This is a genomic window from Faecalicatena orotica, assembly GCF_905197545.1.
GTDB lineage: Bacteria > Bacillota > Clostridia > Lachnospirales > Lachnospiraceae > Faecalicatena_A > Faecalicatena_A orotica.
Genome location: NZ_CAJJZH010000005.1, coordinates 230,687 through 288,357, shown reverse-complemented (window position 1 = coordinate 288,357; position 57,671 = coordinate 230,687). Strand labels below are relative to the sequence as shown.

Genomic DNA, 57,671 nt, shown 5'->3' with positions numbered 1-57,671 from the left:
AAACCAATCCGTCCATACAGAAATTATCATCATGGAGTTCCTCTTTAAAATCCCCGCCATAAAAATATCTGGCTTTGCCGTTATCAGCTTTTCCCATAAAGATGCCGTGGTCACACCATTCCCACACAAAGCCTCCGAATACCCTTGGGCTGTTTTCAAAAATCCTTTGATAATCTTCCAAATCACCGGGTCCATTTCCCATAGCATGTGCATATTCAATTAACATGTACGGTTTTTTTGATTCCGGGTTATTCAAATAGTTTTCTATTTCTGCTGTTGAATCATACATTTTTGTATATAGGTCAAGCATGGATATATCGTTTTTATGTCCGCCTGTCTCCCATATGCTGCCTTCATACTGCAGCAGCCTGTCAGGATCAAATGATTTTACCCAGCGCCCTGCTGCTTCCATACTCTCCCCATACCCGGATTCATTTCCCAGGGACCAGATGATAACACTTGTACGGTTCTTATCCCTGTGGATACAACGTCTGACCCTGTCCTGCACCGCCTCATAGAATATAGGATTCTGTACAACATCACCATAGGTTTTTTCACAGGACCCTCCGTAGAATTCCGCTGATCCATGCGCTTCCAGATCGGCCTCATCCAATACATAAAAGCCAAGTTCATCACACATTTCCATAAGCCACGGTGAACTCGGATAATGGCTGGTCCGTATAGCATTTATGTTATGCTGTTTCATTAAAGCCAAATCCTTCAGGGCTTGTTCTCTGTTCATGACAAATCCGGTCACAGGATCAGAATCATGATGGTTTACACCACGCATTTTAACAGGGACTTTATTCAGATACACAACAGAGTCAATTACCTCTATTTTTCTAAATCCAAATTTATGAATAATCTGTTCTTCTCCCGTATCCAGGGTCAGCTGATACAATCTGGGCTGTTCTGCATTCCACAGAATCGGATTTACAATTGTAAACTTCAGATTACCTTTGTTTGTCTCACCTTTTTCCAGTACTTTTTGTTCAGGAGTTTCAAGTACCGCCATAATTGTCATGTTATTATCCGTATTTTCGAATTCTACTTCGACCACGCCTTTATCCAAACCATTTTCCAATCTTGCATGTACGAAGAAATCACGTATATGTTTCTGAGGCCTTTCCAGCAAATATACGTCTCTGAAAATACCGGACATCCTAAACTTATCCTGATCCTCTAAATAACTGCCGTCACACCATTTTAAAACAAGAACTGCCAGCGTATTCTCCCCTGCCGTTACCAAATCTGTAATTTCAAATTCGCTGGTCGAATGTGAAACCTGACTGTATCCTGCAAACTGGCCATTTATCCATACATAAAAACAGGAATCAACTCCTTCAAAATTCAGATACTGTCTCTTCTCCACAGAATTCCCTTTTAGAAAAAATGTATGTATGTAGGCCCCACATGGATTTCGTCCAGGTACATACGGAGGGCGGTATGGAAACGGGTAGTAATTACATACATATTGATGTGTATCAAACCCATAATTCTGCCAGCATCCCGGAACAGGTATGGTATGCCAGTCATCTGCCTGAAATCCCTTTTTATAAAACCCCTCCGGAATCCCATCTGGATCATCACTGTAGTAAAACCTCCAGTCACCATTCAGCAGTACTTTTGAGACTGACTTATCTCTTTGCGGAATATAATAAGACCTTTCTTTCGTTGTTCCCACATGCAGCACTTCAGGATCTTCATAATAATTTTCTAACTTCATTTTCTCCTCCTTCGTGTTTCGTTAGACAGATTATAGCAACTTTACTTTGGCTGATTCTATAGAGAAAGTTTCATTTTATATGGACAAAATCACACTTTTGCTTATTTTCATATTTCTAAAAACAAAAAAATCACCTGATCCTTTAAAGATTCAGGTGATATCCGTAAAGCAGTGAGCTGAATGGAAATAGAGAATTTAAACAGGGGAACCCATGACTTTCATAAGTCATGGGTTCCCCTGTTGAGAAATCAGATCTATGTCTTACCAGGCTCAAAAAACTCGCCAAGTGCGGGTATTACACCTTGAAGCGGTATCCTACACCCCAGATTGTCTCAATATACTGTGGGTGTGAGGTGTCGTATTCAATCTTCTCACGGATTTTTTTAATATGCACGGTCACAGTGGCAATATCCCCGATAGATTCCATATCCCAGATCTGCTGGAATAGTTCTTCCTTCGTGTATACATGGTTCGGGTGCCCGGCCAGGAATGTCAGAAGGTCGAATTCTTTTGTTGTAAAGGACCTTTCCTCTCCGTTGACCCAGACACGTCTCGCGGTTGTGTCAATCTTCAGTCCCCTGATCTCAATGATCTCATTCTCTTCCACATTGCTTCCTATCAGACGCTCGTAGCGTGCCAGATGTGCCTTCACACGGGCCACAAGCTCACTCGGGCTGAAAGGCTTTGTCATATAATCATCTGCGCCAAGTCCCAGACCCCTGATCTTGTCGATGTCATCCTTCTTCGCTGATACCATAATGATCGGCGTATTCTTCTGGTCACGGACCTGCCTGCATATCTCAAATCCATCTACCCCCGGGAGCATAAGGTCTAGTATAATCAGATCAAAATCCTCCTCCAGCGCCTTTTTCATTCCAATCTCACCATCATTTGCTACAGAAACCTCGAAGTCACTCAGTTCCAGATAGTCCTTCTCCAGATCTGCAATACTTTCTTCATCCTCAATAATCAAAATCTTCTTACTCATCCACCGGTACCTCCTGATATTTTCTTATTACAAAATACATTGTTGTTCCAGCCCCATCCTCACTGGTCGCCCAAATCTTACCGCCATGTTCTTCCACAATCTTCTTGACGATGGAAAGTCCGATACCACTTCCGCCTTTCGAAGAGTTTCTTGAAGCATCCGTCCGGTAAAACCTGTCGAATATATACGGTAAATCCTTCGGGGCGATCCCTTTGCCGTTATCTCCAAGCTCAATCTGGATAAAATCCCCTACATCCTTTAAATTCATAAAAATCTTTCCCTTCGGCTTGTCCATATATTTCAGGGAGTTATTAACAATATTGTTAATTACCCGCCGAAGCTGTTCCGGATCTACAATTACCTTAAAGTCCGTTTCCACATAATTGCGGTACGTAAACTCCACACCCTTCGCTTCCAGTTCCAGCGACAAATCCTCTGCACAGTCGCCAAAATACTGTTTGGCTGAGCAGGTCGTAAAATTGTAAGGAATACGGTTCGTGTCTATCTTGGAATAGAGCGTCAGCTCATTGATAAGCAGATCCATCTCATTAGCCTTATTGTATATTGTTTTGATGTATCTGTCCATCTTTTCCGGCGTATCCGCAACACCATCCATGATTCCCTCCACATAACCTTTAATCGCCGTAATCGGTGTTTTCAAATCATGGGAGATATTACTGATCAGTTCCTTATTCTCTCTATCATACGCAACTTTTTCTTCCGCATTCGCCTTCAGCCGGAGACGCATCTCCTCGAAATCCCGGCAGAGCATGCCGATCTCATCGTCCGTCTCACTCTTAATCTCAAAATCCAGATTCCCTTCCTTAATATTACGGGTTGCGATCTGCAATCTCGAGAGCGGCAGGGAAACCGTCCTGTAGATCCAGTAAATCAAAAGTGCCGCAGTCAGGAATACGACCAGCAGATACAGCTGCTGGATCTCCCCCAGCTCGCCCGCCCCCTTCGGCGCAAACGTATACATCGCAATAATCGCAAAAATAGTAGGAAGAATCATAACCGTCATAAACGCGAGAATCAATTTCGTCTTAAGCTTCATATTGTCACCTCTTCTGCAAAGGGGTCAGACCCTTTTGCGCTCCGTTTTCAGAATATTCTTAAAATTATGTTGCCTGTTTTTCTTCGGTACGCCCCGCCGCCCTCATGTTTACGGATTTTTGTTATATCCGGCCATATAGTTATATATGAAAAAGACAGACACTTTCCGGTGCCTGTCCCCTTCTTTTTTAACGCACCTAATACTGTTATATTACAGATATTTTCTCAATGCGTCAACTTTATCTAGCTTTTCCCAAGGTAAATTTAAGTCATTACGGCCAAAATGTCCATATGCTGCTGTCTGTTTGTAGATCGGTCTGCGAAGGTCAAGCATTTTGATGATTCCGGCCGGACGCAGGTCGAAGTTCTCGCGGATGATTTCGATCAGCTTCTCCTCGGATACATTCCCTGTTCCGAATGTATCTACGTTGATGGAAGTCGGCTGTGCAACACCGATTGCATAGGATAACTGGATCTCGCATTTCTTTGCAAGGCCCGCCGCTACAATGTTCTTTGCTGCATAACGAGCTGCATATGCCGCGGAGCGGTCTACTTTTGTACAGTCTTTTCCGGAGAAAGCCCCGCCGCCGTGGCGTGCCATTCCGCCGTAAGTATCTACTATGATCTTTCTTCCTGTCAGGCCACTGTCCCCGTGAGGTCCTCCGATGACAAAGCGCCCTGTCGGGTTAATGAAGAACTTTGTGTTCTCATCAATCATTTCTGACGGAAGAATCGCATCAAATACGTATTTCCTAATATCTTCGTGGATCTGTTCCTGTGTAACCTCCGGGTCATGCTGTGTGGATAGTACAACTGCTTCCAGTCTCGCGGGAACGCCGTTCTCGTCATATTCTACCGTTACCTGGGTCTTCCCGTCGGGGCGCAGATACGGAAGTGTTCCATCTTTCCTGATCTCTGTCAGCCTTCTGGCGAGCTTGTGGGCCATAGCGATCGGGTATGGCATATATTCCTCTGTCTCATCTGTTGCATATCCGAACATCATTCCCTGGTCTCCGGCTCCGATTGCCTCAATCTCGTCGTCGGACATCTTATTTTCTTTTGCTTCGAGAGCCTTGTCAACCCCGAGTGCAATATCTGCTGACTGCTCGTCAATCGCAGTGATTACGCCGCATGTATCCGCGTCAAAGCCGAATTTCCCCCTTGTATATCCAATCTCACGTACGGTATCACGTACCAGCTTCTGGATGTCCACATACGCATTCGTCGTGATTTCTCCCATAACCATGACAAGGCCTGTTGTTGTGCATGTCTCACACGCCACACGGCTCATCGGGTCTTCCTTGAGAAGCGCATCCAAAATAGCATCGGATATCTGGTCACACATTTTATCCGGATGTCCTTCTGTTACTGATTCTGATGTAAATAATAATTTTTCCATGTCATTTCTCCCTTCTGAAATGTCCGGACCGTCCGCGGTTCTTTTCGTATAATAAACCACCAGTACGTCCGAATCAGCTCTTTCTCTCTGGGACTGCCTGCCTTGTTCACAAAAAATTTCCTCTATAAACAAAGAAAACAGCCCACAAGAAGCGGACTGTTTATATCTCATAAATCAATCCTCTTATTGTTCGATTACTCGCTCAGGTTGGCACCTTCCGTGTTAGGGGTTGCCGCGGCTTCACAGGTCCTTTGTACCTCCACCGCTCTGAATAAGAGAAAGCTTGCTTTGTTAAGTTGTTAAGTACAATAGGAACTTTACACCGTATTATGAAAAATGTCAATATACATCTTTCAATTTTTGTATCCTTCCATTAATCTCCTGATTACGTTTTTGAAATTCTTATGAAAGCAGCTCTTCCAACTCCAGCTCACAGGCCGGAATAACCGGAAGCGGATTCTCCGTATGCTCACCCAGCATTTTTTCCATCCATACCATATCGTACCAGACACCCAGTTTATAGCCGCATTTATGAAAATGTGCGACCGTCCGGTATCCAAGTTTTTCGTGGAATGCGATGCTTTCCGGATGGGGATAGGCGATACAGGCATTCAGATTCAGAATATGTTGTGCTTTCAAAACCTCTTCCAGCTTCTCATAGAGTTTTCTTCCTATTCCCCTGCCTTTCAGCTCACGGCCGACATAGACCGTCGTTTCGACAGACCAGTCATAAGCATCTCTGTCTTTAAACTGGGAAACATAGCAGTATCCGGCGATTTTTCCGTCAGCCACCGCCACCAGATAAGGATACTTTTGCATTATACGGACCATGCGGGCCCTGAATTCCTCCAGAGTCGGCGGCTCATATTCAAATGTGATAGCCGTATCCGTCACATACGGGATATAAATATTAAGGAGGGCTTCTGCATCACGCTGATCAGCCGCCCTGATTATAATCTCTTCTTTATTCATCTTTCTTTTCCACCTCTTTGAATACCCCTTTATCGTTCAGCTCTGCATTGGGGGACAAACCGTTGAAAAACTCATAGAATTCGGCCTGCTCGTCCTTATCTTTAATATACTGGGTTGTATACTCCGTCTGCAGACAGGGCACGAAGGACATTCCTTTCAATCCCTTATCATTAATATCCAGCTTCAAAAGGCCGGTATATTTTGTCTCATCATTAAACCAGAAATCCCCCATGCTGTAAATAACAGGCTTTCCGTCTATGTATTCCATCCCCTGAAGCACATGGGGATGTCCTCCGACTACAATGTCGGCCCCGGCGTCCAGAAATTCTTTTCCCATATCGTGCTGATACTGTTCGTAAACATTCGTGTCTTCGGGTCCCCAGTGGATATATGCAATCAAATAATCACACTGTCCAGCTGCATCCTGAATGACCCGGTTATATTCCGCCGTATCATAAGCCTCCAGAACCCCCGGAGAGTCTTCTTCTGCCGCAGGGGTGTAATACACCACTTCCGCATTCGTCGCCGCGACAAAACCGATTTTCACACCGTTTACCACATAATAAACCGGCCGCTTCGCCTCCCCGATATTCCTCCCGCCGCCGACATAAGGGATCTTGGCCTCATCCAGAAGGTCCAGCGTATCTAAAAGGGCATCTTCGCCATAATCGTAAACATGGTTATTGGCCAGAGATACGAGATCCGTCCCCATCTCCTCAAGAAGGGCCATCCGCTCAGGTTTTGCACGGAACGTGTACAGCTTCCCCTCCAGAGCCTCCCCCCTTTCACTGATACAGTACTCATGGTTCAGATAAAAAACATCCGCATCATTTGTTATTTTCAATATTTCGGGAGAAATGCATTTCGACAGGTCATTTACTGTGTCATAGTGATCCAGCACAAATCCATCCTCTGCAAAACAGATGTCCCCTGCAACAACCACTTCCGCAGCCTTACCAGAACTTCCTTTTTTCATGTAAATCCCATGCTTCTTTGCAGTTTTTGCGTCATCAAGCCAGCCTTTATAGCGGTCATTAACGACATGCATCGTTTCTCCAACCGCGGCATAAATATCTTCACCGGAAATCTTTCCATCCTGTGCAGCCTTCAAAACTGCATCCTTTTTTTCCGGATAAGCCTCCATGAACCAGTCGGAAAAAGAGCCTTTTTCCCTTTTCCCGGTAGCAGACGAAGCCTCCACCGCACCATCCAGCGTCTTAACAAATGTATCGTAGCAAGCCTGCACCGCTTCTTTTCCCGCAGCCAGCTGCTTTTTCGACGAATGCCGCTTCACTCCCGCAATACATAAACTGATTATCACTATCAGAATCAGCACGGCTCCCCCAATAACCATCAGCATCCTCTGACGCACCTGTTTTCTACGCTTCTCAATCCGCTGTCTGCGGACCTCTGCATCGTATCTGTCGTTCCCCATATTTACAGCCTCCTCATTTGCAAATCCAAACCATATATACAAAACCATTGCATACCACGGAATAAAAGTCAAGACCTTCTCCTGATAATTTACGCAGGAATTTTTCTCCTGTTATATACCTTATTTGGGAATGTACATCCCGCCCGGAGGACTTTTTACTTCGCATGATGCATTTTCTTCGTAAAAAAGCGGGAAAATACATAGCCTCATGGCCTGTATCTTCCCGCCTGTTCTTATTAGTTCGCACAGCTGTCCTGCCTTGGCACCGGAAAAAATGTGCCTTTCCAGATATATGGAGCAGGCGCCCTTCTGACACTTCCAGATTCTCTTCAGCCGACTTTCAGCTTAAACTTCTGAATCTCCTTCTCGCTGGATACTTTCTCGATCATTCCGCCTATGCCACGGAGTTTTTCTTCAAACCGCTCATATCCCCTCTGGATATATACGATATCGTCAATAATTGTAATTCCATCTGTAGCCAGCCCTGCAATACACAGTGCCGCACCCGCCCGAAGGTCCGGGGCGCTTACCCGTGCTCCTGAAAACGCTTCCACACCCTCGATCGTTGCGGAATTGCCTTCCACCTTAATCACGGCACCCATTCTTGCCAGCTCGTCTAAGTATTTAAAACGGTTCTCAAAAATACTCTCCGTAATCGTACTTGTTCCCGTTGCCAGTGCAAGTGTTACGCCGATCTGCGGCTGCATGTCTGTCGGATATCCGGGATATGGAAGTGTCTTGACCTGCGTCGAACGCAGCCTGCCTTTGGCTACCACGCGGACTGCATCATCAAATTCTTCTACCTCGCACCCGATATCTACAAGCTTGGAAATAGTCGCATCCAAATGCTTCGGAATTACATTCAAAACGGTTACGTCACCTTTTGTAGCTGCTGCTGCAAACATAAATGTTCCTGCCTCAATCTGATCCGGAATGATTGAATATTCAGACTTGTGGAGAGACTTTACTCCGCGGATCTTAATCACATCTGTTCCGGCTCCCCTGATATTGGCACCCATACTGTTCAAAAAGTTCGCCACGTCAACGACATGAGGTTCCTTTGCAACGTTCTCCATGATTGTAATACCGTCTGCCATAGCAGCTGCCATCATTACATTGATCGTAGCACCGACAGTGACAACGTCAAAATAAAGGTGTGTTCCCCTGAGAACTTCCGCATCTGCTACAATCTTACCGTGTTCAATGTCTACATCAGCACCGAGGGCACGGAACCCCTTCAGATGCTGGTCGATAGGGCGGCTCCCTATGTTGCATCCGCCCGGGAGTGCAACCTCCGCCCTTCTGTACTTGCCAAGCAGCGCTCCCAGTAAATAGTAGGACGCCCTTATCTTCTTAATGTAATCATATTCGATATTAAAGTCACCGATCGTGCTTCCGTTAATCTTGACTGTATGCCTGTCAATTCTCTGTACCATAGCACCGATACCGGCAATTGCTTCTAACATAACATTGATATCATTTACATCCGGCAGATTGTCAATCAGGACGGTCTCATCCGTCATAATCGCCGCGGCCAGAATTGCAAGTGCTGCATTCTTGGCCCCGCCTATCTCTACTTCCCCTACAAGCGGACTGCCGCCTTTAATAATATATTGCTCCATAAACGCACCTCGATTATCCGATATTGTTATCGTGATCCCTTATCATTATTCCCCTGTTACCTTCAAGTCTGATTTTTGATATGCGAAGTTATTATACCATAAAATGAACATTTGTAAAATCATTTTTTCCAGCAGTACCCGCAAGGCCCCTATTTACCAAGACTTTCCACCGCTTTCAGCACGTTCTCAATCGTCTGTTCAATCCGGTATCCATCCTCACAGACAGTAATATCCGCATACTGTTCAAACAGCTTTGTCCTCTCATGATACAGGTCTTTAAAAGTCTGCCCTTCTCTTAAGACGACTCCTCTTTTCCTGGGACTCCGAATTCTTCTTTTTATTGTTTGATAGGAAGCCTTTAAATATACGACTGTTCCAATTTCTTTAAAATGCTGCATCGCCTCATGGCAGTAAACGACACTGCCTCCCGGTGAAATCACCGCATTTTTCACATTCACATCCCGGTTGACCTGATTTTCAATTTTCAGGAATCCGTCCTCGCCAACATCAGCAATAATCTCCCGCAGGAGCCGGCCTTCTTGTTCCTGGATCAGAAGATCCGTGTCAATAAAATGCATGCCCAGCCTCTTTGCAACAACAACACCGATGGTACTCTTGCCGACAGCAGGCATGCCTATAAAAATAAGATTACTTCTCATAAGTATTTCCACCTTGTTTTTATCCTGTTTTAATTATATATACTGCGACATTATATCACATTTTTTTCAATTAGTAAAATTTACGCTGACACCGGCGGTTATCGCATCTTCGTTTATACAATTCCTGATACAGCATGACATCAATCAAATCACGCAGCCAGTTACGGTTTCCGCCACCCTGGCCCGGCCTGTTCTGCGGCGGTCTGCCCGGTCTTCGCGGGCGTTCTTCCTGCTCCGGCCTGCCCGGCCTTGGCGGACGTCCCCCTTGCTCCGGCCTTGATGGGCGTCCGGGGAAACGTATTGCCTGATCCTCTACTTCGTTTTCTGGAAAAACATCCTCATATCCTTCCCCGTAGAAGGCCTTCTCATGCTTCCTCACATTATCATAAATCCGGTTTCCCATCATTCTCAGCTGCAGTTTATCCGGGTATTCATCATACATCATACTGCACTGGTACTCCATCCTGTCACACTCATCCTCCACATATGGAAGAACTTTTTTAGCCACCCCCGGGTAGAGGCTCTTCATATATTCATAGTCTCTGCGCTCAATCTTCTCATCATCATAAGCAAGCGGCATAGGATATGCCATGTAATACGGCAGTTTAGGGTTCATAATACACACTTCCATTTCAAGACATTATATGGTTAGTATATGCGAAAACCAAAAAACCGTTAATTGGGGACGTAATCTTTTTAAGGTTTACTACGTCCCCAATTAGCTTTTGTGGTGTACCTTTTTGGCTTTTGTGGTGTACCCAATCGGCTTTTCCCCACCAAAAAAACATCCGCCATGATTTCTCATAACGGATGTTTTTACAATTGTTCACTTTCTTAGGTCATGCATTCTTGTTTTTCTTTGTAGTGGTGTGCCTCTTCGAGCATCATGTCTTTCACCTTCATGAGACGGATCTGGGTACTTCTTTCGTTCTCATCGAGTTTCATCGTGATGTACTTGATGTTCTTTTCTGCCTCTGGAATGATTACATGTTCCAGGGCGTTTACACGTCTTCTTGTCTTTTCTATCTCTGCTGCCATCAGCTGGCAGGCCTTTTCGCATTCGGCAAGCCTGATCATATCCGGCAGGATGTCCGCCAGTGATTTTACCGCGCCGTCGAGGTCGCTGGACGTGAATGCGAATCCATAGGAGTAGATGTCGTTTTCATCTGCTGTCCTTGTTTTATAATCAAAGGTCGGTATATTAACGCTCATGACATTCTGTTCGCCGCAGGCTAAGTTGATCTCCTGCTTCGGTGCCATGAGGGCAGTATTCAGTGCCGCCTCTGACATGCCGGCTTTGGCAATGACAAAGTTCTTGTTGGCGGAAAGTATTCCTTTTTCCACCCGTAAACGCACTTCCATGTTTTCCCTTACCAGGTCCAGGTACTGGCGCATCAGCTCGTCTCGTTTATCTTTCAACAGCTTATGGCCCCTGATGGCTGTCATCCGCTTCTTCTTCAGGCGGGTCAGTTCCATTCGGGTCGGGTTCACTTGTGTGGATGCCAAATATACTCACCTCTCCTTCTGCAGTTATTCCTTTGCATCGTAATACTGATCCAGGAATTTATCATCGATACGCTTGAGCTCTGTTCTCGGCAGCATGGAGAGTAATTTCCATCCGATATCTAATGTTTCTTCAATTCCACGGTCTGTATTATATCCCTGGGATACATACTCCGCTTCGAATGCATCAGCAAATTTAGCATAGATCAGGTCAATATCTGTCAGTGCCGCTTCACCTAAGATTACCATCAGTTCCTTCGCGTCTTTACCACGCGCATACGCGGCAAAAAGCTGGTTCATTGTGTTGGAGTGGTCTGCACGTGTCTTGCCTTCACCGATACCTTTATCCTTCAGACGGGACAGGGACGGCAGTACGTCGATCGGCGGCGCAATACCTTTCCGGTAAAGATCACGGCTTAAGATGATCTGCCCTTCTGTGATGTACCCTGTCAGGTCAGGAATCGGGTGGGTCTTATCATCCTCAGGCATTGTCAGGATCGGTATCATGGTGATACTTCCTGTCTTGCCGTTCTGGCGTCCTGCTCTCTCATACAGAGAAGCAAGGTCCGTATACATATATCCTGGATAACCACGGCGTCCCGGTACTTCCTTACGTGCGGCGGATACCTCACGCAGGGCGTCTGCATAGTTCGTGATGTCTGTCAGAATAACAAGGACATGCATGTTCTTTTCAAATGCAAGATATTCCGCTGCCGTCAGCGCCATACGTGGTGTCGCAATACGCTCGATCGCAGGGTCATTCGCCAGATTGACAAACAGGACCGTTCTGTCGATTGCGCCTGTTTCTTTAAAACTTTCAATGAAGAAGTTTGATTCCTCAAATGTGATACCCATTGCAGCAAATACAACGGCGAAGTTCTCATCGGTTCCGCGGACCTTCGCCTGTCTTGCAATCTGTGCCGCAAGCTGGGCATGTGGAAGACCTGAAGCCGAGAAAATAGGCAGTTTCTGTCCACGTACAAGCGTATTCAGACCATCGATAGCGGATACACCTGTCTGGATAAACTCCTCAGGATAGCTTCTTGCCGCAGGATTCATAGGCAGGCCGTTGATATCCATACGGGCATCCGGAAGAATCTCCGGGCCTTCATCAATCGGACGTCCCAGACCGTCGAATACACGTCCAAGCATATCTTCCGATACACCGAGCTCCATGCTCCGTCCAAGGAAACGTACCTTACTATTTGACAGGTTGATACCTGTTGCACTTTCAAACAACTGTACCAGAGCGTCACTTCCGTTGATCTCCAGTACTTTGCACCGGCGGGTCTCGCCGCTTGCAAGTTCTATTTCTCCCAATTCATCATAGGAGACATTCTCTACGCCGCGCACCAACATCAGAGGGCCGGCTACTTCCTGTATAGTTCTATACTCTTTTGGCATTTAGAAGTCCTCCTTCCCTAATGAATTGGCAATCTCTACATGCAGTTCTTTCTTAACTTCCTCGTATACCTTATCCAGATCATCCTCCAGTGTATACTTGAAACGTCCGATCTGCTCGCGGACCGGCATGTTAATCAGCTTCTGGAGCGGTGCGCCTTCTGCGAGCGCCGCCACTGCCTTCTCATAGAATGCCATTACCAGTTTCATCATCATATGCTGCTTCTTCAGTGAGGTATAGGTATCCACCTCATGGAAGGAGTTCTGGTGCAGGAAGTCCTCACGGATAGAGCGTGCAGCTTCCATTTTCAAACGGTCGGTCGGAGACAGGGCGTCCATACCAACCATCTTAACGATTTCTTCCAATTCTGCCTCTTCCTGCAGAAGTGACATCATCTTCTGGCGGTTTTCCATCCAGTCAGGGGCAACCTGCGCGTTGAACCATTTTTCCATATCATCCAGATACAGAGAATAGCTGTTCAGCCAGTTGATTGCCGGGAAATGTCTCTTATATGCAAGTGCGGAATCCAGTCCCCAGAACACCTTTACGATACGAAGTGTCGCCTGGGATACCGGCTCAGAAATATCACCACCCGGAGGAGACACGGCTCCGATCGCTGAAAGCGCGCCCTCTCTTCCGTCTTTTCCAAGACAGATGACATGGCCGGCCCTCTCATAGAACTGTGCAAGGCGGCTTCCCAGATAAGCAGGGTAACCTTCCTCACCGGGCATCTCTTCCAGACGTCCAGACATCTCACGGAGCGCCTCTGCCCAGCGTGATGTTGAATCGGCCATCAGGGCCACGGAGAATCCCATGTCACGGAAATACTCCGCAATGGTAATTCCTGTATAAATAGATGCTTCACGGGCTGCAACAGGCATGTCAGAGGTATTGGCAATCAAAACCGTCCTCTCCATCAGTGACTGTCCTGTCTTCGGGTCCTTCAGTTCCGGGAACTCGTTCAGAACGTCCGTCATCTCGTTTCCACGCTCACCGCATCCGATATAAACAACGATATCTGCCTCCGCCCATTTTGCAAGCTGGTGCTGGATTACAGTCTTACCACTTCCGAAAGGTCCCGGAACTGCTGCCACACCGCCTTTTGCGATTGGGAAGAACGTATCAATAACACGCTGCCCGGTTACAAGCGGCATCTCCGGCGGCAGTTTCTTTGTATACGGACGGCCCTTACGAACCGGCCATTTCTGCATCAGGGTAAGTTCCTTATCCCCTTCAGTAGTCTCCACTACCGCGACTGTCTCTTCAACCGTAAACTCTCCTGATTTAATCTCTTTAATCGTTCCTTTGATACCATAAGGCACCATGATCTTCTGCTGTACAACGATCGTTTCCTGAACCGTACCGATAACGTCTCCGGCCTCTACTTCGTCCCCGACTGCTTTTACCGGAACAAATTCCCACTTCAGGTCCCTTTTCAGAGACGGGACCTCAACTCCACGTTTCAGATTGTTGCCGGAAATCTTCATGATATCATCCAGCGGTCTCTGGATACCGTCGTAGATACTTGAAATCAGGCCAGGCCCCAATTCTACAGACATAGGAACGTTCATTGACTCAACCGGTTCTCCCGGTCCAAGTCCTGATGTCTCCTCATATACCTGTATAGAAGCCTCGTCGCCATGTATCTCTATGATTTCGCCAATCAGTCTTTGATTACTTACACGAACCACGTCAAACATGTTCGCGTCGCGCATTCCCTCTGCAATAACGAGAGGTCCTGCAACTTTTTTAATTATGCCAGTACTCATTTCGACGAATTTACCTCCTTCTTGTGCTGCTTAAGTTTGATCATTCCTGTGAAAACAGGATATCTGATCCGACCGCCTGTTCCACGGTCTTTTTCACGCCTTCCACTCCCGCCCCGGTATTGCCGGATACTCCGGGTATCTGGATAATCGCCGGCAGAGTGCGTTCTTTATACATTTCTATTACATCGGTCAGCTGTGCAGCAATTGCTTCCGTAATATAGATCACCCCATACTTTCCTTCAGCAAGCTGTTTCAGCTTATCCTTCGCTTCCTCACGGCTCTGGACAGGGCAGATGCTTAAACCCAGTGTCGCAAAACCATATATGCTGTCATAATCGCCAAGCACTGCTATTTTATACATACATCTCCCTTATCCTTTCCCGGATCGCTTCATCCGGAAAATCATTCTGTTTTCCGGTCAGGATAATCCGAACTGTCTTTATTTCATTTTCTCTGGCAAGCACATATGCTACCAGAGGACCTACAGAAAACGAGTTGTATTTCTGCGGCCTGATCGTTTCCATCATGCGGTTATCACACCAGCGTTCGAATGCGGATGGAGAATCCTCCAGCGCCTGTGCACCTTCTGCATAGGTCGTGCCGAGCAGGTATTCACGGATTGCATCCATTCCCCCTGCCGCCGCTTTTGCAAGCTGGTCCACGTTAATGCTCTGGCAGGGCGCCATAGCACGCTTCATGAAATCCAGTGACTTTGCAGTCTTCTGGGAGCGTACCGCGATCTTGATATCAGCAATTGCCACTGTAGACTCGGCATAATTCCTGATGATCTCGTCCTCTGCCTTCTGCCCTGCCTCATAAATGGATTCCAGGGCCGCCCGATCCACGATCACATCGCAGAGCTGACCATCCCTTGTATGAAGCAGTGTCTCATAAGCTTCCTGTGCCGTCTCGCCCATTCTCCCGGGCAAACGGCTAAATTCCTTATTCTGCACGATCTGCAGCATCTCTTTCCCCGGAATGGCACAGTCATCATAGAAAATATTCTTATTCTCCATCTCCGTACACACTTCCTTGATTGCTGCTTTCAGATTGTGGTAAAGTTTCGGATAAGAAAGCACATCAAACACGGACAAGTCGGGAGCGACATCGTCAATGACTTCCCATGTCTTCTCCTCTTCCCTGGTGAGCATGTCAGAAGCGTCCATAGACCCTGTCCCGTCTCCCCAGCCCTTCTCGCTTAAAAACTGAAGACACTGCTCTTCATCCTGGCAGGCCATCAGCCTCTCGATATCGGTACTGGAAATCAAAGAGGTCTCCAAAGCACGTATACGCGCAACCGCGTAAGTATATTCTAAATCATTCAAAATATAAACCTCCTTGCTTTGACAACTTAGGTTCAGTCCTATCGAACCTTATGTTGTAAAGTACATCCTGTCGGCTTAGGTTCGGTTCTTTCGAACCTTAGCGACACGGATGTTTCCTTCCTCAAAATAATAATCCATGCACCTTATCGGATAACTCATCTCGTTTGGCATCAAACAATGCCTTTATCGTACAGTTTTCTTCAATCCCGCCATAAACCAGGATAAAACCGCCTTCCATCTCCTTTGACTCCTTCGCAAGGCTCAAAGCACCGCCTTTTTTCGCTGCAGCGCCCTGAATCTCAGCCTCGAATCCTGCCGGCATACGGCTTAAGTCACGGGCCGAAAAATAAATCACGCCGGACTCTCCCAGTACAAACTCATCCAGCATCCTGCGGATCATATCAAAATATGCCTCTGCATCCAGAGCCAGAATTCTGTTATATGCCTTGTTCAGCACATTCGCAATGACATCCTGCTTTGCCCGCAGGAGCATCTGTTTACGCTGCATCTCACAGGAAGACGCAACTCTCTGTGCATAATTAACGGCATCTCTTTCCGCCTTATCGGAGATTTTCTCAACCTGCGCTGCCGCCTCTGCTCTGGCAGCATCTAATATCTCTTCTGCCTTTGCCTTAGCCTGCGCAATATTCACTTCCGCTGAGTGGGCCGCCTCATCCAGGATCTGACTTTTCATATTTTCTAATCCACTCATTTATAAGCTCTCCCTTTCATTCTTTATACTACGTGGCCACAGAAACCTCCGGCCATCGTTATCCTGCTGCCTGATCTGTCCCGTAATTAAACCGGAATAGCTGAAACTGCGAGGAATGAGATAAGAAGTGCCAGAATCGCATAGGTCTCAACCATTGCAGGGAAAAGCATTGCTTTACCGAACTGGTCCGGCTTCTTAGCGATGATTCCGATTGCTGCTGCAGAAGTCTTGCCCTGTGACTTTCCGGAGATCAGGCCGACAATACCGATTGGGAGGCATGCTGCCAGGATCATAAGACCTGTCTGTACAGAAATATCCACAACTCCTCCTCCGAGAAGGCCGATCTTGGACAGTGTAACGAATCCGATGATCAATCCATAAAGACCCTGAGTACCCGGAAGCAGCTGCATAATCAATACTTTAGCAAACTTACTTGGATCCTCTGACATAACACCTGATGCAGCCTGACCTGCAATACCAACTCCGAGTGCTGAACCTGCTCCTGCAAGCAATACCGCAACCGCTGCGCCGAGAAGCGCATAAACAATACCTAACTGACTCATAAATTTGTTTCCTCCTTAATATCTGCATATTTTGTATTTTCTTTAAACGGGTTGAATGCGCGTCCGCCGCCTTCGTAGAACTTTCCAAAGAACTCTACAAACTGCAGACGGTTTGTGTGCACATATGCACCCAAAAGATTAATCGCTATATTGAACGTATGGCCTACTATGAAGGCAAATATGAATACAATCACACCAAATACGCTCTTACCGGCCATACTCCCCATCTGGTTGACAACGGAAGCGATAACGCCTGTCGCCAGTCCCAGGGCGAGAAGTCTTGAATATGAAAGTACATCGCTGAGCCATCCGCTGACATTATACAGATCATACGCTCCAAGCGCGAGCCGAAGCCCGATATTCTTCTTTGCCCTTCCTGACATCAGAAGGATGCCGGCGGCACCTGCTATTGCCAGTACTTTACCAAGTGTAACAGCCACCGGCGGGAATGTGATGGACATCTGTGCGATAGACGCAAACAGTTCACTCGGGACAAGCATGATCAGAAGTCCGATCAGAAGCATGAACCAAAGGACTACGTCACAGAAGAAATCCATGTACCTTTTGTCCCTTATGCACATGTAACCTTTGATGCCCAGTCCTACAAACAGATGGATCACACCAAACAGCATGGAATATATCAGCAGTCTCATAGGCTCATCCAGCGGAACAAACCATACGGCCGGGATTCCGACCTCGTGTCCGAAGAATGTCCTTGACACTACATTAATCACATCTCCAAAATATCCCCCGAACATGACTCCCCAGAACAGAGTGGAAAGGCCGCACCAGAAGAATAACTGAATCGATGTCTTCATGCCCTTTCCCATTCTCGGGAACTTCAATATCAGGACTCCGCATGCGATAGCAACAATTGCTCCGTATGCCGCATCTGAAAGCATTAAACCAAACAGAAAAACGTAGAAAAATGACATGATCGCTGTCGGGTCCATTTCTCCTTTTCCGGGGAGCCCGAACGCCTCGAGGATTCCCTCGGCGCTGGATGAGAACTTATTATTCTTCAGAAGCACAGGTGCTTCCTCATCTTCCTTAAGTTCTTCCACATCCACAACACAGTCATATTTGTCTGCCAGAGCCTTCTGTACCTTTGGAACTACTTTTGCAGGTACATATCCGCTGATCAGGAAAGTACGCTCCGACTGCGGCAGCTGCCCCAGTACTTCATACTTATCTGCACGGACACGGAAATAATCTGCCAGCAGTTTCAGTCCCTCACGGTTCGCCGCAAGGTCAGATACTTCTTTCTCGATTTCAGCGATTCTTCCCTTAATTTCAGAAATCTCCGCTTCCATCTCCTCTTTTGCCTTTGCCGGAATCTCGCCAATCATCTGGGACGGCTTTGCAAAACCTATGCTGCGCAGCGCCTCTTCAAGCTGCTGTGCATCATTCCTTAAGCAGAATACCGTCAGATAGGTGGTATCCTGTTCCGCCGAGATGATATGGAAATCTGCCTCAAGTTCCGGAGCCTGTGCCGCCAGCATGGCGTATACATTCTCCAGCGTCAGCATGCCGGGCATGGTTCCCGGAATCATAACGATGTGCTCTGTCCCCGGAAAATTCATGGGTACATCCAGTTTCAGCCAGGGCATCAGACTTTCAATGCTGTTCTCAATCTTCAGGATGTTGGCATGCTGTTCTGCCTTTTCCTTGTCCAGCGCCTGAATTCTCTTTGCCTTCTTCAAAAGCTCGTCCTTATCCTCGATAATGGACTGGTACTTTTTCTGATCGACAAGGTCTTTCCCCGCCAGCGATGACAGCATAGACTGCTTCACCGGTGCATACTGCTGCAGGATGTCCAGTGCCTGGTCAGCCGATGCGGCTGCCTTGTCAAAACTCATCCTGGCATTCCCTGTATCCATCCGGCGGAAGTGTTCGTCTTCCTCGAGCACATGGTTGATCTCCATAACGCCCATACTCTGTAGTTTCTCAAGAATGGCCTTTCGGTCTTTCTTCAATGCGCAGATACTCATTCGTTGCATCTGCAATACTGCCATAATACTATCCCTCCTTTATCCCGCTTTTCTCCTGCCGGTCGCTCAACACGCCATCCTTAAGCAAAGATGCCGGTACCGGCTCAGGTCTAAACCAGTTGTGATATCACGAGACTTACTGCCTCATCTTCCCTGGATGCTGCAGTTTCTTTTAATGTCCTGATCTCTTTCTCAACATCAGACATTGCTTTCTCTTGAGCTTGTGCACCTTGTTCTTTCGCATTCTCCATTATGGCATCTGCTTTCTTACGAACCTCCAGAATCTGTCCGGCTTTCAGATCTTCAGCCTGCTTGGACGCCTCTTCCAGTATTCCTTTACACTGTACTTCGGCATCTTTTACAATTGCCTCGGCCTTAGCCTCTGTCTCTCTAATCACCTGAATGGTTTCTTCTACCATATATTAGTCACCGCCTTTCTACGTACACAATTTTAGGATATCATACATCTTGTTGATAGTCTACAATGAAATATTGACTTTTTCTTTAGAAATTGTGCATAATTTTTGTATGGTCTGCCTAAAAATTTATGATATCTATTTATAATGCATCTGTTTCCGGTTTTATTATACCCAATTTTTGTAATTACATAATGCCCCGTGTCATCCACAGGGCATTTTATACTCCGTTTATAACTGCTCAGAACCATGAACAGTTACCTCCATTTACTTATTGCAGAACACTTTCCACTCAGGTCATGATAATTAACCCAGTTTTTCCCTCAGCATGGCAGCCGCATTTTTTACAAGCTGTTCCATTTCCTCCGGGGATGCATCCTGGCTGATATCCCTCCACACTTTGATGTCGCGGCCCACTTCACCGCCCATTTTAATAAAAGGCTCCATGACTACCGCTCCCTGATAATGAATTTCTTTCAGTGCACCGGTGATCTCATCCCACGGCATTCTGCCGTTTCTTGCCGGAGGCCTGCGGTTGGACTCTCCCACATGGAAATGGCCGAGCCTGCCGCCGACAAGCCTGATTGCGTCTGCGAAACTGTCTTCTTCTATATTCATGTGGTAGGTGTCAAGCAGGATCTTGCAGTTGGGACTATCCACCATGTCCACATATGCCATTGCCTCTTTCGCCGTATTTACCAGTGAAGACTCGTAGCGGTTTACGACTTCCACTGCAAATGTAATTCCAAGCGCCCCGGCCGCCTTCATGATCTCTTTTACAGAGTTCACACTGCGTTGGATTACAGCGCTTTTATCAACAACACCCGTAGTAAAAGGCTGGTTCCATGCCCCGATATCTACACCGGAATACATGTTGGCACCCATTTCACTCATAATTTTAAATGTATCCAGGGTAAACTTAATCCCTCTGTTCCTGACATTTTCATCTTCACTTGCCAGATCCTGGTCTGCCCCAAGTCCCACCGAAAATGTGAGTGTGATGCCGTTTTCCTTTGCCGTTTCTGCGATCGCGTCCCGCTCCTTCTTCGTCAGTGCAAGCAGAGGCGCGGGGGCAACTTCCAGTATATCCAGCCCGATCCGCTTAATCTGCCCGATCTGCCTGATAAAGTCAGTGTTCCAGTCTGTATTAAAGTATCCGAAGTGAATTCCTATTTTATTCATTGTATTTCGCCTCTCTTAAAATTTCAGATATCATTGATTATCTTCTCAGTTCTTTTTTCAGGTCACGGATCGTCGTATGTTCATCTATATAGATCGTTTCAATCCCCATTGCCTCCCCCCAGCCGCCAAGCTGGTCAGCCGTGAGATCGTATGTCATGACTGTATGATGTGCCCCTCCGGTCATGAGCCATGCCTCCAGCCCGGTCTCAAAATCCGGTTTCGGAGTCCAGAACGCGGTTGCTACCGGGAGGTTAGGCATAGGTTTTTCTGTTTTTTTGCAGGTAACATCATTAATGACCAGCCTGAAATTATCTCCCATATCAATCAGTGAGGCTGCAATGGCGTCTCCTTCTTTTGCGGTAAACACCAGCCTCGCCGGATCTTCCCGTGCACCGAGCACGAGTGGGTTTACCCGGATACTGACCGGGCCATCCGCGATGGAGGGACAAATTTCCAGCATATGTGTCTCCAGAATCCCCTGTCTGCCCGAGACAAGATTATATGTATAGTCCTCCATGAAGGATGTTCCTTTTGCATCTGCCATCCCCGCCGTCATCAGCTTGACGAGCCTAAGGAGCGCCGCAGTCTTCCAGTCCCCCTCAGCTGCAAATCCATAGCCTTTTGCCATCAGCCTCTGCATAGCCAGACCCGGCAGCTGTTTTAAGCTGCCTAAATCCCCAAAGTGGGTTACGACTGCCTGATAGTCCTTCTCCTTCATAAACCGTTCAATTCCAAGCTCTATCTGTGCCTGCACCTCCACATGGCGGCGGAATTCTGAAGGATCCCTTCTATCTAATATGATGCCATATGTTTCATAATACTCATCCGTGAGTGCATTCACATCGGACTGGGATACCGCGCTTACAGCTTCGGCAGCCTCGTTGACCGGATAAGTGTCTACCTCCCATCCGAACCGTATCTGCGCATCCACTTTGTCGCCTTCTGTATCTGCCACATTTCTCATGTTATCCGAAAGCCTGAGTACTCTGAGATGGCTGCTCTCGATAATCCCCGCTGCCGTGCGCATCCAGCCGCCTATCTTTTTCTGTACAGATTCCGCACTCCAGTGTCCTGCCACGATCTTATGTTCCAGCCCCATCCTTGCAAGCATGTAGGCAAATTCCCTGTCGCCGTGGGCGGACTGGTTGATATTGATAAAATCCATGTCCAGCGTATCATAAGGGATTTCCTCATTAAACTGCGTGTGCAGATGTAAAAGCGGTTTTCTCAATTCTTTCAGTCCTAAAATCCATGATTTCGCCGGTGAAAACATATGCATCCACGCGATAATGCCTGCACACTCTTCATCCTCATTCGCCTCGTGAAAAGTCTTCCTGATTGTCGGATTCGATATCAGTGTCGGTTTCAGGACAATCTCAAACGGTACCAGTCCGGAACGGTTCAATTCGTCTACAATGATCCTGCTGTGTTCCGTAACGACCTGTATCTCGGCATCCCCATACAGGTCAACGGAACCGGGGCAGAACCAGAATTTATAATTTCGCTGTAATTCCATCTTTTCGCCTTTCTATTTCTTTTTTATCGCTTCTTTCACCCGCTCTGCAATCTTCTCAGGTGTAAAGCCAAATCGTTCTCTTAAGTACGCCTCGGAACCGACCTCACCAAACTCGTCTCTCGTACCGATACGTTCTACAACCGTCGGACAGTGCTCCCCTAAATACTCTGCAACCGCCGAACCAAGCCCGCCGTACACAGAATGATTTTCTGCTGTTACGATAGCGCCGGTCTCTTTTGCACATTTCAATACTAATTCTTCATCGAGCGGCTTCACGGTAAACATATCCACAACTGTAGCATCAATACCTTCTGCCGCCAGAAGCTCTGCCGCCTGAAGCGCAATCGTCACCAGCCGTCCGCAGGCAATAATGGAAGCATCTTTTCCTTCCCTGAGTACAATGCCCTTTCCAATCTCAAATTCTGCGTCTTCATCATAGACAGCTATATTATCCGCAAGCGGTGTTCTGTAATAAGAGATTCCTTTCATATTGATGGTCCTGCCCAGAAGCTTGTTAAACTGTACACCGTCAGCGATATCAAAAATCCGGCAGTCCGGAACCGTCCGCATCATCGCGATATCTTCAAATGCCATATGTGTCCCGCCCCAGTATGTCTGCTTATATCCCGGTTCACTGCCGATGATATTGAGCGTTTTTTTCGCATAGGCACCGGATAAAAATATCTGGTCGAACCCCCTGCGCGTCACAAAGGAAGCAAAACTGTGGATGACCGGTTTCAGTCCCATCACAGACATTGCAGCCGCTGTGCCGATCATGTTTCCTTCGGCAATTCCGCACCTGAGTACCCGGTCCGGATATTTGGCAGCCAGATCCCAGAGTCCCGCACCGAATGCAAACATAAGGTCAGCATCAAGGTACACAACATCCGGATCGTTTTCCAGCATATTTTCTAAGTTCTCAAGAAACTGTTCTGTAATTGCTTTTTTTTCATATTCACCGTTATAAATTGTTTTCGCCATTATATGTACCTCCTCACAGACTGGCCTTTACTTCTTCAAGTTCTGCCAGACACTTATCTGCCAGTTCCCTGTCGACAGGAATCATATGGTTGAACACCATTTCCTCTATGCACTTCACACCGCTGCCCTTCGTGCCGTCAAGTACGATCATGGCCGGCTTGTCCCCCTGGTTCTCCCTGACATTTGAAAAGGCGTCCCGGATCGCTTCCGGGTCATTCCCTTTTACTGTCAGTGCATACCATCCGAAAGAACGGAATTTATCTTCTATGTCAAGAAGGGACATGCATTCATCCGTGGTCCCGTCTATCTGTTTCTTATTCCAGTCCACGATGCCGACCAGATTGTTAAGCTTATACTGGTGTGCATACATAGCGGCCTCCCAGATCTGGCCCTCCTGTATCTCACCGTCTCCCATGAGGCAGTATATCCGGTTGGGCAGTTTCTTCAGTTTCGCTCCCTGGGCCAGTCCGTTTGCAAGGGAGAGTCCCTGTCCAAGGGAACCCGTGGATGCATCAATACCCGGTGTGCGAAGCCTGTCACAGTGGCTGGGAAGTCTCGTACCACCCTCGCAGAGTGTATCCAGCCAGTCTATCGGGAAATATCCCTTCAAAGCTAATGCCGCAAATACCGCGGGGCCCGCATGGCCCTTCGATACAACAAGCATATCGCGGTCTTTCTTCCCGGGATCCTTTGGATCAATTTTCATCTCCCCGTTATATAGCACAGCCAGTACATCAGCGATGGAAAGACAGCCGCCTATGTGCCCAAACCCTCTTTTTTCGAGGCATTTTACTGTTGCAATCCTGACTTCATTTGCAAATGCTTTCAGTTCTTTTCCTGTCATATCCTTACCTCCCGCCCTGCTATACATGGATCTCTTTTACCATTGCATTAATGGCGTCAATATAGTAGTTAATATCCTGTCCGACCGTTACACTGTCAAATCCCTGTGAAAGTCTGGTATTAGCAACCTCTGCATTCGCGCAGTATATAATAGTAAACTTGCCGGCTGCCTTCACTGCTTTCACGATTCTCTCCATTGCAGCCTGAAATTCAGGCTTGTCGAACTGTGTCGGAATTCCCATTGCCACAGACAGGTCATATGGCCCGACAAAGATTCCGTCCACCCCGTCAACTTTGGCGATCTCCTCGATATTCTCCAGACATCCCATCGTCTCACACTGCGGAACAAGCAGGGTTTCCCTGTTGCAGACAGCGAAATAATCGTTGATGTCACCCGCCGCATGTTCCAGATATCCATATCCTGCACCTCTTGCAAAGGCTACGCCGCGCTGTCCGAGCGGATAATATTTTGCATATTCAACGAGCTTCTGAATCTCTTCGATTGAATGTACCTGTGGGATAATCAGCCCGCCTGCACCGATATCCAGCATCTTCAATACGGAATTCCGGTTTGAGTCTTTCACTCTTACGAGTGCGGTCGTGTCATGAAGTTCAGCCGCCCTTAACATAGACATGACACTTTCCACATCAAACGGGCCGTGCTCCGTATCGATCAGCATATAATCCAAATCCGTCAGGGCAAGCGCCTCTGCCACATTTGCATTTCCTGCCTCAAAAAAAGTACCGACTGTTTTCTCACCGTTCATAATTTTTTCTCTTAATAAATTTTTCATCTTTCTACGCTCCTATTCCTAATGCTTTTTTGTTTACTATGTTTTCCGGGTTCCTGCCGTTCAAAATATCGACCGCTGTTTGTGCGAGGACTGCCATCATCTGTTCCTCTGCCTCAACCGAGTTATAGGCGGCGTGCGGGGAGCAGATGATTTTTCCCGTCTCGAAGAGAGGGTGCCCCGGCTCACTGACTGGCTCATTTTCCACAACATCCAGCGCTGCTGCGCGGACTTTACCAGACTTTACCGCCTCCATCAGGTCATCCACTGCGATAATCGGACCTCGTGAGGTGTTGACGATCATAACACCGTCTTTCATCTTTGCAATCGTCTCTTTATTAATGAGGTGATAAGTACTGTCAAACAAAGGTGTGTGAATCGTAATGACGTCCGAAACCTCCAGAAGTTCATCCAGATCTGCCTTTTGGGCACCGTAATCGGTTATCACAGATTCGTCGAGGTACGGGTCATAGACCACCATGTGGAATCCAAATCCCTTTGCAAAGTCCGCCGTGCGTCTGGCGATATTGCCGAACCCTACGAAGCCAAGTGTCTGGCATGCCAGACGGTGGGGTTTAAATCCTGCGTTTGCAAGCCATTTCCCTTCTTTCACCAGATCATTAAAAAATACAATCTGCCGCTCCATTGCCAGTATCATCGCAATGGTATGTGTAGCGACCTCGTCCAGACAGTGTGTAGGGCTGTTGCATACCTTAATGCCGCGCTCTGTTGCCGCATCCACATCAATAACATCGTATCCGATGCCATACCTGAGAATTACCTTACAGTTCGTCAGCGCATCCATGATCCTCGGCGTAATCTTCCGGTATATGACCAGAAGTGCATCCGCATCCCTGCACTTTTCAATAATCTCATCCTCTGTCTGGCAGTCTTCCAGAACAAATTCAATTCCATTTTCTTCAAAAATCTTTTGCTGAATGCTGAAGTCCAGACCATCAGCTGAATTCTTATCTACTACAATTGCTTTCATTGCTTAAGCCTCCATTTTTCAAGTTTTTTTGTTTAATTTCCTGCTAACGCATAAACAGTTTTGGCAGGAACAGGGATATTGCCGGCAGGTATGTAATCAAAAGCAGGTCGATAATCATGACCACAATAAACGGGACAATCCCCTTAATCACTTCTGAGAGCTGGGCCCCTCCGACACGGCTGGCGACAAACAGGTTGATGCCGAGCGGCGGTGTGATAAATCCAATCGCAAGGTTTACGACCATAACGATTCCGAAATGAATCGGGTCTACACCGACTGCTGTAACGATCGGCAGGAAAATCGGCGCCAGTATCATGATTGCACACAGCGTTTCCATGAAGCATCCGACAAAAATCAGGACAACATTGATCAGAATCAGGATCACAATCTTATTGGCATTCAGTCCGGTAATCGCATTTGCCACGAGTGTAGGGATCTTCGCGACTGCCAGTACCTTTGTAAATACGGCCGCACAGCCGATAACCAGCATGATCGTGGAAGTTGTTACCACGGCTGACTTGATAACCTTGACCGCTTCCTTCAGTGTCAGCTCCTTATAGACAAATACCCCAACGATGAACCCGTATGCCGCTGCAACTGCTGCCGCTTCTGTAGGTGTAAAAATACCACCGTAGATACCTCCCAGAATAATAACCGGACAGATGAGCGCCCATTTCGCATCCCAGAGTACTTTTCCGGCCCTTTTCCACGAAAACGGCTCCTTGTCCCCCTGATATCCTCTCTTTTTGCAGTAGAAATAAGAGTATGCAATCAGAGTCAGACCGATCAGGATTCCCGGTACGAACCCGGCCATGAACAGTTCCGAAATCGACTGGTTTGTGGATACACTGTAGATAACCATCGGGATACTCGGTGGAATAATAACACCAATACTTCCGGCCGCCGCAATTACTGCCAGCGTGAACTTCTTGTCATAACCTGCCGCGAGCATCGACGGGATTACCATACCGCCCACAGCGGCTACCGTTGCAGGTCCCGAACCGGAGATTGCTGCAAAAAACATACATACTACAACGGTCACAATCGCAAGCCCGCCTGTAAATCTGCCGAAGAAGACCCTTGCACTGTCCATCAGACGTCTGGAGATGCCCCCGCCGCCCATCATTTCGCCCGCAAGTACGAAAAACGGGATCGCCATTGTCGTAAAGGAATCGGAACTGGTCACCAGATTCTGTACAATATATCCTGTCGTCAGGTCGCCGGAATACAGGATGGCCGCAAGAGAAGCAAGACCAAGTGCAATGGCTACGGGTACGTTCAGAATCAGAAGTATAATCATGACACCAAAGAGTACGAGACTAATCATTCATTTCCACCCCCTTCTTATAATTCTGTACACGCAGGATGATTGTCTGTATGCAGCGTATTGAGGATAAAATATATCCTACAGCGGGCGCCAGATAGATGAAATACATCGGGATGGACATCGCCGGGGATACCTGTCCGGACCTGATTACCTTTCCCAGCAGCATCCAGCCCGTCACTACCACGAACACACACCATCCCAGAGAGATGATATCACCGATGATTACAATAACCGGCCTGATTTTCTTGGGAAACAATGACAGCGCCGCCTCTATTTTTACGTGTTTCCTCATTTTGATACCGTAAGAGATGGATATGAAAGTCATCCACACAAAAACATACCTTGCCAGCTCCTCAGACCAGGAGAGCGAGCTTTTAAACAAATAGCGCATGATTACCTGCACGACGATTGCGATTGTTGCCACACTCATAAGTACTGCAGAAATAATATCCTCTGCATGCTCATCTAAAAATTTCCAAAACTTGGACATGTCCTTACTCCTTCCTTTTCCCTTAACTACTCCGTTGTCTCCTCCAGGATTCTCCTGAACAGCTCGGGATGCTCTACTTTTGTTTCCACCAGACTGTAAATATCCGAAACAGCATCCCGAAACTGCTGTTTTTCCTCATCGGTCAGTGATATGAGGGTAACCCCTTTGTCCTGCATCTCCTGCACTGCGTCCTTGTCGTACTCTGCCGTTTTTTCACGCTGCACCGAAACACCATAGGCGCCTGCTTCCTCGATGATTTCTTTTTCCTCGTCAGTCAGCTTGTCGTAGCTGTCTTTACTCATCAGAAGCAGATAAGGGGTATATACATGGTTTGTCTCGATAATGTATTTCTGTACCTCATAGAAACGGTTATCCCTGTCTGTTACAAATGGATTGTCCTGTCCGTCCACCGTCTTCTGCTGAAGCGCGGTAAACAGTTCCGAGAATGCCATCGGCGTCGGGCTGGCTCCGAGGGCCTTCCATGTTTCAATATGTACCTCGCTTTCCATGACTCTGACTTTCAGGCCTTTCAGGTCAGATGGTGAATGGACCTCCTTCGCTGCAGTTGAGAGCTGGCGGAATCCGTTTTCAGGAAATCCCAGTACCTTAAATCCGATATCTTCCATCCCTGCCGCAATCTCCTGCCCGATCTCACCATCCAGAATTTCCTGGGCCTGTGCGGAATCTTTAAACAGAAACGGGGCATCAAACACATTCAGGTCCGGGTAAAACGCAGCAACGGGTGTTGTGGAAACAATACACATATCGATATTTCCATACTGTACGGTCTCTGCAACTTCCCGGTCACCGCCCAGCTGCCCGTCCCCGTACACATCAATCTCCATCTTTCCGTCTGACAGTTCCTTAATCCGCTCCTGCATAGCCTCCGCCATATCAACCTGTGACTGGTTCGTATTGATAGAAAGCTTCAAACGCCTGACACCGTCCTTGTTTCTGCCGCACCCTGCCGTCATAACAATCGAAAACAGGAATACAAATACTAACATGAGATTTACAAATTTTCTTCGCTTCACCTTTTACCTCCCACTTTCTTCTTATACTCATTACTTCAAATCCATTATGGCTTCCTTTATGGCCCTGGCCCGCTCTTCATACTCTGCATCTTCCAGCAGGTGCGGCGGACGGGTGTCCTTAAATGGCACTCCCCAGTCGGGGCCGTCTTTATACTTCGGTACAATATGTACATGAAGGTGATTTACCTTATCCCCGTATGTCGCGTAGTTAATCTTATCCAGATGGAATACATTATCCAGAGCTTCAGCCGTCCTGCTTACTGCATGGATCAGTTCTGCCTGTTCCTCTTTTGTAAGCTGATACCACTCGGTTTTATGTGCTGTCCGGTAGACAACAATACATTTTCCTCTATGCGTCTGGTCACGGTACAGGTACACGGATGCATTCTCTACATCTGTGATATGAATCATGAGACTTCTCAGAGCTTCGCCATTTTCGCAGTAATAACACGCTGTCATCCAAGTCCCTCCTATATGTAACCGTTCAATGACGGCAGAAATTCTGACAAAGCCGGGATATATGTCACAAGGAGCAGCACAAGGATAATCGCCACAAAGTATGGAAGTAATGTCTTAATTACCTGTTCAATCGTTACCTTTCCGATCTTACAGCCCGTAAACAGCACGGTTCCGACCGGAGGTGTTATAGCTCCAATACATAAGTTATAAACAAGCATGATACCAAAGTGGATCGGGCTCATACCGAAACCGACACAGATTGGCATAAAAATCGGTGTAAAAATCAATATTGCAGGTGTCGGGTCCATAAAAGTACCTACCAGCAGGAGCACAATATTAATAATGATTAACGTCAAGATCTTACTGTTTGTCAGTGCCAGCATGGCTGTGGCAATAATGTCCGGAATACTGGTATATGCCATGATCCATGACATGATGGAAGAAACACCAATCAAAAATACGATGATAACGGTTGTCTTCGCTGACTCCAGAATGATTCTCGGAAGGTCCCTGACTGTAATACTTTTATAGATGAAGCTGAGGACCATCGCGTAGACAACAGCTACTCCTGAAGCCTCGGTAGCCGTGAATATCCCGCTCAGTATCCCGCCGATAATGATTAAGATCAGAATCAGGCTTGGAATTGCCTGTACAAAATACTGGAGCTTCATTCTCCCTGATACTTTTTCTGTATTGATATACCCGCGTTTTTTTGCCATATAACCGGCTACAATCATGACTGCAATTCCCCATAAGATGCCGGGTATATAACCTCCCATAAACAGGGCCGCCACAGAAACGGAACCGCCAACCGTGGAAAATACAATCAGTGCATTGCTGGGAGGAATCAGCATTCCAGTCGGAGCAGATGCAATGTTAACTGCCGCCGAATATTCCTTTGCATAGCCTCTCTCACCCTCGATCGGCCCTATTGTTCCGCCCATTGCTGCCGCCGCTGCATTGCCGCTGCCGCTGATTGCCCCAAAGAACATGTTCGCTACTATATTACTCTGTGCCAGAGGACCCGGCAGTTTCCCGCACAGAGCCTCTGCAAGACGGACAATCCGTACGGCAATTCCCCCGTTGTTCATAAAGTTCCCGGCCAGTACAAAAAACGGAATCGCCAGAAGCGGGAACGAATTTAGTCCCGTAAACATTTTCTGTGCACATGTTACCAGCGCAACATCTGCTGGCAGAATAACCATCATTGCCATTGCCGAGGACAATCCGATAGAAATTGCAATTGGCACGCCCATGATCAGAAATAAAATTAAAGCTGCTACCATAACTATTGTCGCCAATACAGCTACATCCATCTCACTCTTCCTCCTTTTCTTTCTCCTTCATGCCCTTCAGACGCTGGACCAAATCCCATTCATTGCAGATAAAATAGATAAGCATACAGATCCCTGCAGCCGGAATAGCAATATAGATCACCCCCATAGAAATTGGCAGTATTGAATCCGCCTGTGTCATTTGCTTTAACGCGCCGAAGTATCCCCCGACCAACAGGACTCCCACTGCAAAAAGGAGTATCAGGAATTCATTTATCATTTCAACGGCCACCTTCGCCTTACCCTTGAACTTATCCAGTATAAAGGTCATTGCCATATGGTCTCTTTTTCCGAACACATAAGCACCGCAGAACATTGCCAGCCAGATAAAACCATATGTAACAACCGCCTCACTCCACGAACTGGGGCTGTTAAAAACATACCGTGTCACAACCTGGTAGACTACAAGAACGGTCATGATCCCGAGAATAAATATAGATACAGCTTCTAAAATCTTATCTGTTACCTTTCGTACTTTACTCATTCTCCTGTCCCTCCGATCTCAGGGAAACAATTGCCTGATAAACGCTCTTTGTCATGTCATTGCTGTTTGCAATTGATTCCTGGAATTCTGTAAAGCTCTCTGCAAAAGCTTCTTTATCTACATCATCGATAAATTCAATTCCAAGGGCCTGCGCCTGCTCAATGCTGTCTTCTACCATCTCTGCCCAGAAATCAAATTCCTTCTCAACGCACTCGTTCATGACGCCTTCTATCAGTTCCCTGTCACCATCTGAAAGGGAATCCAGAAACTGTGTGCCCGCCACAACAAAATCCGTACTGAAGCAATGTTCTGTCCTTGAAAATACAGGTGCCACCTCATAGTACTTCTTGCCCACATAATCAATCTCATTGGATTCCGCACCGTCTACCACACCCTGCTGCATCGCTGAGTATTGTTCGGATGCAGACATCGGTACTCCTGTGCCGCCCATCAGCTGAAGCATTTTTACCATATTGTCAGACTGCATGACACGAATCTTCAATCCCTTCAGGTCCCCGGGTTCACGTACTTCTCTGTCACAGAAAATATTTCTGGAACCAGAGCCAAACGCCCCGACGATCTTAAAATCATATTTCGATGTGGAATCAAACAGATCATCCAGAATCCCACTGGTGTATGCTTCTCTTTGGTGGCCACTGTCTTTGAACAAAAACGGCATGCTCAGGACAGAAAAATCGCTGTTATAACTTTCCACAATCGTAGCATTCGCAACACACATCTGAACTGCATTATTCTGAGTCAGTTCAAGTGCCGCCCTCTGGTCTCCAAGTGTTCCGTTTGAATAAATCTTTACCGTAAATCTTCCGTCCGTTACTTTCTCAATCTCTTCGGAGGCCCATTCAAGAGCCTTATAATGCGGGTAATCTTCTGCGTTATTGTAGGCAATCCTGATCACCCCGTGATCCACTTTTTCCACTTCCTTTTTCTGGCAGCCGCTTAAAAGTAAAACGGAAATCATTGCGGCTGCACAGCCTGCAGCGGTAATTCTCTTTAAATTCATGATATCCTCCCTTTTTCCCTGTCCAGTAAATGCTCCTCTATGTTCCAGAAATCACCGGTGAATACCGATGAATCACTGCAGTATGAATTCCCGTTCTCCATACCTGCGATTACTGACATATCCTCTTCGTCCAGTTCAAAATCGAATATGTTAAAATTATCTGCAATTCTATGTGGCTTCGATGATTTTGGAATGACACAATTCCCCCGCTGAATGTTCCATCTCAATATGACCTGTCCGACATTTTTATTATGCTTTTCGGCAATCCGTTCTAACTGTGGCTCTGACAGGATGCAGCCTTTTGCAAACGGTACACAGGCGGTCATCGTAATGTTCTTCTCCAGACAGTATTGATAGTCTTCCTTTTTCTGCAGCCAGGGAGAAAGTTCAATCTGATTCATAACTGGCACAATACCGAATTTTTCTGTCAGGGCTTCCAGATGTTCTTTCTTAAAATTGGAGACACCGATTTCTTTGAAATATCCTTTTTCCTTATACTTTAGTAAGGCTTCAAAGGCATGATAACGTGCATACTCATTCAGGCCGGGCCAGTGCAGCAGGTACATGTCAATATAGTCGATGTTTAAAGCCTTCATACTGTATTCTACAGCGGTTTCAGGTGTTTTATAGCTGGTCGGCCAAATCTTGCTCACTACAAAAAGCTCACTCCGTTCAATGCCACTCTCACGTATACCCTTGCCGACATATACTTCATTTTCATAAAAGTTTGCCGTATCAATATGCCGGTATCCCACTTCAATGGCACTTCTCACTGCACGGATTCCTTCCTCTGCCTCTGACTTATAACAACCCAGCCCAAGCATTGGGACTTTCGTTTTGTTCCGCATTGTCTTATATTCCATAGCTGACCTCCTTTGTTTTTTATTAGTTTCTCCCTTTCTTCTTTCACAATTATATAAATCTAACAGAAACTGTGTCAAAATAAGTGCTTTTATTCATATTTTTTGCTTTTTTTGTTTGTGTTGGAAAGCATTTACTTCAATTTATTGTTCATATTGCACTTTAATTTTTATTTTTTTCTTTCACAGTGTACATTTTCAACAAATATAGGTTCTTTTGTGGGGGATACTGCCGACTTGTAATAGAATTATATGTATAAAAATAAGGCCCCCTGCAATGGGAACCTGACCGGTATCCTCACTGTAAAGTGCCTTATCTTCCAATTATTATATTTTACCATAAATACTAAACTCGTTAAATACCTCGCCAAGTGCGAGCATTATACCTCGAAACATGTCTTTACTTTCTCAGCCGTGACATTGTCCCGTACATTCGCTGTATATCGTTGCGCATCTCATCCTCCGCCAGCAGCGGCAGGTGGTTTTTCAGCATATTAAATATGGACTTGTGGTGTTCCGAGCCACTCCCCATATCATGCTCCTGAAAACACTCCTCATAGGCCAGCTGGTTGAGCTGATTACGATAGCACGCCAACGGGCATTCTATAGACTTGTACATGCTGACCAGATAAGGATTACGGGATGCCTTGATAATAATCTCATGAAATTGTTTATCGGTTCTCGTGTACTCTCTCTGGTTCAGTGTCCTGTCAATTTCCTCGAATTTACTAATGAGTTCTTTTAGCTGCTGCAGTTCCGCAGGTTTGATCCGCTTGGCTGCCTGATATGCCGCTTTGGGCTCCAGAGTCATCCTTGCTTCATAAATCCACAGGCATTCCTCGTAAGAAATCGGCTTTACATGGACAGTTTTACCTACACCCCGGACGAAAATACCGTCATCAACCATATCGGAAAGCGCAACCTTGACAGGGGACCGGGAAACATTCAGTTCTTTTGCAATCTTGGACTCAATGATCTTGTGCTCCGGCAGGAGATGTCCCTCAATTACCTCCTGATACAGTTCCTGGTAAATCAGGCGGCTGAGAATCGCGAAGGGATTGTTCTCCATCTCCTGCTGCACATTCTTTTTAAAATCATCACTTAATACATATTCTGTCATTGCTTATCCTTCTTTTACCAGCTTAAATGGTGAAGATGCCCTTCCAGGTTCATCCCCGCAAACTGATTCTGTCTCAGCGCTTCATAAAGAATGATTGCCACAGAATTTCCCAGATTTAATGAGCGGATATCTCCGACCATCGGGATCCGGATGCATGTGTCCTTATGCTCCACCAGAATCTCTTCCGGGATCCCGGCGCTCTCTTTGCCAAACATGATAAAGCAGTCAGGCTCATACTGGACTTCTGTATAAACTTTGGAAGCCTTTGTCGTTGCCATGTAGATCTTTGCTCCCGGATTTTGTTCCATGAAGTCATTATAATCAATATAAGTCCTCACATCCAGATCGGACCAGTAGTCCATCCCTGCACGCTTTAAAGCCTTTTCATTCAACTTGAACCCGAGCGGTTCGATCAGATGGAGACGCGTATTCGACGCCACACAGGTCCTGCCTATGTTGCCTGTGTTTGCCGGAATTTCCGGCTCATGCAGTACGATATTGAGCATGGTCACTTACCTCTCATTCCTAAGACGCTGTATAAAGCTGCCCAGACGCCCCAGTGCTTCTTTTAAATCATCCAGTGAATACGCATAGGAAATACGCAGAAATCCTTCTCCACACTCACCAAATGCTGTCCCCGGCACGACAGCCACTTTTTCTTCGTTCAGAAGACGGGTTGCAAACTCTTCCGATGTCATGCTGAATTCCTGAATGCTCGGGAATACATAGAATGCGCCAAACGGCTCAAAGCATTCCAGCCCCATGCGTGCAAATTCATGCATCAGGAAACGCCTCCTCTGATTGTAGGATTTCCGCATTTCTTCTACTTCTTCTTCACAGTTTCTCAGGCCTTCGATCGCCGCATACTGGCTGTTCGTCGGCGCGCACATGATCGCAAACTGATGGAGCTTGATCATCTGTTCAATGATTGCCTCCGGTCCGCAGCAGTAGCCAAGACGCCACCCCGTCATAGCAAAACCTTTAGAAAATCCGTTGATTACGATGGTTCTCTCACGCATCCCCGGAAGGCTTGCTATGGAAACATGCTGTGTGCTGTAAGTCAGTTCCGAATAAATTTCATCGGAAATCACGTACAGGTCATGTTCCTTTACAAATTCTGCTACCGGCTCCAAGTCTTCCTTTGTCATGATGGAACCTGTCGGGTTGTTCGGAAATGGCATGATCAGAACCTTTGTCTTCGGAGTTGTATATTTTTCCAGATCTTCTACCGTCAGCTTGAACTCGTTCTCATACTGGAGCGGAATCACTACCGGCACGCCGTCTGCCATGACTGTACACGGCAGGTACGATACATAGCTTGGCTGCGGGATCAGGACCTCATCCCCCGGATCGAGCATGCAGCGCAGGCCCACGTCAATGGCCTCACTTCCGCCGACTGTGACAAGTGTCTCATTCTTTGGATCATATTTGATATGTATTTTTCTTTCTAAATATTTACAGATTTCATTTCTTAATTCCTGCAGTCCGGCATTGGACGTATAGAAGGTGCGGCCTCTTTCCAGTGAGAAAATACCTTCCTCGCGTATGCGCCACGGAGTATCAAAATCCGGTTCTCCCACACCAAGGGAAATCGCGTCTTCCATCTCGTTTGCCACGTCAAAAAACTTCCGGATACCGGACGGCTCGATTTCTATTATTTTCTTTGATAATGGATTTCTCATCAGGGCGTCACCAGCATCCTTTCTGATTCTTTCTTCGGTACAAGAATCGTTCCGTGGTCTTTATATTTTTTCAGGATAAAATATGTCGCAGTGCTGATCACAGATTCGATCGGGGATAATTTTTCAGATACAAACCGGGAAACTTCCTTCAGAGTCTTTCCCTCCAGTGTTACGAGCAGGTCATATCCCCCTGAAATCAGGTAAACTGCGTGTACTTCCGGATAATTGTAGATTCTCTCTGCAATCCGGTCAAACCCCTGGTTGCGCTGCGGCGTCACACGCACTTCGATCAGCGCAGTCACCGTCTCTACTCCCGCTTTATCCCAGTCAATCAATGTATGATATCCGCAGATGATCTTTTCTTTCTCCATGTCTGCGATCTCGTTTGCTACCTTAACCTCATCCACTCCAAGCAGAACCGCAAGTTCGCCAAGGTTTACCCTGCTGTTTGTTTCCAGATATCTTAGAATTTCGTTCCTCAAGTTATCCATAACTATTACCTCCTAAAAAATGTCTGTTTTTATTTTATCTCAATGACAATTCCGCTCCCGCCAGAGCATCAGTTCATCGGGTGCGGGTCTGTCCAGATACCTTTGTTCTTCACCGCTTGTGATCACCCGGGCATTACCGTCCGTGGCAACCCCAAGCCTGACGGCTCGTGCCCCGGCCCCTTCCAGGGCTTTTACGACCGCATCACCGTTCTTTGCCGTGATCAGAAAACTTCCTGTGGAAGTCATCTGGTACGGATTCAGATTATAAAATTCACAGATCTCGACAGTCTCCTGCCGGATTGATATTTTCGAAAGTTCTGTCTCCATCCCGATACCAGAAGCTTCCGCCAGCTCCCAAAGCGCCGCCAGGATTCCCCCGCTGCCGATCTGGTGAATGGCAGCCGCACCGGCCTTTCCTGCCGCGGCAATGGCTTTGGCGGCAAAGAGTTCTTTCTTCTGTTCCTTCAACTGTCTGATGAAGGAAGGGACAAAACGCCTGCTTAACTCTTCTTCCTGCTCCGCAAGTATTCTTAAAGTGCCCTCCAGGGCAATGTGGCCGCACAGCAGGATATCCTGCCCCGCTGCCGCATCTTCTGTACGCAGAATGCTGTCCCCGGCGGCTTCTCCTGTGGCTGTTGCGATTGTCAGGATCTGGTTTACACAAGGATTGGTCTCCGCCTTCAGGCATGTCAGCTGGATACCGGCCTGCATGCAGACAGCATCCATAGAGCCCGCCAGAGCCTTTAACTGCGCCTCAGTCGCAGAGAGTGGCAAAATCAGCTGTACCGACACCCCGATTGCTTCCGCACCCCGGGATGCCACGTCATTTACCGCCTTCAATATGGCAAAATCCGCAGATTCCGGCACATTCCCAGACGTATCCGCCGTTGCCGTCACGACAATACCGCCGTCTGCCATGCGCAGCGCCGTGCACGGCTCTTCCATAGAAGGAGTGAAGAGTGCTTCTTCCCGCCTGCTGTTCAATTGTCTTCGCACAGACCGTTTCCATGCGGTCTGAGAGATATTTCCTGCCTTCATGACTCCTCCTTTCTGCCGGCTCCTGCTTTAAACGCCGTCTGCTGTTCCTGTTCCGTCTGTCGTTCCGTTTGTACCGGCTGCCCCGTCTGCTATTCCGTTTGTGTCTGCCGCCCCGTCCGATTCTCCCGTCTGGGAAGCATTTCCGGTACCGGTCAGCTGCTGGATCATATTCATAATCTGGCTTTCGTCCTGTGACAGGATTGCCTGATTCATCTTTTCTGTATCTGCCTCGTTTGCAGAAGCCGTTCCGACCGCGACTGTTTCCTTTGAAGGCACATACTGGCTGTTATTAATTACATCACGGCTGACTTCTTCGCCATCTACATACACCACTTTCCACAGCTGCGCGGACACAGCCGCCTGAGCCTGGCTTAACGTGTAATAATTGCCAATACTGTCGTCTGTAGCTATAAACCGTTTCCCGTCCGGCAGGTCCGTTCCCGTCGTCTCACTGACAAACTCCAGCGTCCTTCCGGAATCTCTTGTATCTTTACCGTATATATTAAACGTAATATTACCGTCTGCGAGTACACCTTCGATATAAACCGGTGTCTCCAGATTATTTTTAAACCTCAGATCCAGTACGTCATCCGCAATCGCCGCGTCCTGCGACGGCTGCACATAGGATACAAGCATGGTATGCGGGGACCGCTGCGTTACTTCCAGTTCCGAATACAGCACTGCATTATACAGGGTCGTGGATACCTGGCAGATTCCGCCGCCCATTGACTGGACAACTTTATCATCCTCATAAGATGCCGCTTCAGTAAATCCGTTCTCCTCTGTATAAGGTTCCATTGCCTCATTCGCGGAAAACTCTTCCCCCGGCTTTATAATGGCACCGTTGATATGGTCTGCCCCGCTCTCTATGTTCTGTGATCTGCCTGAACCATCACTTCCATAATACGTCGTGTAACTTCCGAGAAGGTCCGTCATATCTTTCAGGTCTTTTTTCGTAACCTCCGGATCCGTATAGGTCAGGGCCGCCTTAATCGTCCCACCTTTGCCATTCCAGTCTGAGCCCAGAAACTTGTTGATACTTTTAACTGTCTTCTTTGTATCCACAACTTCCCCCGGCTTCTCTTCTATCACCTTAACATCGTTGCCATCCAGAGTTACTCTTGCATTTTCCGGAAGATTCAGCTGATCAGAAAAGGCCGCATTCAAAACTTTTCCGGCTGCTTTTTCCGATACTTGATAGGACACCTCGAAAACTTTCTCATTCTTATTCTTCTGGGCGCGCTTCAGGATCCTGTAGCAGGAAAGTGCGTTCCCCTTTTTGCCGTAATCAACAGCTTCCTGAATCACGGCGTCCAGACCCTTCACCGTAAAGCCCAGCTCGCCTAAAGTAGTCTCACCTTTTCTGCCGTCTTCCAGAGACAGCTCCATCTTTTCATCTGCATAAGCAGACAGCTCCTCTTTCACCTTCTCCTTAGCTTTCTTAGCGTTCAGGCCGGATACATCGGTATTCCCGACAGAAACACCCTGAATAATGATACGCTCGTCAAACTTCCTGATATACCTGTGAAGAAAAAACTGTACACAGAGGATCACTACAAGTGCACAGAAAGCCACCTGAATCAAACGGAAAATCGCTTTTGCCTCCGATCTTCGTAATCTTCTCCTGCGTCTTCTTCTTTTGTTCCCCATACAAATCCCTCAAATTTCCTTAGAAACAATCCCGCTTGTCTGCTAAACAACCAGATACGGAATTACCATTGTCGCGACCATTGCCAGAATGATAACGATAACAACAATTGATATGATCTTTCTCACCTTTTTATTATATATGTTCATAAAATCCACCTCTTTTATCCGTCGGGCTGTCTGCCGGCGCTATACTTACCGTTAGTTAGGTTACATTTTATACTCTTTGCAATATTTTTGCAAGAAGCATTCCCTGCACTTCGGACTCCTTGCCGTGCAAATGGACCGGCCAAACGTAATGATCTGGATATTATAAAGAATCCAGTGATCCTTTGGCAGTTCCTTCATCAGGTCCTGCTCCACCTTATCCGGATCATCATTCTTCGTGAGACCGAGCCGTTTGGATATCCGCTTCACATGCGTATCCACCACCACACTCGGCTCATGGAAAATATTTCCCCGGATCACATTCGCAGTCTTCCTTCCCACACCTGCAAGAGAAGTCAGATCATCAATGTCAGACGGTACCTCCCCGCCGAACCGCTCAACCAAAGCCTTTGTACAGGCGATAATATTCTTCGCCTTATTATGATAGAACCCCGTCGGTTTAATATCCTGCTCCAGTTCCTTCAAATCCGCATTCGCGAACTTTTCAACAGAATCATATTTGCGGAACAAATCCTTCGTCACAATATTCACCCTCGCATCCGTGCACTGCGCACTCAGCATCGTAGCAATCAGCAGCTGCCACGGCGTGCTGTGGTTCAGATAACAAACATATTCACGGCCATACTGGTCGTCAAGAATAGAAAGAATCTCCAAAGTCCTCTTCTTCATAACCCCTCCTTGGGGACGTAATATTTCTCACTTTTACTACGTCCCAAATTGATCTTAGTGGTGTACCTAAACGTAAAAAATCTTTGCCTGATTTGTTAGTATATCCCTGTTTTTATAGTCGAACAATAATAGTTTTCCACCTATTTTTTCAAGATGTGTCATCTTCCGCAGCTGACGTTTATCATACTGTTCATATCCCTTTAGATACCTGTGTTCGCTTGCCTCTCCGTCATAAAATTCTGATGCTTCTTCTTTTGTAACCGTATCATTACCCGCAAAACCGGGCCTGTTTTTCACATTATCCCTTAGATACAAATCCACAGTCAGTGCATTTCTGTAAATTTCCTCCCTGTCGGGATCATATTTAAGAATGAACTGATGCATAATCTCATAGCGTGTAATCCGGGAATGATTGATCATATGAAGGTTATTCTCCTCATAAAATTGGCTCAGTTTTTCATATATGGAAAAAGCATCTTCGAATTTTTTCTCCAATTCCTGAAGAGTATTCGAAAACTGCCCGCTGTTATAGTAAACCTCCACCATTTCTTCAATCCCCTTAAGGCGGATAACATCAACATAGGGCAGCCATTTTGTTGATAATACTTCAAACGGCGGACGATCCTGATATTGGAGCTCATATTTTTCAACATTCTGATACATAAAGGATCCCTTTAGGACCTTCAAAAACCCCAATTGCAGTTGTTCCGGCTTCAAAGAATACACATCATTAAAGGATTTTCGAAAACTGTTGTAATCCTCATAAGGAAGTCCTGCTATCAGATCTAAATGCTGATGTGTATTCCCTGCTATATGAATTCGATTTACAACCCGCTTTACCTCATCAAACTTCATAACACGGTGGATCTCACGTATCGTATCCTGATTGGTCGACTGAACCCCAATTTCAAGCTGGATCAGCCCGGGCCGCATCGTCTCAATAAGCCTTAGTTCCTCCTCGTTCAGCAGGTCAGCCGCCACTTCAAAGTGAAAATTTGTTTTCCCTTTATCGTGCCGTGCAATATAGGACCAAACGGCCATCGCATGCTCGTGCCTGCAGTTGAATGTTCTGTCAACAAACTTCACCTGCGGAACCTCTGCATCAATGAATACCTGAAGCTCCTTTTTTACAAGCCCCAAATCCCTGAAACGAAGGCATTTATCAATCGAAGACAAACAATAACTGCAGGAAAACGGGCATCCCCTGCTGGATTCATAATATATAATCTTATTTTTAAACTTTCCCATATCATTATAAACAAACGGAACCTTACTCAAATCCATCACCTGACGACTCTGGTTTTCAACAATCTCCGACAGATTTTCATTATTTTTACACACCCGGAACACAATTCCTTTAATATCATATAAATTCTTAATTTTTCCATTATAATAGTCAAGAAGTTCATGAAAAGTCTCCTCACCTTCTCCACACATAATTCCATCCACCTGCGGATATGACTTCATAACCTGTCCCGCATTAAAAGAAACCTCCGGGCCCCCCAGCCAGATATGCACATGAGGCATTACCTTTTTCACCTCAACAAGCAGCTGACTTACAAAAGTAATATTCCACAAATAACAGGAAAAACACAGAATATCCGGAGACTTCTTAAAAATATCGGCCAGAATATCATCCACATCCTGATTAATCGTATATTCGGCGATCTCTACATCCTGCGTATAACAGGAAGCGTAACTCTTCAAACTATAAACCGCCAGATTAGAATGTATATACTTTGCATTAATTGCTGTCAATAAAACTCTCATAATAAAAATAATCTCCATTTTGGTACAGGGCATTTTCCAATTAGGTACACCACTAAACTCAATTGGGGACGTAGTATAACTGAGGTTTACTACGTCCCCAATCAGGTGGTTTGATTTCTTATTTTACTATAATTTTGCTGTTCAGTAAATAAAAACTCCTCTATCCGTTGACATTTTGGCAAAAACAATGTAAAATTAAGACTCGTGCAGCCGGGGTGTTAGCGGTACCTTGTACCTGCAATCCGCTATAGCAGGGGTGATATTACGCAGAGGGTGCTGATTTGCAGAGCTGCCCTCGGAAAGTGGCGTTGAAGACTTGGGTCTCACGCGACGGAAATCTGTGAACCGTGTCAGGTCGGGAACGAAGCAGCACTAAGCAGAACCTTCCGGGTGCCGTGAGGGTGCCTGGGTTGAGTTAACTACCGAGGTAACGTCTGTGGAGACGCATTCGAAGCGTAATGCACGTAAAATAATTCTGACATTAATTGATATAAGGAGCTTTTGATTGTACGAGGGTTTTATACCTCCGGTAATCAAAGGCTCCTTTTTATAGGTTATGATTTTTGACGTTCCTTTTGCTTCTTTTGTTTTTCTCTGAGTTCTTTGAAAAACTGCTTCATCATTGCACTACATTCCTCTCCGAGTACTCCTGTTGTGAGCTCTGCCTGATGATTGAATTCTTTCATTTCTAGCAGGTTCAATATAGAACCTGCGCAGCCGGCCTTGGGATTCATGCACCCGACTACTACCCGTTTGATTCTGGCCTGTATAATGGCCCCGGAGCACATCTGGCACGGTTCCAGTGTAACATACATGGTACAGTCCTCGAGACGCCAGTCATTCATTTTCTTACTGGCTTTTTTGATTGCGATCAGCTCCGCGTGGGCGAGTGTGTTCTTATCTGTTGTACGCCGGTTGTACCCTCTTCCGATTATTTTATCCTGATAGACAATGACACAGCCAATCGGGACTTCCTCCAGTGCATAGGCTTTCCTTGCCTGTTTCATAGCTTCTTTCATATATTTTTCATCTAAAGTCATCATTTTTCCCAGCTTTCTTCCTAATCACCAAAGGCCTTTATATTCCCTTTGTCTGCAGTAATCTCATATTCAATCTTTGTTCCCTTTCCCCCGACGAGTTTTATACGGTTTTTCCCCTTCATGGCCTTGAAGGTGTCCGTGGATTCATGTTCCATATCCACATCCGCTGTAAATTCTGCCAGAGTTGTAAGTGAATCATCCGGGGAAATCAATACCAATTTGGCCTTACCGGCTGAAACTGTGATCTGGTATGTGAGATTCACATTCGTATCTTCTGAAGCCGTAAATTCCCAGACAGTGCCCATCCCCTCCATTTTTTCTGCTGATCCTGTAAGATGATTATCACTCATGGATTGTTTGGATTTAACAAGATTATATGTATTAAAGTTTTCCACAATCATTTTTTCATTATCATATACTCTTGCCCCATTGTTCAGGCTGCAGCCGGCCACTAATAAAACAGATAAAATTATCACAAGTAACATATTTATTTTTTTCCTCATTCTCTTTTCCTCCCGGACCTTTTTCAGTTATCTGTAATGATTTTATCATAAACACTAAACTCGTGAAATACCTCGATAAGTGTAAATAGTATACCACAATTGCCCATACCTGACCATTTTTCTAATGATGCTTTTAAGAATTTCTTACCAATACTGTTCTTTTTTTCCATACCCCTGAATAAATTAGATTGAAAGAAAGACAAGACCAGAGGTGTATCATGAATCCCGGTATCTGTTATTTATATGAATACAAAAATGATCAAAAACTTAGGAATGTAGGCTTCATGAAGGTCACACCGCACTATCACGCCTGCATTCTGCAAATCAATGTGCGGGGGGTCCCTGTTAAAAATCAGGACTTTGTTTCCCTGCTTACATTCTATGAAAAAGACTCCGGCATCATTGCCAAACCAGTTGAAAAACTGCCATGCGGCGATAAAAGTATTTATGCCAGACTGTCCGTGGATGAATCTGTATTTCCCGAAGGCAGGACCTTAGCTGATATGGGCGGTTTTTTACTCCAGACGGAGGCAGGGCAATATTACGCCGCATTTACTGATAACCTGCCATTTAACACAGCCAGCATCCGGCCGTGGGAAGCTGCACCGGAACCGGTTATGGAAGCAGAATCTTTGGGAGGGTGCCCGTGCATACTTCCAAACGACGAAGCAGCTGAGGAAACCTCTGTAGTAAACCTTGAAATGTCTTTGGATACAGAGATGGCTGTTGAAAAAGCAGCACCGCATGCCTCGAACTATGAATCTGCTATACAGGATGATTCTACGATACAGCGCAATTATGATACGGATCGGGAAAATACCCCTGAAAACAGGAATAATCACGGAAATGGTAATTATCCAAATTTCGGAAATTACTTGAATAATGACAGCAATTCAAATCTGGAGAGATTCCCCAGTAATGAAATTGATTTAAACGATTTAAACAGAGAAAACCTACTACTCAATGAAAATGATTCTGTTCAGGAAAACTTACCAGTCATTGAAAATGATTCCGGGCAGGAGCATCTCCCCGCAGCTGAAAATAATTCCAGACAGGAGAATCTCCCTGGTAATGGCAATATTCCTGATTTGGAGAATACGCCGGTAAATATTCCATATCCTGCACGTGATTCTGCCCCGCAGCCTGAGTCATTTCCCGTGCCGGAATACATGCCGGAAAATGCCCCCTCTCCTGAACCGGTATCAGTTCCTGAACCAGAACCGCAGTCCCGCGAAACAGTACACAAGATTCAGCGTTCCGATCTTTCCATGCTCCCGCGCCGGTGCTGGAATCTGGCTAACAACAGCTTTTTGATGCATGGCTATCACAATTACCACCACCTGCTCCTTGTAGAAGAAGACGGACACTTCTGGCTCGGCGTTCCGGGAATCTACGCCCCCCGTGAAGCAAGAGCCGCAGAACTTTTCGGTTTCCCACAGTTCACGCAGACTTATACCAGTCAGCTGGACCTCAGCAGTGATGAATGTGAGGACAGCGAAAAGTTTGGATACTGGTGCCGTTTCATCCGCTGATGTTACTGTGCCCCCCTTCGGGCGTTCACAGTAACGGCATCTGCTTATTTAAAGTCGTCTTCTATTGAGTTTTTCAGGTACAGGAGGTATAATTACCATATTATGATAACGGCAGGAGGAAATACAATGAAGATTTATGATTCAGTAAAAAAGGAAGAAGTTGAAATCTCCGGTACAGAAGATCTGATCCGTCTGATGGAAGAAGGCGGGCGGCAGGTAGACTTGTATTTAAAAGAGAAGAAGTCTGATGAGGACGGGTATCTTTCATGGGATGTCGAGCACTGGTCCAGTATCGACAAAAAGAGATTTATCCGCTGCTATTCACTGGAAGGCAGAACGTTAAGCGAATCAACCGGGCATAATATATATGATCTGAAAAATGATTTCAAACCAGAAGAAGCGGAAAAGATTGAACTCAGTTAGTTTACATTATCAAAAAACATTCGAATTAAGAGGGATACCGCGGTATCTCTTGCAGAGCAGGGTATATTATTTCAATATCCCCTGCTCTTTTATTCAATATTCCAAAAAATGCATCTTCCACACCGCCAGTGAGATCGCCACCACTGAAATCCCTGTGGCTGTAAGAAGCGTCTGCACTTTCACCACATCCGCCAACGGCCCGAATACCGCCATCCCCAGCGGAAGCGCACAGGACGTTGCAATCTGCATAAAGCTGAAGATCCTCCCATGCATTTCCTGCGGCACCTTTTCCTGTATGGTTACCGTAATCGGTGCGTTATAGCAGGGTGATGTTATCCCGATCAGGGCATTGCACACCAGATAAAACGGAAAAACCGGCGCACTGCCCAGTGCTATCATAAGCATCCCATAAAATGCACCTGCCGACATCGTCGTGTTCATTTTTTTTCGGAATCCGCCCCAGGAAGCGATCAAAAGGCCTCCCGCGATCATGCCCAGGCTATAAGTCATTTCACTTGCAGTAAGCCTCCACACGTCTGCGCCAAATGTCCGTTTCACCATGAGCGGCGTCAGAAAAGCGGACGGGCTGATCAAAAAAAGAATGATAAGCTGATAGGAAAGCAGTCGTTTAATAAAATGATTCTCCTTCAGATATAAAAAACCACTTCTGATCTCTTCCATGCCTGAATTCAACCGGCTTCTCTCCTTATAGACAGGTTTTATATAAACTGTAGCCGTAATTCCGACCCCGATGAAAGCTGTCAAAAAATCAATCAGTAAGGTTGTCTCAAATGGTGCCACAGACAGGATCACACCGCTGACAGCAGGCGAAAGAAACATCATCAGAGACGACAGGGTACTGTTGATGCCGTTAATCCTCATGAGTTCCTCCTGTGGGACAATCTGCGGTATAACCGAGTTCACCGCCGGAGTCTGTATCCCCGTACCCGCGGAACGAATGACCAGCACCAAAAACAGAAGCCAGATATTCTTATGGCCCGCTAAGAAAGTAACAGCCAGCATCAGTGTTGACACAGCAATCACCGAGTCAGATAACATAATCATTTTTTTACGGTCGTATCTGTCTATCCATACACCTGCAAATAAAGAAATGACAATCTGCGGCAGAAAACCGCACAGCGTCGAGATCGTCAGCATTTTTCCGGATGACGTCGACAGCGTGATATACCAGACAATCGCATACTGCACGATTGACGAACCAAACAGCGAGATCGTCTGAGCCGTCAGAAAACGGCTGATTGAGCTTTTCCAATTTAATTTATTCATAATTTGTTCCTTTTCATCTATTCATCTCTACAATTCTTCAAATCTCTCACACTTTCCAATATAAAAGCAAAAAGGCCGCGGACAAGTCATTGCCCACAGCCTCACTCAGACACAGTCTCCATCCGGGAAATAGGTACACTAAAAACACGCACTGCCCCGTGCGCTTTCAAATACCTTATTTCCCGGTGAATGAAAAAACTTCTGCGCTTTTAATTTAAGCTCTGTACAATGCTCACCGGTACAATTTGCACAGAGCTGATTCGCCTCTTTAATTCATCAATTACAATTCTTTTCATCATGTCCAGCCTTTGCCCATACTGATATAATCTTGTATGTAACAAAATCAGTATAAAGCCGATTCATGGTTTTGGCAAGACCCAAATAAAACAGCCACATCTTTCTAAACTCACCTTATAGTACCCCCGCATTCAGAATTTTCAATATCATATCCGCGGTTCCTACGTTATAGCCGCTTGCCGCATATACGCAGTTTGCCTCTTTATCTGTCACCAGAATCAACGGAATGCTTTCCGGGTCTACATAAAACCTTCTTCCAAGGACGGATACCCTTTCTTCTACACAGTCACAGAAGACCTGTACATGGTCCAGCAGCTGCATTGTTTTGTGAAGGGTTGGCTGTTTTAGTGCTTCGCCGTTATTCACTAGGAAAACGACTCCGGCCTCCCCGCGGTTGAATTCTTCCGCTCTTTCACACAATTCGTTCAGAATGTGTTCTGTCGGCTCCTGTCCTTCTGACAGCCACACTGTCAGGTTCGCACTGCCTTTCAGAATATCTGTTATGCCTGTTTTTACACCGTTTAAATCTTCTACCTCAAAAGGGGGCATCGCTACACACTCCAGCATCTGGCTGAGTTCTGCCTCTTCCAGTTTTAGTTCTGTAACGACAGTCTTTCCGGGCTCTACCGTGACTTCTTCCACACGCCCGAGTATATTGCCGTTTGGCAGTCTGTTGGCCGTGACCACTTCATACACCCCGGCTGGCACACTCACTTCCGGGTTCTGGTCAATTCTTAAATCGCTTAAATCCAGCAGTTTTCTTTCGCCCGGATGTTTTCTCGTAACCGCCCAGTTCTGAAAATAAACGAAATTCTGGGATGCCTCACCGCAGACTTTCAGTTTTCCGACTGTCTCCAGCGCAATCACCGGTAAAAAGCGGCCGTCTTTATAGTATTCCATTGCATGGTCTACAGGATTCAGCCTGGCAGGTATGCCGAGTGTCCGACAAATTACCACGAAGAGTATCTCCTTTGACTGCCTGCTGCCAATTCCATACTTCAGACACGGCACGGGCAGAGTCAGCAGTGCATCGTACTCCTCCCCAGGCTGCTCTTTGACATGTTCTTCAATAAAACTCCAGACTGAATCCGGACTGCTGAGAAACAGTTCCTTCTGGTTTTCTGTCAGAAGTCCTTCTATCCTTTGTCTGTAATCCGTCAGCAGTTCCGTCGAAATACGGGGGGCCAGAACGTAGTTCACAAAAATATCCGATGGATATCTGTCCGCATACTGCATGGCATGGTTTAAATGAGCCTCCAGTACGCTTGCTTTCAAATCCAGATGGTCTTTTTCAGACAAGGTATCTAATAACTGGCTTCTGTATTCGGAATACGTCGTACCGCGGAGAAATGCTTCCACTTCTCCCTCATTGCCTGTTCCCTTCTTATTCAGCCTGTGTGCCGTTCTAGAAGCCAGCTTCTCTTTTTGTTGCTTTCTCTGTTCCTCGGTCACAAACCCGCTGTGAATGACCGCATCCTGAGGCGCAAAACATTCGAACACAACACTTTCTGTCCCACCGGATTTTTTCTCTAGTTTGAGCTCGATCCCCGCACATTCCCTCACATCAACAATCTCAGAGCTCTCCATATCTCCTTTGGCGGCGCTGATGCGGCAGCTTCCGAGTCCAAGCTCAATCTCCACAGTACCCGCTTCTTTCGTTTCCATAACCGCTACCGGAAAAAATTCCGAATAGTTCAGGACTTCCACCCTGACCTCTGCACCCTGAACCGGCTTTCCTTCCGCATCCAGAACCGTTATTTTTATCCGTTTTGTATTCGCATAAGTAGCAATTTCATTCAATTCCGTAGTCATTCCCTGCGTACATACCAGATTCTTTGTGTCTATGGCATCTCCCGCCAGTTCAAGACTTCCATACCATCTGGAATGGATCAGCATCGCTCTGGAGGATGCATGGAGAAACCAGCCTTTGTCCAGCACTTCCTCAGGTTCACATGCTCCAAGGAAATGCCATGCCCCGTCACACCATGCCTCCACCCATGCATGATTGTCGTCACAGTGGGACCACCGGGGTGCATAGACCTGCCTTGCAGGTATTCCCATGCTTCGCAGTACACTGACTGTAAACGTGGACTCCTCTCCGCATCTTCCATGTGCGCTTCTGTACACGGTCATCGGTGACGCTGTTCTGTCGTCCGATGCCCGGTATGTCGCTTCCCCTGCACACCAGTAGTTCAGGGCCAGAACTGCCTCTTCCATTGTATCAGGGCTGCCTGCCTCTTCTTTTGCTTTCCCGTAAAAAAAGCTGCGGCACGGGCTGATATCCTCTGTATTGATTCTGTGGTATACCACATACTGGCAGAATATTTCTTCCTTTACCCGTCCTTTAAACGGCCCGTTCTCCCACAGGAAAGCGCCGTGTTCTGCGTAATCCAGAAAGGTCTCAAAGGGATACCCCGCCGCATCAGAAACAGGCATATTCCCATATAAATACCGAAGCAAAACCTGCGTATCAGGCGCACATGCCCCGATTTTTACATCTATATCACGAAACAATGCAGGAATCCTGCTGATTCTGTCTATATATATTTCTTCTATTTTTGCTGTAAATTTTTCAGAAAACATTTGACCTCCTCTCCCGGGCAGACCTGATCACTCAGGCGCACCCCAAAGCGTGTCTGATGTTCATCATACACGTTCCAGCACTTCTGCTGCTTTTCTTATTTCTTCCTCATCGGTTTGCCAGATACTGAATTCACTGATTCCCGGCAGCCCCATCGGGACGCCCTCACGACGGTATTCCATCGAACTGTCCAGTACCTTTTTCCCACTCATATGAAACTGGTTCAGTCCGGTAACAAGGCACAGTTCCTCCAGATTTGCCGCACTCACTCCCGCGCCTCCCAGAATATGAATCCTGCCATTAGCAACAGTTTTTAACTTTCTTAAAAGTTCTGCCCCTTCCAGACAATTTGCTTCCTGCCCGGATGTCAGAATCGTATGTGCACCCAGTGAAATACATTCTTCCAACGTCTGCATCGGGTCCCGGCACACATCGAAGGCACGGTGTACTGTAATCTGCATCCCTTTTGCTTCTTCAATCAGACTTTCCATCTGCTCTATATTCAAGGAACCGTCCGGGCGCAGGATTCCGATCACCACGCCGTCCGCTCCCAGAGACTGGAACTGTCTGACTTCCTCCCTGATTATCTGGAATTCGGCATCCGTATAACAGAAATCTCCGAATCTGGGACGGATCAGCACATGTATCTTTATATCCACAGCTTCCCTCACTGCGTGAAAAAGAGCCGGAGTCGGGGTCGTCCCCCCGATAATCAGATTGCTGCACAGTTCCAGCCTCAGCGCTCCTCCATTTTGGGCCGCAACTGCGGATTTCACGGAATCCACACAGACCTCAAGCATAAAATCCTTCATTCTTCCCTCCATCTATCTGTATGATTGTTCACACGCCCCTCTTTACAGGCGTGCCTGAAAACAGTACTTACTTACACATTTCATATAGCGTTGTCACTCCGGCACCTGTCGCCCCCTTACTCTGGAACTTCCAGATGGGGGAATCTACCCATGCCGTACCTGCGATATCCATATGAAGCCAGGGTTTTCCCTTCGCAAAATGCCGGATAAACAGCCCTGCCGTGATTGTCCCGCAGTAATCCGGTCCCAGATTCTTCAGGTCCGCCGCCGTACTTTTCAGCATTTCCTCATGTTCGCTGTAAAAAGGAATCCTCGCATACTGTTCCTGTGAAGCGGTACCGGCACGTTCAAACTGTGCATAAAGCTCCTCGTCATCGCTGAGGACCCCGCCCACAGAAAATCCAAACAGATTCACGACCGCACCGGTCAGCGTAGCGATATCAACCACCCGGCTGACACCTTCGCATTCCACCGCATAGGCCGCCGCATCTCCCAGAATCAGCCGGCCTTCTGCATCTGTATTGCAGATTTCCACTTTTGTCTGGTCATACATTGTGATCACGTCCCCGGGCAGATAACTGTCTGGGGAAATCCGGTTCTCGCAGATGGGAATCACACCGGTCACATTTGCTTCAACCCGGTTTTTTGCAAGAGCATAAATACATCCTGCAACTGCCGCTCCTCCGGCCATGTCACCGCGGATTCCGGCCATTGAGCCGGATGGTTTGAGACAGTAGCCCCCTGTATCGCAGGTAACCCCTTTCCCGATCATCCCAAGCACTTCGCCGTCTTTATCCTTCGCGCCCCGATATCTCAGAACGACCATACAAGGTGGGAATGCACTCCCGCCTCCTACGGTCAGAAGCCCGCCCATCCCCATGTTTTCCAGACAGTCTTTGTCAATGATTTCAGCCTCGACATCCAGACCTTCCATCTGCCTGCATATGGATTCTGCAAAGTCAGCAGGGCGAAGGAGATTTCCCGGATAATTTACCATATCGCGGGCAAACAGAATGCCTTCTGCTATATGCATCCCCTGTTCCACAGCCGCTTCTGCCTGCTTCTGGGATAATCCTGCGATGCATCCCTCTTTTGCCGGAAGAAGTGTGATATCGGCCTGCTTCCTCGTATGTTTCCCAAACTGCGGCGGTTCATATCCCCCCAGATATAATCCCTGGATAAAGTATGGGAAATTATCTTCTGTCAGAAATGTCTCTATCCCCGCTGTATCTACATAAAACTGATAGATTTTATGTTCAAGCATGCAGGATGCCGCGCATGCGGCCGCCTCCATGACTTCTCTTTTTGTCAGAGCTTTTTCGCCAAGCCCGATACAGTACTCCTGTTTTCCCCCGGAAGACATGCGGGGGAAGGTCTGCAGATATTCCCCACGGAATATGCCCCCTTCCCCGTTATACAGCCCGAAAGCCGCTTCCTTCGAGAAGAACAGGATGCCCGTACGAATGTCTGTCCCGGCAGCTATCCTGATCATACTGTTCCTCCTCTGTAATTGTTATTTACTGAATTGCAATCATTTCATGCCCTTCGATCAAAGGTACTTCAAATTTGATATATGCACCTTCACGGGTGAATGCAAGATTCTCTTTCCTGATGACATTTTCTACACTGCTTACCTCTGCATCACCTACATAGATCTTAAATTCTGTATGGTAAAGCGGAATCACGTCCTCTACTGTGTAAATGTCCTCAGAACGTTTTTCTGTAATGTAGTGCAGGATATGCAGGATATCGCGTCCTTCTTTTTCCTGACGGTTTACTGCTGCCAGAATGGTGGAAGGTCCGTTATGGGATACCAGTTTATCTTCAAGCAGGATCTCCAGCGCATCCTTCACCATTGCCTTGCACCATGCCGCCGCATTCTTCCTGTAGCATCTGAATACCGGATGGGAGAAGTACATGACACCGTTGTACATTGTCACTTCCGGGTATCCAGCCTTCCCGGATGACGGTGCGTGCTGGTGGGAGCAGAATTTTTCCCCGGCCCTGTCAAAATAAGGCTCGATCTTGTCCATCAGTACCTCTGCCCCGTCCGTCTCCACGTCAATTCCACGCAGGTACATAACAAATTCTTCCTTCGGTAGTGCTTTGCCAATCTTCTCATTCGGCATCACAAATTCACGGTAATACGGTGATTCCTGTTTGAACCTTACGCCGTAAATGCTGGCAGAACCATCTTTTTTCAGGCAGGACTCATAGGAGCCGAGAATCTTTCCGCCGTTTTCCAGATATGTTTTCAGCAGTCCGTCCAGTTTTTCATTTCCATAGATGCAGTCTGGCAGAATCAGTACTTTATAGGCTGAAAAATCCATGTCTGTATCAATGATGTCAAACTGGTAGCACATTTCCTGCAGCATCCGCACAGTCCCTATCAGCGATGGGGAAATACTCAGGTCATAGGAATCTTCCGGATAAAATTCTTCCGGGTTGAGTACCGCGATCTCTGTCTTTGCCTTTGCGTCATAACAGTACGGTTCTTTTTCCTTCACACTTTTGTACACACTTCCGATCAGGTCATAGGCACCTTTTGAGAGCTTTCCTGACGGGTGGAGCTGATCCCCGATGGAGCATCCTGCTCCCATCGCCAGCATGCTGAAACACTCCAGCTCAAGCGCGGCCTTATTTTTCAGGGAATGAAAATCCCCCCAGTAGGTATGGAATTTTCCGGTCATGCCGATCATCTCTTTTCCGAGCATACGCGCATAACGGCTGGTCGCCGGGAAATGGTCATATCCCCATCCGCCGCTCGGGAGTGATTCCAGTTCGAGATGGCTGTAGTCCTTGAAACTGTTCTTATAGGCCGGCCCTATGTGTGAACTGTTATAAAAAACAGTTGCTTCCGGGGCCATTTTGTGGATAAATGCGGTGATTTCTTCCTTAAATTCATCCAGCATGCGGCTTGCATATTTCAGCCTGACAGCCTTATCTTCCGGGTCCATACCCAGTTCTTTCATCTTTGCAACACAATTTGGACACTTGCAGTCTACGTGGAACAGAATATCAATAAAGATTCCATCCACATTTTCCGGCCCTGTCACCTCGATCATATCCTCCAGATGTTCCTTGAAAAACTGGCGGTAGCCGCTGTTTAAGCAGATCGTGTTGTAAAAATGCGGTTCCGGCACATGCTGTGTATCAATGTACTCTCCGTTTTCATCGAGGGACAGCCATTCAGGGTGCTCCCTCATGATACGGCCGTCCCACTGGGCCGTTGTATAAATCGGCACACGGATGCCCCTTTTGTGGCAGGCTTCTATCTGTTCAAGCAGAAGATTTCTGTTTTTCAGATTCGGATGGATCAGTTCCGGGAATCTTTTTGACGGATAATAGAGCCAGCCGTGGTGACAGCGCCCAAAGCACGTAATTGAATTTACGTCTGCATTTTTAAGGGTATCACCGAATTCTTCCATAGAGAAGTCTTCCCCGACAGACGGAATAAACTCGCTTGTATGAAAATCAAGATGTACCTGACGGTAAGATATAGATGACATATAATTTCTCCTTTTTGTTTAAAAGCCTGCGCTCTTATTCTTTTACTGCTCCTGCTGCCAGACCGCCTTCTACCTTCTCCTGGAAGAGCAGGTACATAACAAGCGGTACTGCTACCGTAATTACAATTGCCGCCATCAGAGGGCCATAGTCACTTCCGCGCTCACCGTTGAAGTTCAGAAGTCCAAGCGCAATCGGTTTTAAGTTTTTATCATTGATAAACAGAAGCGGGAACAGGATGTTGTTCCATGCACTTAAAAAGTTAAATATTGAAATCGTGGAAATAGCCGGCACACAGAGCGGCAGCATTACTTTTCTGTAAATCTGGAAATAAGTCGCCCCGTCGATCAGCGCCGCCTCCTCGAGGGAGTGGTTTACGCCCCGCATGAAGTTGCTCATGACCATAATACTGAATGGAAGGCTGAATGCAACATAAATCAGTACGAGCGCCGGTATGTTGTTTTTCAGGTTCAGGGTACCGATGATATAAGATACCGGAACCAGTACGGTATGCATAGGCACCATCATTCCCAGCATGAAGAACAGCACGAGGAACTTATTTCCCTTAAACTGGAATCTGGACAGTACATATGCAGCCATTGAAGACACAAGCGCAAGAACGATGACTGTCGCACCTGCCTGAATGATACTGTTGATGAAGTATCTGCTCATGTTGGCCGCCTGCCATGCCTCTATGTAGTTGCCCCACTGGAAAACTGCGGGCAGGTCGAACGGTTTTGCAAAAATCTCTGTCTTTGTCTTTACGGATGAAAGCAGAGTAAATACCATCGGCATCGCAAATACAAATGCCATGACAAGCAGAAATGCGTATTTAGCCACAATTCCGCCGGGATTCTGTTTTACTTTCGCTTTTTTATTCATAGTACTCACCTTTCCTCCTTACTCGTCATTCTTCTTGCTCGTCAGCTTATTACTGAGCATTGTTCCGGCAAGACAGATTACCATGATGATGATACCGATCGCACTTCCGAGGCCATAGTGACTGTACTTGAACGCCTCGTTGTACATCAAAGTCGTCGGCAGGTTCGTCAGACCGTTCGGTCCGCCCCCTGTCATGGCAAATACAAGGTCGAATACTTTTACGGAACCTATAATATCCATCAGGATACACATTGCGATAGTTGGTTTGAGCATCGGGACCGTGATCTGGAAAAAGCACTGCAGCTTGTTCGCCCCGTCAATCGCCGCAGCCTCATATACATCTTCTGAGATTGTCGTCAGCCCTGCAAGCAGGATAACCATATAGTACCCGACGCCGGCCCAGATATTTACAAATACGATCGTGTTCATCGCAGTTGCCGGATTTACAAGCCATGCCTGTGCCGCCCCGCCTAAACCGATTACCTTCAGGAAGGAATTGAACACTCCTGTCGGCATAAATACGAAATACCACATCAGGCCGACTGCTGTCAGCGGAAATACGGTCGGCACGAAGAACAGCGCCTTGAAGATACGGTATCCCTTACATTTCGTGTTAATCACGGCTGCCATCACAAGCGCGATCGGTGTATGGAACAGTACACTGAAAACAACCATCTTGAACATGTTTTTCAGCGAAAGTATGAAATCTGGGTTCTGGAATGCACCTATGTAATTTTTCACACCCACAAACTGAAGCGCCGATCCCCCAATCCCGTTCCATTCCATAAAGGAAAAGAATACAGCGCCGATAAGCGGCACAATCTGGAACAGAATGTAAATCAATAAGGCCGGAAGCAAAAACAACGCCAGTGTCATCCTCATCTTATTATTCTTAACTTTAATCATCTTCTCACTCCTTGCTTATGTAACTTAGGTTCGGTCCTGTCGGACCTTAGTTACAAAGTACATCCTGTCGACTTGGGTTCGGTACTTTCGAACCTTAGTGACATGGATGATTCCTTGAAAGTATTTCTGCCGGAGATCACATCCCCGGCAGTATTTGTTTACTCTGCGTTGTCTATTTCGCTCTGAATCTCTTTTGCAGCATCTTCTGCGGAAGTTCCTGTGAACATGCTTACGATTGAGTTTCTCGTTCTGTCCTGCATAGAAGTCAATGGGTCAAAGTCGAATACGTCAACACCGATACCAGTAGATGTTCCACCGAGTTCCATGTTATCGATAAATAATGGTTCGCACTTGCTCTCGTCAAGGTCGATGTCTGTTCTCGGGATCAGGAATGCACATTCCTCTGCAAATCTCTTTGCTGCATCCTTATTTGTCAGCATTTTTACAAGTTCTATTGTCAGATCCAGCTCTTCGCCTTCCAGCTTTCCGCTGATCATGTACGGGCTGAGTGTCTGCATATCTTCGTTCTTGAATTCCGGTTTTTCCTCGAAATATGGGAATTTAGCTACTTTGATGCTGTCTTTTACAGGTGTCTCAGCAGGATCTGTAAATGTACTGATGTTCCACGGTCCTGTGATGACCATAGCTGCTTCGCCCTGCTGGAACTGGCTCATAGCGATGTTGTCCTGGATTCCGGCTGCACTCTCGTCAAAAGCGCCTGCATCAATGAGGTCTTTTACATATTGAAGAGTCTCAACTACTTCTGGATCTGTCCACTTCATATCACGGCTTCCTAATTTCTTAGCTGCCTCTGTTCCTGCCCATTTGTAGAAGATCTGATCATGAAGATGTCCTGCCATGTATGTTGTCTGTGCTCCCATTGCAATCGGGATTACACCTGAAGCTTTTAACTTCTTAACTGCATCAAGCAGTTCTGTCCATGTTTCCGGGAAGCTGTCGATTCCTGCTTTTTTGAATAAGTCTTCATTATAGTAAACACCGATCAGGCCTGATTCCATCGGAACTGCATAGGTTCCTTCGTGTCCGGGAACCTGATAGTAGGAAAGCGCTCCTTCTGTGAATCCGCCGCCCCACTCTTTGTCTTCGTCCAGATATGGCTGAACATTCAGGAGCAGTCCGTTGTCGATGTACTCACCCAGATTCGCAACACCCTGGATACGGAAGATATTTGCCATATTTCCGGAAGCAATGTCTGTTGAAAGAATGTTGTTGAATGCTGATTCATCACTCTGGGAATCGTCAATAATTGTTACTTCAGGATGTTTTTCCTTGAATTCGTCAAGAATATCATTATAGATACCTACCTGAGGTGATGTTCCTGCCATTCTTGTCAGAAGGCGGATTGTGATGCCCCCGTCCTTTCCGCTCTTCTTGGAGTCCTTGTCTCCACCTGATGAGCCGCAGCCTGCCAGAAGCCCTGCACACATGATTCCCGCAAGACCAAGTGCAATCAATCTTTTTGCTTTCATAAATTTTTCCTCCTTTTACTTTTGCGTCCCGGTCCGTTTTGTTCATACCGTACCGGATGTTTCCTTTGCTAAACACAATATACTGCAATTTTTCCAGAAACCAAATGGTCATATTCTAGATTTTCTGGAGATTTCCCACATGACTTGAACCGCCTTGCCCCGCCCGCATAGACTTTTTTTCATGATTCATATAGAATAAACATATGATGTTGGGGTCAAAAGGTATTTTGACCCCTGATGACTACGGATTTCTCCGCACTTCGTGCTCCCAAAATCCTAAAAACATTCGAAATCCGCCCTAATCGGGCTACTTTCTCATGTTTTACGGGCCCCAAAGTCATCCAATTGCATGCGAGCATGCATCGTATGACCTTTTGACCCTGGCATCAACATATGGAGGTTACCGACATGAAAAACACAAAAACAAGCCTTTCTATCCGTTCTAAAATATTCCGGAGCATGACACTGACTGCAGCGTGTCTGATACTCCTGCTGACTTTGGCTACATCTTTTATGTACTATAATTATTTTATTAAGAGCACTACGGATTCCTCTCTGGCGCAGCTCGATTATATTGCCGGGCAGCTCAATTATTATATGGATTCTGTATCGAATTATTCTCTGGCACTTATGACAGATGATACCATACAAAAGGGCCTGATGAAGTTTAAAAATGACCATGAACATTTTTCTGCCATCGATAAGATGCTGATGAAGGACAGCATTAATCATACGATACAGTCCACCCCGTTTATCCACTCTGTCACTTTTTATTCAGGAGACCGGAAACGGGTAGCTACGACAGAGTATTATCCGGGAAGGGACATGGCCGATGTCATGGCCTCCGGGAAGGGGGTCTGGTTCCTCCAGCCCAAGAATTCCAACAACAATAAAAATACTACCATCTACACACTGTCGATGGTTCAGCCGGTGTACAGCATCGCGACGGGGGGACTGCTGGGCTATATCGAGATT

53 protein-coding genes, 1 other RNA gene and 1 riboswitch (2 of these 55 running past the window's edge) are annotated in these 57,671 nt (G+C 46.6%); of the genes, 4 read left to right on the top strand and 50 right to left on the bottom strand.

Features of this window, described 5'->3' with window-relative positions; genetic code table 11:
- The 40 genes from ABIN22_RS12965 to ABIN22_RS12770 all read right to left on the bottom strand — a co-directional run.
- Positions 1 to 1,726, bottom strand: the 5' portion of a protein-coding gene (locus ABIN22_RS12965; RefSeq protein WP_346909137.1) for a glycoside hydrolase family 2 TIM barrel-domain containing protein. The gene continues 1,259 nt to the left of window position 1, outside the view; the window shows 1,726 of its 2,985 coding nt (coding positions 1-1,726); its start codon is at positions 1,724 to 1,726; the stop codon falls past the left edge of the window.
- A gap of 295 nt (positions 1,727 to 2,021) precedes the next feature.
- A complete protein-coding gene (locus ABIN22_RS12960) occupies positions 2,022 to 2,714 on the bottom strand; it encodes a response regulator transcription factor (protein WP_109732461.1) in 693 nt (230 codons plus the stop codon).
- Positions 2,707 to 3,771 carry a sensor histidine kinase gene (locus ABIN22_RS12955; RefSeq protein WP_109732462.1) on the bottom strand — a complete coding sequence of 355 codons (1,065 nt, stop codon included), beginning with the start codon at positions 3,769 to 3,771 and terminating at the stop codon, positions 2,707 to 2,709. The genes ABIN22_RS12960 and ABIN22_RS12955 overlap by 8 nt, the downstream gene beginning before the upstream one ends.
- Positions 3,772 to 3,981: 210 nt before the next feature.
- Positions 3,982 to 5,169, bottom strand: coding sequence for a methionine adenosyltransferase (gene metK, locus ABIN22_RS12950; protein WP_346909248.1), 1,188 nt, complete (start codon positions 5,167 to 5,169; stop codon positions 3,982 to 3,984).
- A 180-nt stretch (positions 5,170 to 5,349) separates the two neighbouring features.
- Positions 5,350 to 5,447: riboswitch (SAM riboswitch) on the bottom strand.
- 124 nt (positions 5,448 to 5,571) lie between these two features.
- Positions 5,572 to 6,141: a GNAT family N-acetyltransferase gene (locus ABIN22_RS12945; protein WP_346909135.1), complete on the bottom strand. Its 570-nt coding sequence runs from the start codon at positions 6,139 to 6,141 to the stop codon at positions 5,572 to 5,574.
- Complete coding sequence (locus ABIN22_RS12940) at positions 6,134 to 7,576, bottom strand: CapA family protein (RefSeq protein ID WP_346909133.1); 1,443 nt, start codon at positions 7,574 to 7,576, stop codon at positions 6,134 to 6,136. Before ABIN22_RS12940 ends, ABIN22_RS12945 begins: the two co-directional genes overlap by 8 nt.
- Positions 7,577 to 7,905: 329 nt before the next feature.
- Positions 7,906 to 9,198, bottom strand: a complete 1,293-nt coding sequence (gene murA / locus ABIN22_RS12935; protein ID WP_109732465.1) for a UDP-N-acetylglucosamine 1-carboxyvinyltransferase — start codon at positions 9,196 to 9,198, stop codon at positions 7,906 to 7,908.
- A 149-nt stretch (positions 9,199 to 9,347) separates the two neighbouring features.
- The gene (locus ABIN22_RS12930; protein WP_346909130.1) at positions 9,348 to 9,857 is read right to left on the bottom strand and encodes a shikimate kinase; all 510 of its coding nucleotides are present in this window, start codon (positions 9,855 to 9,857) and stop codon (positions 9,348 to 9,350) included.
- A 70-nt stretch (positions 9,858 to 9,927) separates the two neighbouring features.
- Positions 9,928 to 10,473 (bottom strand): hypothetical protein, encoded by a 546-nt coding sequence (locus ABIN22_RS12925; RefSeq protein WP_346909128.1) that lies wholly within the window; start codon positions 10,471 to 10,473, stop codon positions 9,928 to 9,930.
- A 218-nt stretch (positions 10,474 to 10,691) separates the two neighbouring features.
- Positions 10,692 to 11,363: a V-type ATP synthase subunit D gene (locus ABIN22_RS12920; protein ID WP_109732468.1), complete on the bottom strand. Its 672-nt coding sequence runs from the start codon at positions 11,361 to 11,363 to the stop codon at positions 10,692 to 10,694.
- A gap of 24 nt (positions 11,364 to 11,387) precedes the next feature.
- Positions 11,388 to 12,764 carry a V-type ATP synthase subunit B gene (locus tag ABIN22_RS12915; RefSeq protein ID WP_109732469.1) on the bottom strand — a complete coding sequence of 459 codons (1,377 nt, stop codon included), beginning with the start codon at positions 12,762 to 12,764 and terminating at the stop codon, positions 11,388 to 11,390.
- A complete protein-coding gene (locus ABIN22_RS12910; RefSeq protein WP_109732470.1) occupies positions 12,765 to 14,531 on the bottom strand; it encodes a V-type ATP synthase subunit A in 1,767 nt (588 codons plus the stop codon).
- 40 nt (positions 14,532 to 14,571) lie between these two features.
- Entirely contained in the window at positions 14,572 to 14,892 is a 321-nt protein-coding gene (locus tag ABIN22_RS12905) for a V-type ATP synthase subunit F (protein ID WP_109732471.1), read from the bottom strand.
- Positions 14,885 to 15,856: a V0D/AC39 family V-type ATPase subunit gene (locus ABIN22_RS12900; RefSeq protein ID WP_346909126.1), complete on the bottom strand. Its 972-nt coding sequence runs from the start codon at positions 15,854 to 15,856 to the stop codon at positions 14,885 to 14,887. Before ABIN22_RS12900 ends, ABIN22_RS12905 begins: the two co-directional genes overlap by 8 nt.
- Positions 15,857 to 15,977: 121 nt before the next feature.
- Positions 15,978 to 16,568: a V-type ATP synthase subunit E gene (locus ABIN22_RS12895; protein ID WP_346909124.1), complete on the bottom strand. Its 591-nt coding sequence runs from the start codon at positions 16,566 to 16,568 to the stop codon at positions 15,978 to 15,980.
- An 86-nt stretch (positions 16,569 to 16,654) separates the two neighbouring features.
- The gene (locus ABIN22_RS12890; protein ID WP_109732474.1) at positions 16,655 to 17,131 is read right to left on the bottom strand and encodes a V-type ATP synthase subunit K; all 477 of its coding nucleotides are present in this window, start codon (positions 17,129 to 17,131) and stop codon (positions 16,655 to 16,657) included.
- Positions 17,128 to 19,146, bottom strand: coding sequence for a V-type ATP synthase subunit I (locus ABIN22_RS12885; RefSeq protein WP_346909122.1), 2,019 nt, complete (start codon positions 19,144 to 19,146; stop codon positions 17,128 to 17,130). Before ABIN22_RS12885 ends, ABIN22_RS12890 begins: the two co-directional genes overlap by 4 nt.
- An 86-nt stretch (positions 19,147 to 19,232) precedes the next feature.
- On the bottom strand, positions 19,233 to 19,541 hold the full coding sequence (locus tag ABIN22_RS12880) for an ATPase (RefSeq protein ID WP_118621586.1): 309 nt from the start codon (positions 19,539 to 19,541) through the stop codon (positions 19,233 to 19,235).
- A gap of 303 nt (positions 19,542 to 19,844) precedes the next feature.
- Positions 19,845 to 20,720, bottom strand: a complete 876-nt coding sequence (locus ABIN22_RS12875) for a D-psicose 3-epimerase (protein ID WP_346909120.1) — start codon at positions 20,718 to 20,720, stop codon at positions 19,845 to 19,847.
- A 37-nt stretch (positions 20,721 to 20,757) separates the two neighbouring features.
- Positions 20,758 to 22,236, bottom strand: a complete 1,479-nt coding sequence (gene araA / locus ABIN22_RS12870) for an L-arabinose isomerase (protein WP_346909118.1) — start codon at positions 22,234 to 22,236, stop codon at positions 20,758 to 20,760.
- 12 nt (positions 22,237 to 22,248) lie between these two features.
- Complete coding sequence (locus tag ABIN22_RS12865) at positions 22,249 to 23,217, bottom strand: transketolase family protein (protein ID WP_118621589.1); 969 nt, start codon at positions 23,215 to 23,217, stop codon at positions 22,249 to 22,251.
- 13 nt (positions 23,218 to 23,230) lie between these two features.
- The gene (locus ABIN22_RS12860) at positions 23,231 to 24,061 is read right to left on the bottom strand and encodes a transketolase (protein WP_346909116.1); all 831 of its coding nucleotides are present in this window, start codon (positions 24,059 to 24,061) and stop codon (positions 23,231 to 23,233) included.
- A 19-nt stretch (positions 24,062 to 24,080) separates the two neighbouring features.
- The gene (locus ABIN22_RS12855; protein ID WP_109732481.1) at positions 24,081 to 24,854 is read right to left on the bottom strand and encodes an HpcH/HpaI aldolase family protein; all 774 of its coding nucleotides are present in this window, start codon (positions 24,852 to 24,854) and stop codon (positions 24,081 to 24,083) included.
- A 4-nt stretch (positions 24,855 to 24,858) separates the two neighbouring features.
- A complete protein-coding gene (locus ABIN22_RS12850; protein WP_346909114.1) occupies positions 24,859 to 25,842 on the bottom strand; it encodes a C-terminal binding protein in 984 nt (327 codons plus the stop codon).
- Between the two features lie 43 nt (positions 25,843 to 25,885).
- Positions 25,886 to 27,169 carry a TRAP transporter large permease gene (locus ABIN22_RS12845; protein WP_109732483.1) on the bottom strand — a complete coding sequence of 428 codons (1,284 nt, stop codon included), beginning with the start codon at positions 27,167 to 27,169 and terminating at the stop codon, positions 25,886 to 25,888.
- Entirely contained in the window at positions 27,162 to 27,659 is a 498-nt protein-coding gene (locus ABIN22_RS12840; protein WP_118621592.1) for a TRAP transporter small permease, read from the bottom strand. The genes ABIN22_RS12845 and ABIN22_RS12840 overlap by 8 nt, the downstream gene beginning before the upstream one ends.
- Before the next feature lie 26 nt (positions 27,660 to 27,685).
- Entirely contained in the window at positions 27,686 to 28,693 is a 1,008-nt protein-coding gene (locus ABIN22_RS12835; RefSeq protein ID WP_118621593.1) for a TRAP transporter substrate-binding protein, read from the bottom strand.
- Positions 28,694 to 28,723: 30 nt separating this feature from the next.
- Positions 28,724 to 29,152, bottom strand: coding sequence for an HIT family protein (locus tag ABIN22_RS12830; protein ID WP_346909111.1), 429 nt, complete (start codon positions 29,150 to 29,152; stop codon positions 28,724 to 28,726).
- 11 nt (positions 29,153 to 29,163) lie between these two features.
- Positions 29,164 to 30,468 carry a TRAP transporter large permease gene (locus tag ABIN22_RS12825; protein WP_109732487.1) on the bottom strand — a complete coding sequence of 435 codons (1,305 nt, stop codon included), beginning with the start codon at positions 30,466 to 30,468 and terminating at the stop codon, positions 29,164 to 29,166.
- A gap of 1 nt (position 30,469) precedes the next feature.
- Positions 30,470 to 30,970 carry a TRAP transporter small permease gene (locus ABIN22_RS12820; RefSeq protein ID WP_109732488.1) on the bottom strand — a complete coding sequence of 167 codons (501 nt, stop codon included), beginning with the start codon at positions 30,968 to 30,970 and terminating at the stop codon, positions 30,470 to 30,472.
- A complete protein-coding gene (gene dctP, locus ABIN22_RS12815) occupies positions 30,963 to 31,991 on the bottom strand; it encodes a TRAP transporter substrate-binding protein DctP (protein WP_346909108.1) in 1,029 nt (342 codons plus the stop codon). Before dctP ends, ABIN22_RS12820 begins: the two co-directional genes overlap by 8 nt.
- The gene (locus tag ABIN22_RS12810; protein ID WP_109732490.1) at positions 31,988 to 32,854 is read right to left on the bottom strand and encodes an aldo/keto reductase; all 867 of its coding nucleotides are present in this window, start codon (positions 32,852 to 32,854) and stop codon (positions 31,988 to 31,990) included. The genes dctP and ABIN22_RS12810 overlap by 4 nt, the downstream gene beginning before the upstream one ends.
- Positions 32,855 to 33,251: 397 nt before the next feature.
- Positions 33,252 to 33,971 carry a GntR family transcriptional regulator gene (locus ABIN22_RS12805; RefSeq protein WP_109732491.1) on the bottom strand — a complete coding sequence of 240 codons (720 nt, stop codon included), beginning with the start codon at positions 33,969 to 33,971 and terminating at the stop codon, positions 33,252 to 33,254.
- Between the two features lie 14 nt (positions 33,972 to 33,985).
- A complete protein-coding gene (locus tag ABIN22_RS12800) occupies positions 33,986 to 34,477 on the bottom strand; it encodes a tRNA (cytidine(34)-2'-O)-methyltransferase (protein WP_109732492.1) in 492 nt (163 codons plus the stop codon).
- 6 nt (positions 34,478 to 34,483) lie between these two features.
- Positions 34,484 to 35,653: an aminotransferase class I/II-fold pyridoxal phosphate-dependent enzyme gene (locus ABIN22_RS12795; RefSeq protein ID WP_118621594.1), complete on the bottom strand. Its 1,170-nt coding sequence runs from the start codon at positions 35,651 to 35,653 to the stop codon at positions 34,484 to 34,486.
- Positions 35,653 to 36,144, bottom strand: a complete 492-nt coding sequence (locus ABIN22_RS12790; RefSeq protein WP_109732494.1) for an Lrp/AsnC family transcriptional regulator — start codon at positions 36,142 to 36,144, stop codon at positions 35,653 to 35,655. The genes ABIN22_RS12795 and ABIN22_RS12790 overlap by 1 nt, the downstream gene beginning before the upstream one ends.
- A 39-nt stretch (positions 36,145 to 36,183) precedes the next feature.
- A complete protein-coding gene (locus tag ABIN22_RS12785) occupies positions 36,184 to 37,182 on the bottom strand; it encodes an AIR synthase-related protein (protein WP_346909104.1) in 999 nt (332 codons plus the stop codon).
- A gap of 27 nt (positions 37,183 to 37,209) precedes the next feature.
- Positions 37,210 to 38,832 carry a VanW family protein gene (locus ABIN22_RS12780; RefSeq protein WP_346909102.1) on the bottom strand — a complete coding sequence of 541 codons (1,623 nt, stop codon included), beginning with the start codon at positions 38,830 to 38,832 and terminating at the stop codon, positions 37,210 to 37,212.
- Between the two features lie 207 nt (positions 38,833 to 39,039).
- Entirely contained in the window at positions 39,040 to 39,666 is a 627-nt protein-coding gene (nth, locus tag ABIN22_RS12775; protein ID WP_109732497.1) for an endonuclease III, read from the bottom strand.
- A 66-nt stretch (positions 39,667 to 39,732) separates the two neighbouring features.
- Positions 39,733 to 41,436 carry a B12-binding domain-containing radical SAM protein gene (locus tag ABIN22_RS12770; RefSeq protein ID WP_346909100.1) on the bottom strand — a complete coding sequence of 568 codons (1,704 nt, stop codon included), beginning with the start codon at positions 41,434 to 41,436 and terminating at the stop codon, positions 39,733 to 39,735.
- Positions 41,437 to 41,638: 202 nt separating this feature from the next.
- Here ABIN22_RS12770 and ffs point away from each other — a divergent pair.
- Positions 41,639 to 41,902: signal recognition particle sRNA large type (gene ffs, locus ABIN22_RS12765), an RNA gene on the top strand.
- Positions 41,903 to 41,990: 88 nt separating this feature from the next.
- Here the strand turns inward: ffs and tadA are convergent.
- Both tadA and ABIN22_RS12755 read right to left on the bottom strand, forming a co-directional pair.
- Positions 41,991 to 42,476, bottom strand: coding sequence for a tRNA adenosine(34) deaminase TadA (gene tadA / locus ABIN22_RS12760; RefSeq protein WP_118621648.1), 486 nt, complete (start codon positions 42,474 to 42,476; stop codon positions 41,991 to 41,993).
- Between the two features lie 20 nt (positions 42,477 to 42,496).
- The gene (locus tag ABIN22_RS12755; protein ID WP_346909098.1) at positions 42,497 to 42,961 is read right to left on the bottom strand and encodes a hypothetical protein; all 465 of its coding nucleotides are present in this window, start codon (positions 42,959 to 42,961) and stop codon (positions 42,497 to 42,499) included.
- 236 nt (positions 42,962 to 43,197) lie between these two features.
- Here ABIN22_RS12755 and ABIN22_RS12750 point away from each other — a divergent pair, with 236 nt between their 5' ends.
- Positions 43,198 to 44,511, top strand: a complete 1,314-nt coding sequence (locus ABIN22_RS12750; RefSeq protein WP_346909096.1) for a DUF6128 domain-containing protein — start codon at positions 43,198 to 43,200, stop codon at positions 44,509 to 44,511.
- A gap of 126 nt (positions 44,512 to 44,637) precedes the next feature.
- Positions 44,638 to 44,934: a hypothetical protein gene (locus ABIN22_RS12745; RefSeq protein ID WP_109732592.1), complete on the top strand. Its 297-nt coding sequence runs from the start codon at positions 44,638 to 44,640 to the stop codon at positions 44,932 to 44,934.
- Positions 44,935 to 45,027: 93 nt separating this feature from the next.
- Here the strand turns inward: ABIN22_RS12745 and ABIN22_RS12740 are convergent, their stop codons facing one another.
- The 8 genes from ABIN22_RS12740 to ABIN22_RS12705 form a co-directional block, all read right to left on the bottom strand.
- Positions 45,028 to 46,221, bottom strand: a complete 1,194-nt coding sequence (locus ABIN22_RS12740; RefSeq protein ID WP_346909094.1) for an MFS transporter — start codon at positions 46,219 to 46,221, stop codon at positions 45,028 to 45,030.
- A gap of 411 nt (positions 46,222 to 46,632) precedes the next feature.
- Entirely contained in the window at positions 46,633 to 49,101 is a 2,469-nt protein-coding gene (locus ABIN22_RS12735) for a transglutaminase-like domain-containing protein (protein WP_346909092.1), read from the bottom strand.
- Between the two features lie 63 nt (positions 49,102 to 49,164).
- The gene (locus tag ABIN22_RS12730) at positions 49,165 to 49,911 is read right to left on the bottom strand and encodes a copper homeostasis protein CutC (RefSeq protein ID WP_346909090.1); all 747 of its coding nucleotides are present in this window, start codon (positions 49,909 to 49,911) and stop codon (positions 49,165 to 49,167) included.
- Between the two features lie 67 nt (positions 49,912 to 49,978).
- Positions 49,979 to 51,403: a leucyl aminopeptidase family protein gene (locus tag ABIN22_RS12725; RefSeq protein ID WP_346909088.1), complete on the bottom strand. Its 1,425-nt coding sequence runs from the start codon at positions 51,401 to 51,403 to the stop codon at positions 49,979 to 49,981.
- Between the two features lie 25 nt (positions 51,404 to 51,428).
- The gene (locus tag ABIN22_RS12720; protein WP_346909086.1) at positions 51,429 to 53,420 is read right to left on the bottom strand and encodes a beta-galactosidase; all 1,992 of its coding nucleotides are present in this window, start codon (positions 53,418 to 53,420) and stop codon (positions 51,429 to 51,431) included.
- Between the two features lie 34 nt (positions 53,421 to 53,454).
- Positions 53,455 to 54,300, bottom strand: coding sequence for a carbohydrate ABC transporter permease (locus tag ABIN22_RS12715; protein WP_109732513.1), 846 nt, complete (start codon positions 54,298 to 54,300; stop codon positions 53,455 to 53,457).
- An 18-nt stretch (positions 54,301 to 54,318) separates the two neighbouring features.
- Positions 54,319 to 55,206, bottom strand: coding sequence for a carbohydrate ABC transporter permease (locus ABIN22_RS12710; protein ID WP_346909084.1), 888 nt, complete (start codon positions 55,204 to 55,206; stop codon positions 54,319 to 54,321).
- Between the two features lie 158 nt (positions 55,207 to 55,364).
- Positions 55,365 to 56,696 carry an ABC transporter substrate-binding protein gene (locus ABIN22_RS12705; protein ID WP_346909082.1) on the bottom strand — a complete coding sequence of 444 codons (1,332 nt, stop codon included), beginning with the start codon at positions 56,694 to 56,696 and terminating at the stop codon, positions 55,365 to 55,367.
- A 408-nt stretch (positions 56,697 to 57,104) separates the two neighbouring features.
- Between ABIN22_RS12705 and ABIN22_RS12700 the strand changes: the two genes are divergently transcribed.
- On the top strand, positions 57,105 to 57,671 hold the beginning of the coding sequence (locus ABIN22_RS12700; RefSeq protein ID WP_346909080.1) for a sensor histidine kinase. 1,155 nt of this gene lie beyond the right edge of the window; the window shows 567 of its 1,722 coding nt (coding positions 1-567); the start codon lies at positions 57,105 to 57,107; its stop codon lies beyond the right edge, outside the window.

What these genes read in the sequence shown, in the direction of transcription:
- ABIN22_RS12960 (WP_109732461.1), bottom strand. Translation starts at nt 2,714, where the DNA reads ATGAGTAAGAAGATTTTGATTATTGAGGATGAAGAAAGTATTGCAGAT.
- ABIN22_RS12955 (WP_109732462.1), bottom strand. Translation starts at nt 3,771, where the DNA reads ATGAAGCTTAAGACGAAATTGATTCTCGCGTTTATGACGGTTATGATT.
- metK (WP_346909248.1), bottom strand. Translation starts at nt 5,169, where the DNA reads ATGGAAAAATTATTATTTACATCAGAATCAGTAACAGAAGGACATCCG.
- ABIN22_RS12945 (WP_346909135.1), bottom strand. Translation starts at nt 6,141, where the DNA reads ATGAATAAAGAAGAGATTATAATCAGGGCGGCTGATCAGCGTGATGCA.
- ABIN22_RS12940 (WP_346909133.1), bottom strand. Translation starts at nt 7,576, where the DNA reads ATGGGGAACGACAGATACGATGCAGAGGTCCGCAGACAGCGGATTGAG.
- murA (WP_109732465.1), bottom strand. Translation starts at nt 9,198, where the DNA reads ATGGAGCAATATATTATTAAAGGCGGCAGTCCGCTTGTAGGGGAAGTA.
- ABIN22_RS12930 (WP_346909130.1), bottom strand. Translation starts at nt 9,857, where the DNA reads ATGAGAAGTAATCTTATTTTTATAGGCATGCCTGCTGTCGGCAAGAGT.
- ABIN22_RS12925 (WP_346909128.1), bottom strand. Translation starts at nt 10,473, where the DNA reads ATGAACCCTAAACTGCCGTATTACATGGCATATCCTATGCCGCTTGCT.
- ABIN22_RS12915 (WP_109732469.1), bottom strand. Translation starts at nt 12,764, where the DNA reads ATGCCAAAAGAGTATAGAACTATACAGGAAGTAGCCGGCCCTCTGATG.
- ABIN22_RS12910 (WP_109732470.1), bottom strand. Translation starts at nt 14,531, where the DNA reads ATGAGTACTGGCATAATTAAAAAAGTTGCAGGACCTCTCGTTATTGCA.
- ABIN22_RS12905 (WP_109732471.1), bottom strand. Translation starts at nt 14,892, where the DNA reads ATGTATAAAATAGCAGTGCTTGGCGATTATGACAGCATATATGGTTTT.
- ABIN22_RS12895 (WP_346909124.1), bottom strand. Translation starts at nt 16,568, where the DNA reads ATGAGTGGATTAGAAAATATGAAAAGTCAGATCCTGGATGAGGCGGCC.
- ABIN22_RS12890 (WP_109732474.1), bottom strand. Translation starts at nt 17,131, where the DNA reads ATGAGTCAGTTAGGTATTGTTTATGCGCTTCTCGGCGCAGCGGTTGCG.
- ABIN22_RS12885 (WP_346909122.1), bottom strand. Translation starts at nt 19,146, where the DNA reads ATGGCAGTATTGCAGATGCAACGAATGAGTATCTGCGCATTGAAGAAA.
- ABIN22_RS12880 (WP_118621586.1), bottom strand. Translation starts at nt 19,541, where the DNA reads ATGGTAGAAGAAACCATTCAGGTGATTAGAGAGACAGAGGCTAAGGCC.
- ABIN22_RS12875 (WP_346909120.1), bottom strand. Translation starts at nt 20,720, where the DNA reads ATGAATAAAATAGGAATTCACTTCGGATACTTTAATACAGACTGGAAC.
- araA (WP_346909118.1), bottom strand. Translation starts at nt 22,236, where the DNA reads ATGGAATTACAGCGAAATTATAAATTCTGGTTCTGCCCCGGTTCCGTT.
- ABIN22_RS12865 (WP_118621589.1), bottom strand. Translation starts at nt 23,217, where the DNA reads ATGGCGAAAACAATTTATAACGGTGAATATGAAAAAAAAGCAATTACA.
- ABIN22_RS12860 (WP_346909116.1), bottom strand. Translation starts at nt 24,061, where the DNA reads ATGACAGGAAAAGAACTGAAAGCATTTGCAAATGAAGTCAGGATTGCA.
- ABIN22_RS12855 (WP_109732481.1), bottom strand. Translation starts at nt 24,854, where the DNA reads ATGAAAAATTTATTAAGAGAAAAAATTATGAACGGTGAGAAAACAGTC.
- ABIN22_RS12850 (WP_346909114.1), bottom strand. Translation starts at nt 25,842, where the DNA reads ATGAAAGCAATTGTAGTAGATAAGAATTCAGCTGATGGTCTGGACTTC.
- ABIN22_RS12845 (WP_109732483.1), bottom strand. Translation starts at nt 27,169, where the DNA reads ATGATTAGTCTCGTACTCTTTGGTGTCATGATTATACTTCTGATTCTG.
- ABIN22_RS12840 (WP_118621592.1), bottom strand. Translation starts at nt 27,659, where the DNA reads ATGTCCAAGTTTTGGAAATTTTTAGATGAGCATGCAGAGGATATTATT.
- ABIN22_RS12830 (WP_346909111.1), bottom strand. Translation starts at nt 29,152, where the DNA reads ATGACAGCGTGTTATTACTGCGAAAATGGCGAAGCTCTGAGAAGTCTC.
- ABIN22_RS12825 (WP_109732487.1), bottom strand. Translation starts at nt 30,468, where the DNA reads ATGGATGTAGCTGTATTGGCGACAATAGTTATGGTAGCAGCTTTAATT.
- ABIN22_RS12820 (WP_109732488.1), bottom strand. Translation starts at nt 30,970, where the DNA reads ATGAGTAAAGTACGAAAGGTAACAGATAAGATTTTAGAAGCTGTATCT.
- dctP (WP_346909108.1), bottom strand. Translation starts at nt 31,991, where the DNA reads ATGAATTTAAAGAGAATTACCGCTGCAGGCTGTGCAGCCGCAATGATT.
- ABIN22_RS12810 (WP_109732490.1), bottom strand. Translation starts at nt 32,854, where the DNA reads ATGGAATATAAGACAATGCGGAACAAAACGAAAGTCCCAATGCTTGGG.
- ABIN22_RS12805 (WP_109732491.1), bottom strand. Translation starts at nt 33,971, where the DNA reads ATGACAGAATATGTATTAAGTGATGATTTTAAAAAGAATGTGCAGCAG.
- ABIN22_RS12800 (WP_109732492.1), bottom strand. Translation starts at nt 34,477, where the DNA reads ATGCTCAATATCGTACTGCATGAGCCGGAAATTCCGGCAAACACAGGC.
- ABIN22_RS12795 (WP_118621594.1), bottom strand. Translation starts at nt 35,653, where the DNA reads ATGAGAAATCCATTATCAAAGAAAATAATAGAAATCGAGCCGTCCGGT.
- ABIN22_RS12790 (WP_109732494.1), bottom strand. Translation starts at nt 36,144, where the DNA reads ATGGATAACTTGAGGAACGAAATTCTAAGATATCTGGAAACAAACAGC.
- ABIN22_RS12785 (WP_346909104.1), bottom strand. Translation starts at nt 37,182, where the DNA reads ATGAAGGCAGGAAATATCTCTCAGACCGCATGGAAACGGTCTGTGCGA.
- ABIN22_RS12780 (WP_346909102.1), bottom strand. Translation starts at nt 38,832, where the DNA reads ATGGGGAACAAAAGAAGAAGACGCAGGAGAAGATTACGAAGATCGGAG.
- nth (WP_109732497.1), bottom strand. Translation starts at nt 39,666, where the DNA reads ATGAAGAAGAGGACTTTGGAGATTCTTTCTATTCTTGACGACCAGTAT.
- ABIN22_RS12770 (WP_346909100.1), bottom strand. Translation starts at nt 41,436, where the DNA reads ATGAGAGTTTTATTGACAGCAATTAATGCAAAGTATATACATTCTAAT.
- tadA (WP_118621648.1), bottom strand. Translation starts at nt 42,476, where the DNA reads ATGACTTTAGATGAAAAATATATGAAAGAAGCTATGAAACAGGCAAGG.
- ABIN22_RS12755 (WP_346909098.1), bottom strand. Translation starts at nt 42,961, where the DNA reads ATGTTACTTGTGATAATTTTATCTGTTTTATTAGTGGCCGGCTGCAGC.
- ABIN22_RS12750 (WP_346909096.1), top strand. Translation starts at nt 43,198, where the DNA reads ATGAATCCCGGTATCTGTTATTTATATGAATACAAAAATGATCAAAAA.
- ABIN22_RS12745 (WP_109732592.1), top strand. Translation starts at nt 44,638, where the DNA reads ATGAAGATTTATGATTCAGTAAAAAAGGAAGAAGTTGAAATCTCCGGT.
- ABIN22_RS12740 (WP_346909094.1), bottom strand. Translation starts at nt 46,221, where the DNA reads ATGAATAAATTAAATTGGAAAAGCTCAATCAGCCGTTTTCTGACGGCT.
- ABIN22_RS12735 (WP_346909092.1), bottom strand. Translation starts at nt 49,101, where the DNA reads ATGTTTTCTGAAAAATTTACAGCAAAAATAGAAGAAATATATATAGAC.
- ABIN22_RS12730 (WP_346909090.1), bottom strand. Translation starts at nt 49,911, where the DNA reads ATGAAGGATTTTATGCTTGAGGTCTGTGTGGATTCCGTGAAATCCGCA.
- ABIN22_RS12725 (WP_346909088.1), bottom strand. Translation starts at nt 51,403, where the DNA reads ATGATCAGGATAGCTGCCGGGACAGACATTCGTACGGGCATCCTGTTC.
- ABIN22_RS12720 (WP_346909086.1), bottom strand. Translation starts at nt 53,420, where the DNA reads ATGTCATCTATATCTTACCGTCAGGTACATCTTGATTTTCATACAAGC.
- ABIN22_RS12715 (WP_109732513.1), bottom strand. Translation starts at nt 54,300, where the DNA reads ATGAATAAAAAAGCGAAAGTAAAACAGAATCCCGGCGGAATTGTGGCT.
- ABIN22_RS12710 (WP_346909084.1), bottom strand. Translation starts at nt 55,206, where the DNA reads ATGATTAAAGTTAAGAATAATAAGATGAGGATGACACTGGCGTTGTTT.
- ABIN22_RS12705 (WP_346909082.1), bottom strand. Translation starts at nt 56,696, where the DNA reads ATGAAAGCAAAAAGATTGATTGCACTTGGTCTTGCGGGAATCATGTGT.